This window comes from Streptomyces sp. 3MP-14, assembly GCF_006334905.2.
GTDB classification, from domain to species: domain Bacteria; phylum Actinomycetota; class Actinomycetes; order Streptomycetales; family Streptomycetaceae; genus Streptomyces; species Streptomyces triticirhizae.
Genome location: NZ_VDLZ02000026.1, coordinates 1 through 55694, shown reverse-complemented (window position 1 = coordinate 55694; position 55694 = coordinate 1). Strand labels below are relative to the sequence as shown.

Annotated in this window: 53 protein-coding genes and 1 pseudogene; 32 read left to right on the top strand and 22 right to left on the bottom strand. The window is 73.3% G+C overall.

From position 1 onward, the window contains the following. A partial coding sequence (locus FH609_RS30055) for a DUF6531 domain-containing protein (protein WP_139675758.1) occupies window positions 1–3800 on the top strand: 3800 nt, incomplete at its 5' end. A 16-nt stretch (window positions 3801–3816) separates the two neighbouring features. Beyond that, complete coding sequence (locus FH609_RS30050) at window positions 3817–4242, top strand: hypothetical protein (RefSeq protein ID WP_139675756.1); 426 nt, start codon at window positions 3817–3819, stop codon at window positions 4240–4242. Between the two features lie 90 nt (window positions 4243–4332). Here the strand turns inward: FH609_RS30050 and thpD are convergent, their stop codons facing one another. From thpD to FH609_RS30020, 6 genes are all read right to left on the bottom strand, one after another. Next, window positions 4333–5232, bottom strand: coding sequence for an ectoine hydroxylase (gene thpD / locus FH609_RS30045; RefSeq protein ID WP_139675755.1), 900 nt, complete (start codon window positions 5230–5232; stop codon window positions 4333–4335). 19 nt (window positions 5233–5251) lie between these two features. Beyond that, complete coding sequence (locus tag FH609_RS30040; protein ID WP_122185399.1) at window positions 5252–5647, bottom strand: ectoine synthase; 396 nt, start codon at window positions 5645–5647, stop codon at window positions 5252–5254. Between the two features lie 159 nt (window positions 5648–5806). After that, entirely contained in the window at window positions 5807–7075 is a 1269-nt protein-coding gene (gene ectB, locus FH609_RS30035) for a diaminobutyrate--2-oxoglutarate transaminase (RefSeq protein ID WP_139675753.1), read from the bottom strand. 37 nt (window positions 7076–7112) lie between these two features. Next, window positions 7113–7697, bottom strand: coding sequence for a diaminobutyrate acetyltransferase (gene ectA / locus FH609_RS30030; protein ID WP_139675751.1), 585 nt, complete (start codon window positions 7695–7697; stop codon window positions 7113–7115). 418 nt (window positions 7698–8115) lie between these two features. Then, complete coding sequence (locus FH609_RS30025) at window positions 8116–8772, bottom strand: hypothetical protein (protein ID WP_139675749.1); 657 nt, start codon at window positions 8770–8772, stop codon at window positions 8116–8118. 88 nt (window positions 8773–8860) lie between these two features. Beyond that, window positions 8861–9439 (bottom strand): SigE family RNA polymerase sigma factor, encoded by a 579-nt coding sequence (locus tag FH609_RS30020; protein ID WP_139675747.1) that lies wholly within the window; start codon window positions 9437–9439, stop codon window positions 8861–8863. 272 nt (window positions 9440–9711) lie between these two features. Here FH609_RS30020 and FH609_RS30015 point away from each other — a divergent pair, with 272 nt between their 5' ends. Further along, a complete protein-coding gene (locus FH609_RS30015) occupies window positions 9712–10821 on the top strand; it encodes an amidohydrolase family protein (RefSeq protein ID WP_139675745.1) in 1110 nt (369 codons plus the stop codon). Window positions 10822–12078: 1257 nt separating this feature from the next. Next, window positions 12079–13023, top strand: coding sequence for an SCO1860 family LAETG-anchored protein (locus FH609_RS30010; protein WP_139675741.1), 945 nt, complete (start codon window positions 12079–12081; stop codon window positions 13021–13023). Window positions 13024–13109: 86 nt separating this feature from the next. On the opposite strand, the gene FH609_RS30005 is transcribed toward FH609_RS30010, so the two are convergent. Together FH609_RS30005 and FH609_RS30000 are read right to left on the bottom strand one after the other, a co-directional pair. Then, window positions 13110–13322 (bottom strand): hypothetical protein, encoded by a 213-nt coding sequence (locus tag FH609_RS30005; RefSeq protein WP_139675740.1) that lies wholly within the window; start codon window positions 13320–13322, stop codon window positions 13110–13112. A gap of 33 nt (window positions 13323–13355) precedes the next feature. Then, a complete protein-coding gene (locus FH609_RS30000) occupies window positions 13356–14723 on the bottom strand; it encodes an inorganic phosphate transporter (RefSeq protein WP_139675738.1) in 1368 nt (455 codons plus the stop codon). 71 nt (window positions 14724–14794) lie between these two features. On the opposite strand from FH609_RS30000, the gene FH609_RS29995 reads away from it, so the two are divergent. The 6 genes from FH609_RS29995 (at window position 14795) to FH609_RS29970 (ending at window position 23090) form a co-directional block, all read left to right on the top strand. Further along, a complete protein-coding gene (locus tag FH609_RS29995) occupies window positions 14795–15514 on the top strand; it encodes a class II aldolase/adducin family protein (RefSeq protein ID WP_139675736.1) in 720 nt (239 codons plus the stop codon). 1658 nt (window positions 15515–17172) lie between these two features. Beyond that, window positions 17173–18309, top strand: a complete 1137-nt coding sequence (locus FH609_RS29990; protein ID WP_139675604.1) for an alpha/beta hydrolase — start codon at window positions 17173–17175, stop codon at window positions 18307–18309. A gap of 180 nt (window positions 18310–18489) precedes the next feature. Next, window positions 18490–19896, top strand: a complete 1407-nt coding sequence (locus tag FH609_RS29985) for a hypothetical protein (RefSeq protein ID WP_139675602.1) — start codon at window positions 18490–18492, stop codon at window positions 19894–19896. 137 nt (window positions 19897–20033) lie between these two features. Beyond that, window positions 20034–21632 (top strand): ABC-F family ATP-binding cassette domain-containing protein, encoded by a 1599-nt coding sequence (locus FH609_RS29980; protein WP_139675600.1) that lies wholly within the window; start codon window positions 20034–20036, stop codon window positions 21630–21632. Between the two features lie 335 nt (window positions 21633–21967). Continuing rightward, a complete protein-coding gene (locus FH609_RS29975; protein WP_193318133.1) occupies window positions 21968–22189 on the top strand; it encodes a helix-turn-helix domain-containing protein in 222 nt (73 codons plus the stop codon). 115 nt (window positions 22190–22304) lie between these two features. Beyond that, window positions 22305–23090, top strand: coding sequence for an enoyl-CoA hydratase/isomerase family protein (locus FH609_RS29970; protein WP_139675598.1), 786 nt, complete (start codon window positions 22305–22307; stop codon window positions 23088–23090). 23 nt (window positions 23091–23113) lie between these two features. Here the strand turns inward: FH609_RS29970 and FH609_RS29965 are convergent, their stop codons facing one another. Beyond that, a complete protein-coding gene (locus FH609_RS29965; RefSeq protein WP_139675596.1) occupies window positions 23114–23866 on the bottom strand; it encodes a nucleopolyhedrovirus P10 family protein in 753 nt (250 codons plus the stop codon). Window positions 23867–24110: 244 nt separating this feature from the next. Between FH609_RS29965 and FH609_RS29960 the strand changes: the two genes are divergently transcribed. From FH609_RS29960 to amaP, 5 genes are all read left to right on the top strand, one after another. Further along, the gene (locus tag FH609_RS29960; protein ID WP_139675595.1) at window positions 24111–24587 is read left to right on the top strand and encodes an Asp23/Gls24 family envelope stress response protein; all 477 of its coding nucleotides are present in this window, start codon (window positions 24111–24113) and stop codon (window positions 24585–24587) included. A gap of 45 nt (window positions 24588–24632) precedes the next feature. Further along, complete coding sequence (locus FH609_RS29955; protein WP_122400087.1) at window positions 24633–24827, top strand: hypothetical protein; 195 nt, start codon at window positions 24633–24635, stop codon at window positions 24825–24827. Beyond that, the gene (locus FH609_RS29950) at window positions 24824–25219 is read left to right on the top strand and encodes an Asp23/Gls24 family envelope stress response protein (RefSeq protein WP_139675593.1); all 396 of its coding nucleotides are present in this window, start codon (window positions 24824–24826) and stop codon (window positions 25217–25219) included. Before FH609_RS29955 ends, FH609_RS29950 begins: the two co-directional genes overlap by 4 nt. A gap of 191 nt (window positions 25220–25410) precedes the next feature. Next, window positions 25411–26004, top strand: coding sequence for a DUF6286 domain-containing protein (locus FH609_RS29945; RefSeq protein WP_226962054.1), 594 nt, complete (start codon window positions 25411–25413; stop codon window positions 26002–26004). 46 nt (window positions 26005–26050) lie between these two features. Next, window positions 26051–26647 carry an alkaline shock response membrane anchor protein AmaP gene (gene amaP, locus FH609_RS29940; RefSeq protein WP_139675609.1) on the top strand — a complete coding sequence of 199 codons (597 nt, stop codon included), beginning with the start codon at window positions 26051–26053 and terminating at the stop codon, window positions 26645–26647. 580 nt (window positions 26648–27227) lie between these two features. Here the strand turns inward: amaP and FH609_RS29935 are convergent. Continuing rightward, window positions 27228–27949, bottom strand: a pseudogene (locus FH609_RS29935) (aminoglycoside phosphotransferase family protein). Window positions 27950–28180: 231 nt separating this feature from the next. Here FH609_RS29935 and FH609_RS29930 point away from each other — a divergent pair. Beyond that, window positions 28181–28759 carry a hypothetical protein gene (locus FH609_RS29930; protein WP_139675591.1) on the top strand — a complete coding sequence of 193 codons (579 nt, stop codon included), beginning with the start codon at window positions 28181–28183 and terminating at the stop codon, window positions 28757–28759. 602 nt (window positions 28760–29361) lie between these two features. Here the strand turns inward: FH609_RS29930 and FH609_RS29925 are convergent. Next, window positions 29362–30474, bottom strand: a complete 1113-nt coding sequence (locus tag FH609_RS29925; protein ID WP_139675589.1) for an SURF1 family protein — start codon at window positions 30472–30474, stop codon at window positions 29362–29364. 25 nt (window positions 30475–30499) lie between these two features. Next, window positions 30500–31522 (bottom strand): DEDDh family exonuclease, encoded by a 1023-nt coding sequence (locus tag FH609_RS29920; protein ID WP_139675587.1) that lies wholly within the window; start codon window positions 31520–31522, stop codon window positions 30500–30502. 209 nt (window positions 31523–31731) lie between these two features. Here FH609_RS29920 and moaA point away from each other — a divergent pair, with 209 nt between their 5' ends. Further along, a complete protein-coding gene (gene moaA, locus FH609_RS29915) occupies window positions 31732–32715 on the top strand; it encodes a GTP 3',8-cyclase MoaA (RefSeq protein WP_139675585.1) in 984 nt (327 codons plus the stop codon). Window positions 32716–32791: 76 nt separating this feature from the next. Here the strand turns inward: moaA and FH609_RS29910 are convergent, their stop codons facing one another. The 5 genes from FH609_RS29910 to FH609_RS29890 all read right to left on the bottom strand — a co-directional run bounded on the left by FH609_RS29910 (window position 32792) and on the right by FH609_RS29890 (window position 38090). Further along, entirely contained in the window at window positions 32792–33022 is a 231-nt protein-coding gene (locus FH609_RS29910; protein ID WP_139675583.1) for a hypothetical protein, read from the bottom strand. Between the two features lie 257 nt (window positions 33023–33279). After that, on the bottom strand, window positions 33280–33630 hold the full coding sequence (locus tag FH609_RS29905; RefSeq protein ID WP_139675606.1) for a DUF3099 domain-containing protein: 351 nt from the start codon (window positions 33628–33630) through the stop codon (window positions 33280–33282). Between the two features lie 79 nt (window positions 33631–33709). Next, window positions 33710–35113 (bottom strand): tyrosine--tRNA ligase, encoded by a 1404-nt coding sequence (gene tyrS / locus FH609_RS29900; protein WP_139675581.1) that lies wholly within the window; start codon window positions 35111–35113, stop codon window positions 33710–33712. Between the two features lie 56 nt (window positions 35114–35169). Then, window positions 35170–36570 carry a metallopeptidase TldD-related protein gene (locus FH609_RS29895; protein ID WP_139675579.1) on the bottom strand — a complete coding sequence of 467 codons (1401 nt, stop codon included), beginning with the start codon at window positions 36568–36570 and terminating at the stop codon, window positions 35170–35172. Beyond that, on the bottom strand, window positions 36567–38090 hold the full coding sequence (locus FH609_RS29890; protein WP_139675577.1) for a TldD/PmbA family protein: 1524 nt from the start codon (window positions 38088–38090) through the stop codon (window positions 36567–36569). The genes FH609_RS29895 and FH609_RS29890 overlap by 4 nt, the downstream gene beginning before the upstream one ends. A 318-nt stretch (window positions 38091–38408) precedes the next feature. Here FH609_RS29890 and fabG point away from each other — a divergent pair, with 318 nt between their 5' ends. Continuing rightward, on the top strand, window positions 38409–39128 hold the full coding sequence (gene fabG, locus FH609_RS29885) for a 3-oxoacyl-[acyl-carrier-protein] reductase (RefSeq protein ID WP_139675575.1): 720 nt from the start codon (window positions 38409–38411) through the stop codon (window positions 39126–39128). A 4-nt stretch (window positions 39129–39132) separates the two neighbouring features. Next, window positions 39133–39912 carry an enoyl-ACP reductase FabI gene (gene fabI / locus FH609_RS29880; protein WP_139675573.1) on the top strand — a complete coding sequence of 260 codons (780 nt, stop codon included), beginning with the start codon at window positions 39133–39135 and terminating at the stop codon, window positions 39910–39912. Between the two features lie 128 nt (window positions 39913–40040). Here fabI and FH609_RS29875 read toward each other — a convergent pair whose 3' ends face one another. Then, window positions 40041–40724, bottom strand: coding sequence for a FadR/GntR family transcriptional regulator (locus FH609_RS29875; RefSeq protein WP_139675571.1), 684 nt, complete (start codon window positions 40722–40724; stop codon window positions 40041–40043). 86 nt (window positions 40725–40810) lie between these two features. Here FH609_RS29875 and FH609_RS29870 point away from each other — a divergent pair, with 86 nt between their 5' ends. The 4 genes from FH609_RS29870 (at window position 40811) to FH609_RS29860 (ending at window position 43212) form a co-directional block, all read left to right on the top strand. Continuing rightward, window positions 40811–42094 (top strand): CynX/NimT family MFS transporter, encoded by a 1284-nt coding sequence (locus tag FH609_RS29870; RefSeq protein ID WP_193318132.1) that lies wholly within the window; start codon window positions 40811–40813, stop codon window positions 42092–42094. A 16-nt stretch (window positions 42095–42110) separates the two neighbouring features. Continuing rightward, the gene (locus FH609_RS32245; RefSeq protein ID WP_264372794.1) at window positions 42111–42227 is read left to right on the top strand and encodes an SGM_5486 family transporter-associated protein; all 117 of its coding nucleotides are present in this window, start codon (window positions 42111–42113) and stop codon (window positions 42225–42227) included. Window positions 42228–42401: 174 nt separating this feature from the next. Next, window positions 42402–42584: a hypothetical protein gene (locus FH609_RS29865; RefSeq protein ID WP_139675567.1), complete on the top strand. Its 183-nt coding sequence runs from the start codon at window positions 42402–42404 to the stop codon at window positions 42582–42584. 109 nt (window positions 42585–42693) lie between these two features. Then, window positions 42694–43212: a SixA phosphatase family protein gene (locus tag FH609_RS29860; protein ID WP_139675565.1), complete on the top strand. Its 519-nt coding sequence runs from the start codon at window positions 42694–42696 to the stop codon at window positions 43210–43212. A 20-nt stretch (window positions 43213–43232) separates the two neighbouring features. Here FH609_RS29860 and serB read toward each other — a convergent pair whose 3' ends face one another. After that, on the bottom strand, window positions 43233–44453 hold the full coding sequence (gene serB, locus FH609_RS29855) for a phosphoserine phosphatase SerB (RefSeq protein WP_139675563.1): 1221 nt from the start codon (window positions 44451–44453) through the stop codon (window positions 43233–43235). Window positions 44454–44709: 256 nt separating this feature from the next. Between serB and FH609_RS29850 the strand changes: the two genes are divergently transcribed. The 5 genes from FH609_RS29850 (at window position 44710) to FH609_RS29830 (ending at window position 49985) form a co-directional block, all read left to right on the top strand. Continuing rightward, window positions 44710–47226, top strand: coding sequence for an FHA domain-containing protein (locus FH609_RS29850; protein WP_139675561.1), 2517 nt, complete (start codon window positions 44710–44712; stop codon window positions 47224–47226). Window positions 47227–47344: 118 nt separating this feature from the next. Then, window positions 47345–48496, top strand: a complete 1152-nt coding sequence (locus tag FH609_RS29845) for a GAF domain-containing sensor histidine kinase (RefSeq protein WP_139675559.1) — start codon at window positions 47345–47347, stop codon at window positions 48494–48496. Then, a complete protein-coding gene (locus FH609_RS29840) occupies window positions 48489–49130 on the top strand; it encodes a response regulator (protein WP_139675557.1) in 642 nt (213 codons plus the stop codon). The genes FH609_RS29845 and FH609_RS29840 overlap by 8 nt, the downstream gene beginning before the upstream one ends. Before the next feature lie 218 nt (window positions 49131–49348). Beyond that, window positions 49349–49588 carry a chaplin gene (locus FH609_RS29835; RefSeq protein ID WP_139675555.1) on the top strand — a complete coding sequence of 80 codons (240 nt, stop codon included), beginning with the start codon at window positions 49349–49351 and terminating at the stop codon, window positions 49586–49588. Window positions 49589–49745: 157 nt separating this feature from the next. Further along, window positions 49746–49985 carry a chaplin gene (locus tag FH609_RS29830; protein ID WP_139675553.1) on the top strand — a complete coding sequence of 80 codons (240 nt, stop codon included), beginning with the start codon at window positions 49746–49748 and terminating at the stop codon, window positions 49983–49985. Between the two features lie 88 nt (window positions 49986–50073). Here FH609_RS29830 and FH609_RS29825 read toward each other — a convergent pair whose 3' ends face one another. Then, entirely contained in the window at window positions 50074–50862 is a 789-nt protein-coding gene (locus tag FH609_RS29825; RefSeq protein WP_139675551.1) for a hypothetical protein, read from the bottom strand. Window positions 50863–50993: 131 nt separating this feature from the next. On the opposite strand from FH609_RS29825, the gene FH609_RS29820 reads away from it, so the two are divergent. The 3 genes from FH609_RS29820 (at window position 50994) to FH609_RS29810 (ending at window position 53380) form a co-directional block, all read left to right on the top strand. Then, window positions 50994–51785, top strand: a complete 792-nt coding sequence (locus FH609_RS29820; protein ID WP_139675549.1) for an ABC transporter ATP-binding protein — start codon at window positions 50994–50996, stop codon at window positions 51783–51785. Between the two features lie 133 nt (window positions 51786–51918). Then, window positions 51919–52341: an NfeD family protein gene (locus FH609_RS29815; protein WP_139675547.1), complete on the top strand. Its 423-nt coding sequence runs from the start codon at window positions 51919–51921 to the stop codon at window positions 52339–52341. A gap of 67 nt (window positions 52342–52408) precedes the next feature. Next, the gene (locus tag FH609_RS29810; protein ID WP_139675545.1) at window positions 52409–53380 is read left to right on the top strand and encodes an SPFH domain-containing protein; all 972 of its coding nucleotides are present in this window, start codon (window positions 52409–52411) and stop codon (window positions 53378–53380) included. A gap of 84 nt (window positions 53381–53464) precedes the next feature. Here the strand turns inward: FH609_RS29810 and FH609_RS29805 are convergent, their stop codons facing one another. Together FH609_RS29805 and FH609_RS29800 are read right to left on the bottom strand one after the other, a co-directional pair. Then, window positions 53465–53995, bottom strand: a complete 531-nt coding sequence (locus FH609_RS29805; protein ID WP_139675543.1) for an HNH endonuclease — start codon at window positions 53993–53995, stop codon at window positions 53465–53467. A 132-nt stretch (window positions 53996–54127) separates the two neighbouring features. Continuing rightward, a complete protein-coding gene (locus FH609_RS29800; RefSeq protein ID WP_139675541.1) occupies window positions 54128–54667 on the bottom strand; it encodes a YbhB/YbcL family Raf kinase inhibitor-like protein in 540 nt (179 codons plus the stop codon). Window positions 54668–54750: 83 nt separating this feature from the next. Here FH609_RS29800 and FH609_RS29795 point away from each other — a divergent pair, with 83 nt between their 5' ends. Then, window positions 54751–55422, top strand: a complete 672-nt coding sequence (locus FH609_RS29795; protein WP_139675539.1) for a DNA-3-methyladenine glycosylase — start codon at window positions 54751–54753, stop codon at window positions 55420–55422. Window positions 55423–55694: the final 272 nt, after the last annotated feature.

Sequence of the window (55694 nt, the reverse complement as noted above, 5' to 3'; positions counted from 1 at the left end):
CCATTGTCGAGGTCTGCAAGGTGATCGTCGCCGTCCTCGGCATCGTGGTGATGATCATCGGTGGGCCGTTGGCCTGGGTGGTGTTGGCCGCCGCCCTGGTCGTGCTCGCGGACACGTTGATCAAGTACGCGAAGGGTGAGGCGGGTCTGCTCGATGTCGCGTTCGCGGCATTGGACTGCATTCCGGGCATGAAGGGTCTGACCACCCTGGGCGGACTGGCACGCGGGCTGAAGGGCCTGGCCTCGACGGGTCTGCGGGGGTTGCGGCAGGGCGCGTTGCGGCTGGGCCGGCGGACCCGGGGCGATGGCGTTCCGATGAACGGGCGGAACGCCTGTGGTGATCCGGTGGATGTGGCCACGGGTGAGCTGTTGATGTCGGCGACGGATGTCGATCTGCCGGGTGTGCTGCCGCTGGTGGTCGAGCGGCATCACATCTCGTCCTACCGTGCTGGGCGTTGGTTCGGCTCGTCGTGGGCGTCCACCCTGGACCAGCGCCTGGTGTTGGACGAGCATGGGGCGCGGTTGTTCACCGCCGATGGGATGACGTTGCTGTATCCGCGTCCGATCCCGGGTGAGCCGGTGTTTCCGGTGGAGGGGCCGCGGTGGTCGCTGTCCTGGGACGGCCAGCCGCTGGCGCCGATGAGCGTGCACCAGCCGGCGTCGGGGCAGACGTTGCACTTCGCGCCGGTGGAGGGCCGCCCCGGCAGTGAGCTGCCCCTCATTGCGATCACCGACCGCAACAACAACCGCATCCAACTCGCCTATGACAACACCGGCGCGCCGACCGACATCCATCACTCGGGCGGCTATCACCTCGGCATCACCACCACAGACGGTCGGGTCACCGCGCTGACCCTGCTCAGCGACCCGGACGAGCCGACTCTGCTGGCCTACGGCTACGACACCGCCGGGCTGCTGGCCGAGATCACCAACTCCTCGGGCCGGCCTCTGAAGTTCTCCTATGACGAGCACGCGCGGATGTCCCGCTGGGAGGACCGCAACGGCTACTGGTACTCCTACGCCTACGACGAGCAGGGCCGCTGCGTCTATACCACCGGCACCGACCGGGCGTTGGAGTACCGCTACGCCTACGACGAGGAGACCCACCGCACGGTCGTCACCGACTCACTTGGCCACGACTCGGTCTTCCAGTTCAACGACAGCTACCAACTCAACGCCCACACCGACCCGTTGGGCCAGGCCTCCACCCGGGAGTGGGACCGCTACGACCGCACCCTCACCGTCACCGACCCCCTCGGCCACACCACCCGCTACGAACACGACGACCACGGCAACGTCACCGTCCTGACCCGCCCGGATGGCAGCCAGGCCAGGGCCGAGTACAACGAGTGGGGCCTCGTCACCCAACTCACCCAACCCGACGGGGCCGTCTGGCGGCAGTCCTACGACGCCAGCGGCAACCGGACCACGCTGCTCGGGCCCACCGGCCACCGGACGACGTTCACCTACCACCCCGGGGGCGGCCTCGCCAGCGTCACCGATCCGCTGGACCGCACGTTGCGGGTGGACTGTGACGGAGCGGGATTGCCGATAGCCCTCACGGACCCGCTCGGCGCCACGACGCGCTTCCGCCGGGACGCGTCGGGACGCGTGATCGAGCAGCGGGACCCGCTCGGCGCCACCCGCGCCCTCGCCTGGACGGTGGAGGGCAAGCCGGTCCGCGACGTCGACGCCAACGGCGTGGCGCGCCACTGGGTCTGGGACGGGGAGGGGAACTGCCTGGAGCATGTGGACGCCCAGGGCGGAGTGACGCGCTACACCTATGGCGCGTTCGACCTCCCCGTCTCCATCGAGGGGCCGGACGGGTCCCGCCAGGTCGTGGAGCGCGACACCGAGTTGCGGATCACCGCCGTGGCGGCCAGCGCCGGGCGGCGCTGGACGTTCACCCATGACGCCGCCGGCCGGGTGGTCGCTGAGACCGACGCCGACGGCCGGACGACCACCTACCTCCGCGACGCCGCCGGGCGTCCCGTGGCCCGTACCAACGCGGCAGGCGAGACGGTCGCCTACCGCTATGACCCGCTTGGTCAGCTGGTGGAGAAGACGCTGCCCGACGGCCGCACCACCACCTTCGACCGCGACCCCATGGGCCGCGCCCTGCACGCGGCCACCGACGGCGTCGAGGTGAGCCGGCGCTACGACCCGCAGGGACAGCTGCTCACGGAGACGGTCAACGGCCGTCCGCTGAGCCTGGGTTATGACGCGGCCGGGCAACAGGTCACCCGCACCACGCCCAGCCGACACACCAGCGCCTGGTCCTACGACCTGGCGGGCAGGACCGTGTCGATGTCCGCGGGCCGGCACACGTTCGCCTTCGAGCGGGACGCCGCCGGGCGGGAGGTCGTGCGCACCCTGGACGACGCGCTGACCTGGCACCAGCACTGGGACCCGGCCGGCCAGCTGCTCACCCAGTCCGTCGCCCGGCCCGGTGCGGGCGACGTCCCGCTGTCGCGCCGCTCCTACACCTATCGCGCCGACGGGCACCCGACCGGGGTGGACGACGGCACGGGCGCCGTGCGTTTCGCACTCGACCCGGTGGGCCGGGTGCTCGGCCTGACGGGCCCCGCCGGAGCGGAGACCTACCGCTACGACGAGCACGGCAATCAGGTCTCGGCGCGATGGAGCACCCCCGACCCGGAGTCCGGAATGGGGGACCGGGCCTATGAGGGAACCACGGTCATACGCGCGGGCGCTCTCTCGTACGGGTACGACGCGGCCGGCCGGACGGTCCTGCGACGGCGGAAGCGGCTCTCCCACAAGGCGGAGGTGTGGCGCTACGCATGGGACGCGGAGGACCGTCTCACCCGGGTCACCACCCCGGACGGCACCGTCTGGCGCTACCACTACGACCCGTTCGGCCGCCGGATCGCCAAGGAGCGGTTGGCCGAGGACGGGCACACCGTCGTCGAACGCACGGACTTCACCTGGCAGAACACGCTGCTGGTCGAGCAGACCAGCACGGGCGTCGGGCATCGGGGGCCGACCACCCTCACCTGGGACCACGGCGAGTCGGGCCCGGTGGCCCAGACGGAGTCCTTTGCCGGCGCCGCCGAGAACGAGGTGGCGCGCCGCTTCTTCGCCATCGTCACCGACCTGGTGGGCACCCCGACGGAACTCCTCGCCGAGGACGGGACGACGGCCTGGCGGGCCGAGGTCTCCCTCTGGGGCGTCCCCCGCACCAACACCGACCATGGCTCCGCCGCCACCACCACCCCGCTCCGCTTCCCCGGGCAGTACGCCGACGCGGAGACCGGCTGGCACTACAACCACTACCGCCACTACGACCCGGTGACCGCCCGCTACGCCACGCCCGACCCGCTGGGGATCGTTCCGCAGCCCAACGCGTACGCCTACCCGCACCATCCGTTGGCGTGGAGCGACCCGTTGGGGCTCGCGCCCCACGGCAACGGGATCGTCTCCACCACGCAGGACGTCGAGCAGAACCTGGCCTCCATCACGGACCGGGCCATCGGCGACGGCTTCAGCGGTGTCTACAACCCGTCAACGCGTGCCCTGGAGGCCCGGGTCAGCAGCGAACCGGGGGCGCTGGTCGACAGGTTCGGCGGGCACGGCCAGATCAACCGCGAGGTCTTCGGCGAGTCCGGGGACGCGGTCGGCTTCGTCGCCATCCGGACGGAGGCCGGACTGGAGATGAGGTGGCGGTCCGCGAGCGTCAACGTGCGAAACTTCGGTAACCGGGAGGCCCCGATGGAGCATCGCCAGGACATCAGGGATGTGCTGGAGTCCATCACGGGGCTCACCACCCACGAGAGGGCCTGAGAGGGGTCGGCGAACGATGCGGGATGACGCGCTGGTCGTTGGCGGGCTGGTGGTGCCGGAGGTGTTGACGCGGTTGATCCGGTCGGGGCGGTGGCAGGCGCCGCCCGCCGAGTCCCCGGTCTATCGGGCGGTGTTCGGGGACGAGGCCGATCTGCCCAGCTTCTACGGCGAGGCCAAGATCCTTCGGGAGAACGCCTCGTGGCAGCGGTTGACGGTCGATGAGGTCTTCGGCGACCCGGCGGCAGGCGGGCCGGGGGTCGATCCGGCCCGCTCGGTGGTGATCGCCGATCTCGGCCCCGACCTGCCCGTCGTCCTCGACCACCGGCTCACGGCCGACGACCCTCGGGTCCTCTACCTCGGCCCCCACGGCTGGACGGTCATCGCGCCGAACGCCGCCGCCCTGATCGCCCAACTCCCCATCGCCCCCCCGCCTCCCCCCTGAACGGCAGCCCTCCGACAGCCCGATGCCCGGGCCCCCGGCCGCGCACGGCGGGGGCCCGGGCATCGGCGGCACGGATGGCGCCGGCCGGTGTCAGCGGATCGGGGTGAAGTCCCGCGCGCCGATGAACTCCGGGCGCGGCACGGGCGCCGCGAACGGCTCGACCGCCGCGTTCTCCACGCTGTTGAACACGATGAACACGTTGCTGCGCGGATAGGGCGTGATGTTGTCGCCCGAGCCGTGCATACAGTTGCAGTCGAACCAGGTGGCCGAGCCGGCCCTGCCGGTGAAGAGCCGGATGCCGTGCCGGTCGGCGAACCCGGTCAGCGCCTCGTCCGAGGGCGTGCCCGCGTCCTGCATCTGGAGCGACTTCTTGTAGTTGTCCTTCGGCGTCTCGCCCGCGCACCCGAGGAACGTCAGATGCGAGCCGGGCATGATCATCAACCCACCGTTGGTGTCGAAGTTCTCGGTGAGCGCGATCGAGACGGAGACGGTCCGCATCCGGGGCAGCCCGTCCTCCGCGTGCCAGGTCTCGAAGTCCGAGTGCCAGTAGAAGCCACTGGCCCCGAACCCCGGCTTGACGTTGATCCGGCTCTGGTGGACATAGACGTCCGAGCCGAGGATCTGCCGGGCGCGGTCCAGCACCCTCGGGTCGCGGACCAGCCCGGCGAAGACCTCGCTGATCCGGTGCACCTCGAACACCGACCTGATCTCACCGGACTTGGGCTCCACGATGGAGCGTTCGTCCGCGCGCACCCCGGGGTCGGTCACCAGCCGGTCCAGCTCGGCCCGGTAGGTGGCGACCTCCTCCGGGGTGATCAACTGGTCGATGGCGGCGAAGCCGTCCCGCTCGAACGAGGCCAACTCCTCGCCGCTGAACGGTCCGGGCGCGCCGGGCTCGGACCACACGACGGGGTCCTGCCGGGGCGTCGCGACCTCGGCGGCCCCACGGGTCGGATACAGGTCGGCGGTGCGTTCGGGTGCGGTGGTCATGGTGCTCCCTTCGTAACTGTCACGCCTCGGTCAGCAGCGGGTAGACCCCGTTCTCGTCGTGGTCCTCCCGCCCGGTGACCGGCGGGTTGAAGACGCACAGCACACGGAAGTCCGTCTTGGGGCGGACGGTGTGCCGCTCGTGACCGTCCAGCAGATACATCGTGCCGGGCTTGATCAGGTGCTTCTCGCCGGTCTCCTCGTTGGTCAACTCCGCCTCCCCCTCGACGCAGAAGACCGCCTCGATGTGGTTGGCGTACCACATCTTCGTCTCGGTGCCGGCGTAGAGCACCGTCTCGTGGAAGGAGAAGCCGACGCCCTCCTTGGCCAGCACCAGCCGCTTGCTGCGCCAGGTGCCGGACGCGGACTCCACGTCCCGGTCGGTTCCCTCGATGTCGCTGAGCGATCGGACGATCACGTCTGTGCGCTTCCTCTCGTTTCCTGTCCTTCTGTGGTTCCCCCGTCGGGCCGCCGGCCTCACCGGCCGCTCGCCGACCGGCCGCCGCCCGCTCCGGTCGTCGGTCAGCCGGTCAGCCGTCAGCAGGTCGATCAGTCGACCAGTCGGTCAGCAGGTCGGTCAGTCGGTCTCGCGGACCGCCCTGGTCAGCACCCGCAGGCCCTCGTCCAGCTCCTCCGGCGTCGCCGTCAGCGCGGGCAGCAGCTTGACGACCTCGCTCTGCGGGCCCGAGGTCTCCACCAACATGCCCAGCTCGAAGGCGCGTTGGCAGACCCGGCGGGCCCGGTCGGCCTCGTCGAAGGTGAGGCCCCAGACCAGGCCACGGCCCCGGTAGCTGGCGCCGGCGTGGGCGTGCTCGACGGCCAGCGCGCGCAGCGCCGACTCGATCTGCTCGCCCCGGCTGAGGGTCTGCTTCTCCATCTGGCCGTCCGCCCAGTAGGTGTTGAGCGTGGCGGAGGCGGTGACGAACGCCGGGTTGTTGCCCCGGAAGGTCCCGTTGTGCTCGCCCGGCTCCCACACGTCCAGCTCCGGCCGGAACAGCGTCAGGGACATCGGCATCCCGTAGCCGCTGATGGACTTGGAGAGCGTGATGATGTCGGGCACGATCCCGGACTCCTCGAAGGAGAAGAACGCGCCGGTCCGCCCGCAGCCCATCTGGATGTCGTCGACGATCAGCAGCATGTCGTGCCGCTTGCACAGCTCCGCCAGCCCGCGCAGCCACTCCGGCCTGGCGACGTTGACGCCGCCCTCGCCCTGCACGGTCTCCACGATCACGGCGGCCGGCTGGTTCAGCCCGGAGCCGGCGTCCTGGAGCAGCCGCTCGAACCAGATGAAGTCCGGGGTCTGCCCGTCCAGGTAGTCGTCGAACGGCATCGGGGTGCCGTGCACCAGCGGAATGCCGGCGCCGGCGCGCTTGAACGCGTTGCCGGTGACGGCGAGCGCGCCCAGCGACATCCCGTGGAAGCCGTTGGTGAACGAGACGATCGACTCGCGGCCCTTCACCTTGCGGGCCAGCTTCAGCGCGGCCTCCACGGCGTTGGCGCCGGTCGGGCCGGGGAACATCACCTTGTGGTCCATGTCCCTGGGCGACAGCACCACGTCGCGGAACGTTTCCAGGAACGCGCGCTTGGCCGTGGTGGACATGTCCAGGCCGTGGGTGATGCCGTCCCGCTCCAGGTAGTCGAGCAGGGCGCGTTTGAGCACGGGGTTGTTGTGGCCGTAGTTGAGCGACCCGGCGCCCATGAAGAAGTCCAGGTAGGTGTGGCCGTCCTCGTCGTAGAGATAGCTGCCGCGCGAACGGTCGAAGACCGTCGGCCAGTTGCGGCAGTAGCTGCGCACCTCGGACTCCAGGGTCTCGAAGATGCTCAGGTCGGGCTGGGTGATGGTCACAGCGGATCTCCAGGTGTGGCGAAGAGTGGTCGTCGGGTCAGCGCGCGGCGGCGACGTCGGGGACGCGGATCGGGCCGATCCGGTACAGCACTTCGGGCTGGTGGCCGCTCTCGGGGAACGCCTGGCTGTCGAAGAGCACTTCGTGGCGCACCGTGGCGCGGTGCCTCTCGGCGAAGGCGGCGAACAGTCGGTTGGAGGCGGTGTTGTCCGGTGTGACGGTGGTTTCGATGGTGGTCACCCCCAGCTCCCGGCCCGTCCGGCGGGCCAGGGCGTCGAGCATCGCGGCGGCGAGTCCGCGTCCCCGTTGCGCGTGGTCCACGGCGACCTGCCAGATGAGCAGCGTCGCCGGCGCGTTGGGGCGGAGATATCCGGTGATGAAGCCGACCGGCTCCCCCGACGCGTCCCTCGCCACGATAGAGGTGCTGGGGTAGTCGCGGCACCACAGCAGGTAACTGTACGAAGAGTTCAGGTCAAGAACGCGGGAGTCTCTGGCGATCCGCCAGAGGGACGCCCCGTCCGCCAGTCGTGGTGTGTCGAGCGTGAGCCCTGCTGGTGCTTCCACTGTCCCAGGTATTTCCAAGTAATCGACGGCACGTGCATGGTCTGCTTGTGCGGGGGTCATGCGAATTGAATTTACCCAGCATGAGTTGAGATTGCATCGCCGGCCGGGGTTAACAGGCGTGGGGGAGATGTGTTATCGCGCGCGCGTGGGTCCGGGTGCGTAAGGCCGGTGAAAGATGGTGGTTTGTCCGTTAGTTACCGGACAAAACGGGTGCGCTCGTGAGCTTGGTCACATGTTCGTAACGACGGTGTGACCCTGCTGACCCGCTGGTGTGACGGTGGAACGACCGTCGGGCGAGTCGGTTTAGGGATCAGAAAACCGGGAAGAAGCGCCTCGACCCCTCACCCCGATAAACCGTGGGAATGGTCTGCCGAATTCGCGCCGACCAGCGTGCACGCAATGTGACGGAAGAGTTCTCGTCGAGTTCGGAATGGATTATCGGCGGGCCCGTGATCAAATGCCAGCCGGGCTGGGCCGATCAGTGGAAACCGCCACTGACCGTCACCGGACCCGACGGCCCCTCGCCCGTGATCCGAACGCGGTCGAGCCCGGCGCTCCTCGGCCCCGCGTCGTGGTCGTACTGCCCGGCGAAGACGTGCGAGCCCGGCGGCACCTCGGCGCCCGGCCGCAGCTCCCAGCGGAAGACCAGGTCACCGCCCTCCCGGACGGTCGAGTAGACGAAGTCGCTGGCCGGCAGCGTCCGCCAGCCGCCGGTCGGCCGCATCCCCTCCTCGGCCACCACCCGCAGCTCCACCGTCAGCGCGGTCAGCGGGTGGCTGGTTTCCAGCGTGACATTGCTCTGCGACCAGTAGGGGTTGCTGCCCGGATCGACCTCCCCCGACGCCGAGAGCGCCACCTCGGCGGACGCCGGGGCCGAGGCGGCCGGCGGCGCACCTCGCTCGCCCCCGTCCAGCCACGCGCCGACCAGCGCCGTCACCCCCAGCGAGAAGCAGCCAAGCGCCACCACCGCGCCCACCACCAGCAGCCGCCGCACCCCCGCTGGCCTGCCGGCCGGCCGGGCCGGCGCGGACCCGGCGATGCCGCGCCGCACCCGCTCCCGCATCCGCTCCCGGTCCGGCCGGTGCTCGGCGGCAGCCGCGCGCAGCAGCTCCCGAGCGTCTCGGCGGTCGGCCATGGGGGTCCTCACTCCCGGTCTCCCGGGTCCGTTCTGCCTCGCTGGAACACCGGCGCGAGGCCGTGGGACCTGCTGCCGCGCCGCCCGCTCACCAGCCGCGTCGCTGGAGAGGGCCGGCGGACAGCGCCCGCAGCATCTCCGGGGCCCCGCCCTCGCGCTCCGCGCGGACCTCGGGCTCGCTGAGCAGCCGCTGCAACTCGGCCAGTCCGCGCGAGGTCTGGCTCTTCACCGTACCCACCGAGATGTTGAGGGTGCGCGCGGTGTCCCGCTCCGAGAGGTCGAAGGCGTGCCGCAGCACCACACACGCCCGCTTCCGGTACGGCAACCTGGCCAACGCGGCCCGCACGTCCAACACCGCCGGCACGTCCGGCCCTTCGGCGTGCTCCGTGTGCCGCGCCCAGAACAGCGCGATCCGCCGCCGCTCCCGCATCCGGGCGCGGATCTGGGAACGCGCCATGTTGGCGACCACGCCCCGGGCGTAGGCCAACGGCCGCTCGGCGTCGACCAGTCGGTCCCAGCGGTGCCAGATCGCCACCAGCGCGTCGGCGGCCAGGTCGTCGGCGCCCTCTCTGCCGCCGTCGCCGCCCAGCAACAGATAGGCCAGCCGGGAGAGTTCGGCGTGATGGCGTTCGAAGAAGGCGTGGAAGTCTTGACTCGGGCTGGCCACGCCGGCCTCCTCGGGGTTGCGGCTCCTCGGCACCCGTCGACGCCCCTTGTTCGACGGGTCGTTCAGTGTTCGTACTTTCGCCCAGCCCCGGGAGTTGGGAGCGTAGCAGGCGATCGGTAGGCTGCGGAGGCTCGCGGACCGGCCCAACTGAGACGAAATTCCCGGCCGGCCTCCCCGCCGGTCTTCTCGGCGCCGGCACGCGATCCGGGGGCGCCCGGCGCGCCGGCGCGGCGCCCCACCGTTCCGTTCGTCTTCCGTCCAGGGAGGTCCCGTTGACCCAGGGCCAGGTGCTGCGGGTGGCGGGCCGGGTGCTGACCGGCCCGGCCGCCGCCGGGAACGAGGGCGAGACGCTCGACGCGATCTGGGTGATCGACGGCCGGATCAGCCTCACCCCGCCCGCCTCCACCCGCGAGGTCACCACCGTGCGCGGCTACGCTCTCCCCGGGCTGGTCGACGCCCACTGCCACGTCGGACTCGGGCCCGAGGGCGCCGTCGACGACGCCACCTCCGAGGAACAGGCCCTCGCCGAACGGGAGTCGGGCGCCCTGCTGCTCCGCGACGCCGGCTCAGCCGCCGACACCCGCTGGATCGACCGACGCGACGACCTGCCCCGCATCATCAGGGCCGGCCGCCACATCGCCAGGCCGCGCCGCTACATCCGCAACTACGCGCACGAGGTCGAGCCCGCCCAACTCGTCGACCGGGTGCGGCGGGAGGCCCGCGCCGGGGACGGCTGGGTCAAGCTGGTCGGGGACTGGATCGACCGGGAGAGTGGCGACCTCGCGCCGCTCTGGCCGGCCGACGTGGCGCGCGAGGCCATCGCCGCCGCCCACGAGGAGGGCGCCAGGGTCACCGCCCACTGCTTCGCCGAGGACTCGCTGCGCGACCTCGTCGAGGCCGGCATCGACTGCGTCGAGCACGCCACCGGGCTCACCGAGGAGACCGTTCCGCTCTTCGCCGAGCGCGGCGTGGCCATCGTGCCGACGCTGGTCAACATCGCGACCTTCCCCCGGCTCGCCGCGTCCGGCGAGCAGCGCTACCCCCGATGGGCGGCGCACATGCGACGGTTGCACGCCCGGCGCCACGCGACGGTGCGCGCCGCGTGGGAGGCCGGCATCCCCGTCTACGCCGGCACCGACGCCGGCGGCTCGCTGCCCCACGGGCTGATCGCCGCCGAGGTCGCCGAACTGGCGGCCGCCGGGCTGCCGCCGCTGGCGGCGCTCTCCGCCGCGACGTGGGGCGCCCGAGCGTGGCTCGGGCGCCCGGGACTGAGCGAGGGCGCGCCCGCCGACCTGGTCGTCTACGCGGAGGACCCGCGCCGCGACCTCACCGAACTCGCCCGCCCGGCACGGGTGGTGCTGCGCGGCCGTGTCGTGAGCTGAGCGGCTTGCCGCAGGCGGCTTGCCGCCGTGGCAAGCGGGGCGCCGGCGCGTGCGGCTAGGGCGCGCGCCTGGCGGCGCGGGTGTTTCGCTGCGCGGCGGGGCTTTGCCGCCGGGCGGTGGGTGGGGTGTTTGGTGCGCTGGTGCGTGCGGTTGCGGCGTGCGCCTGACGGTGGGGCTTTGCCGCCGGGCGGAGGTGGCGTGTTTGGTGCGCTGGTGCGCTGGTGCGTGCCGGTCCGGTGGCCGCGCCCGTGTGTCGGTCGGGGCGCGTCCGCCTGGCGACGTGGGTGTGCGGCTGTGGCGTGCGCCTGGCGGCGCGGCTTTGCTCCTGGGCGGTGGGCAGCGCGCTGGTGCGCTGGATCGCGGTCGGGGCACGTCCGCTTGGCGGGGTTGGCCTGCCGCCGGGCGGTGGGTGGGGTGTTTGGTGCGCTGGCGCGTGTGGCTGTGGCGTGCGCCGGCGCGGTGGCCGCGTCCGTGCGTCGGTTGGGGTACGTCCGCCTGGCGACGCGGGTGTGCCGCCGCGAGGCGGGGCATTGGGCATTGGGCGGCGCCCTGGCATGGACGGCGCTGAGTTCGATCAGCGAGGGCGCGCCAAGACCCGGTAGGTGGGCGCGGGAGTCGGCGGTGGCCGCCGGGCACCCCGTCGAGGGTGACGGCGAGCAGCGTGTCCGGGGCCGTCGATGTTGGGGATCAGGGTGTTGCTGTTGCGTGCCCGGGTCGGGGTCGGGGTCGGGGTCGAAGCGGCCAACTGCCCCCTGGGCCCGGGGCGTTCCGCCGTGCCGCCGGGCTGCACACGGTGCAGTCGCGCTGCTGCCGGCGTGCGGGCACCGGTGGCTCGTTGGGCAGCAGCCGTCGACCGGACGCGGTCGTCGACGTCCGGCGCCTGCGCCGGCGGTCGAGGCCCGGTTATCCGCGGGCGTTGGGGACCGGAGGTCCCCACCCTCCGACCGCAGCCGGCGGCCAGCCGCATTGTGCGGCCGGCCCTGCCCGGGACCGTGGACAACGCGTCGCCGAGGGGCAGTTCGGGGCCTCGCCGCGCCACGCTCCGCGCAGCGGGGCGTTCGGCGGTCCGGGGAGCCCAGCGGCCAGCGCCCGGCGGGAACGCACGTTCGGGGGCGGTTACCACGAACGGGTGAAGTGGCCGTGATCGTCACCGAGCGCGGGCACCAGGGCCAAAGGATGGCGACGTCCCGGTCGCCGCCGCGCCGATGTCCCTTCACGCGGCGGCGGCGTTCACCACCTCGTGGGGGTTATTCACCCGTGTACAACTCTGCCTTCGGGCGGCCCATCTCCCTTGCCCTGGTTGCCGGTTGCGGTGCGCTGCTGGCCGCCGCCGCGCCCGCCGTCGCCGACGACGGGCAGCGGGGGGAGAACTCCGGCACGGCGGACGCCGCCGTGCTGCGCACCGCGCTCGACGTCTCGCTGCTGGACGGAACGGCCACCCTGCCGCTCGCCCTGACGCTCAACGAGGTCAGCGCGCCGGCGGACGGCTCGCCCGCCGACGAGACGCTGCTCACCGCCACCCTCGACGGGGTGGCCGGCGGCCGCCCCTTCGACGTGCTGCGGGCCGAGGTCGCCAGCGCCGAGGCGACCGTTGACGAGTCGGCGGCCACCGCCGACTCCGAACTGGCCAACGCCCGCGTCCATCTACCGGGGCTTGGCGCGCTCTCGCTGATCGAACTCAGCGCCGTCCACGCCAGGGCGCACTGCGCCGTCGGCGAGGAGCCGGTCGCCGAGACCACCGTCCCGGCGACCGCCACCGTGCTCGGCCAGGACGTCACCCTCGACTCCTCCGGCCGGACCGAGGTGGCGGTGCCCGGCGTCGGGCAGGTCACGCTCACCCTGGGCGAACGCGAGACGGCCGACGCTTCGGCGGCGGCCACCGCGCTCGAACTGGCCGTGGAGATCAACCCGTTGGACCTCAACGTGGCCACCGTCACCGGTCGGATCACCCTGGCCGAGGCCGCCTGCGCCACGCCCGCCGGCGCGCCGGCGCCCCCGTCGGAGGAAGGAGAGGAGGACGAGCCGGCCGGCCCCGAGCCGCAGAGCTGGAGCGAGGGCGAGGGCCAGGACGCCGACCTGGCCGAGACCGGCGGCGGCTCCAGCACCCCGTATGTGGTGGGCGGCGCGCTGGCGTTGCTCGGTGCGGGCGCGGCCACCGTGGTCGTCGCGCGCCGGCGCGCGACCGGCGCGCGTAACGCCTGACCGTTGCCCGACCGACGAGGGTGGGGCCCGGTCCCGGCGCAGTGCCGGGACCGGGCCCCACCCGGGTTCGGGGTGCCGTCAGGCCGTCAGGCGGCGATGATCCAGATGCCGTAGCAGACGGCCGCCGCGCACAGCCCGAAGGAGAGATAGCCGGCCGACTTCGCCGCGCCGCCGCCGCCCGCCCCGTTCTTCGCCCCGCCGATCGTGCGGATGCCGAGCGAGAAGAACCCGACCATGGCCAGCGTCAGCAGCACGGACACCAGGATGACCTGGCCCAGCACGTCCCATTCGATGTTCATCGGTGCAGACCTCGGACTCGTGAGCGGATCGGATCAGGGGGCGGTCGGCGCGGAACGCTCCGCCGGCGGGGTTGGCTCCGGGGCGGCCGTCGGCGGTGCGAGCGCCGAGACGGGCACCGGCTGTTCGCCGTCGACCGCCGTCGACCCGCCCCCGGAGCCGTTCACCGAACCGTTCACCTTGGCGGTGGTCACCACCTCGTCGGCGGCGACGGGCTCGACGGGCTCGACGGTCCCGGCGGCGACAGCGGCGGCAACAGGTGCGGGCGCGGCAACGGGCTCGACGGCATCGGCGGTGGGCTCGACGTCGTTGACGTTCTCGTGCGAGACCGGCCTGCGGCGCGAGCGGGCCCAGATGAGGCCGCTGACCACCACGAGCAGCAGCGCGACCGTGGCCACGCCCCAGTCGCCGCGCTCCGCGAGCAGCGCGCCCAGCGCGCCGACCAGGCCGGCGGCCGGCAGCGTCAGCAGCCACGCGACGACCATCCGGGAGACCGTGTTCCAACGAACCACGCCCCCGCGCCGCCCCAGCCCCGAGCCCGTCACCGCACCCGAGCAGACCTGGGTGGTGGAGAGCGCGAAGCCCATGTGCGAGGAGGCCAGGATGGTGGTCGCCGCGCTGGTCTGGGCGGCGAAGCCCTGCGGCGGCTGGATGTCGGTCAGGCCCTTGCCCAGGGTGCGGATGATCCGCCAGCCGCCGAGATAGGTGCCCAGCGCGATGGCGACGCCGGCCGAGGTGATCACCCACAGCGGGGGGTCGGAGTTGGGCGCCAGCGAACCGCCGGCGATCAGCGCCAGCGTCATCACGCCCATGGTCTTCTGCGCGTCGTTGGTGCCGTGGGCCAGCGAGACCAGCGCGGCCGAGGCGATCTGCCCGGCCCGGTACCCCTTGGCGCTGGTGGCCTCGTCGGCGTCCCTGGTGATCCGGTAGGTCAGCCTGGTCGCCATCATCGCGGCGAACCCGGCGACCAGCGGGGCCGCGATCGCGGGTATGACCACCTTGGTGACCACCGCGTCGCCGTTGATCCCGCCGAAGCCGACGGAGGCGGCGGTGGCGCCGATCAGGCCGCCGAAGAGGGCGTGCGAGGAACTGGAGGGGAGGCCGGCGAGCCAGGTGAGCAGGTTCCAGACGATCGCTCCCACCAGTCCGGCGAAGATCACTTCGGGCTGGATGCCCGCCTCCTCGTCGATGATGCCGCCCGAGATGGTTCTGGCGACCTCGACGGAGAGGAACGCTCCTACCAGGTTGAGGATGGCCGACATCGCCACCGCGGCTCTGGGCTTCATCGCCCCGGTGGAGATGGTGGTGGCCATCGCGTTGGCCGTGTCGTGGAAGCCGTTGGTGAAGTCGAACGCCAAAGCCGTGATGATCACGATCGCGATCAACAGCGTGAAGTGTTCCATGTACCGGACAATCGTTCGGCGGGGTGGGGACGACAAGCGCCGTTAACGTAGGGTGAATAGGTGAACGGAAGATGAATGAACGGCGGCGTAATGCTGTTGCTTCGCTCCTTTTTTCGGCAGGTCCTTCGGGCGGGCGACGCCCGGTGCCTCCCGAATGGCGGTCCGCCTGGCGGGAGTTGGTGGCCGCCGCCCGCCGGACCGTGACCGACGGTCTTGTCGTCGGCACCTCGGGTAACCTCTCGGTCCGCCTCGGGGACACGGTTCTCGTCACCCCGAGCGGCGTTCCCTACGACCGGCTCGGCCCGCGTGACCTGCTCGCCGTCGACCTCGAAGGGCGGGTGGTCGCCGGGCGGCTCAAGCCGACCAGCGAACTCCCGCTGCACCTCGCGGTCTACCGGGAGACCGAGGCCAGCGCCGTGGTCCACACCCACGCGGCCCGTGCCACCGCCGTCTCCACGCTGGTCGACGAACTCCCGCCGATCCACTACATGGCTGCCGCGATGGGCGGGCCGATCCGCGTCGCGGCCTACGCCACCTACGGCTCGGACGAACTGGCCGACGCCGCCCTGACCGCCCTCGCCGACCGCAGCGCGTGCCTGCTGTGCAACCACGGCACGCTGGTCTACGGGCGTGACCTGCGGCAGGCGATGGACCACACGGCGCAGCTGGAGTGGATGTGCGAGGTGTGGCTCGCCGCCAGCTCCGTGCCGGGCCTGCGCCCGACCCTGCTCACCGAGGCCCAACTCGCGGAGGTCGCCGACCGCTTGCGCACCTACGGCAACCAACGGTGACCCTGCGGGGCGCCGGGAGGCCGGCCCTGGGGGCCGGCCCTGGGGCGGTCCCGCCAGCGGGGGGCGCTCCGCGCCGGGGCGCGCGCTCCGCGCGGGGGTACGGGCGCCGGCGGGTGTGCGCTCCGCGCGGCGGCGGCGCGTGCCGGGGTTGCCGGCGCGGTTCGGCGCGCGGGCCTTGGCTGACGCCGGGCCCGCTGCGGGCGGTTGTCGTGCTCGGTGGGGAGGAGCGACGTTCCGGCCAGAGTCGGCGCCTGGCGCGCGGGAGTTGGGCCTCCCCGGCGGTTGGGCGGTGTCGCGCTTGGCGCAGCGGGGTCCTGTACCCGGCACGGGTCGGCGCCCGGCGTGCCCATGAAGGGCTTCGCTGCGGTTGGGGGCGTCGTCCGACCGCACTGGCGTCGATCGAGGGTGGGCGCTCTGGCGCAGTGGGGGAGCGATTCCGGGCGTGGGCGCCGGCGCGTGCCTGTGCGGGCCCGCTGGGGGAACTGACCTCCGGGCGTGGGCTGTTGGCTGAGGCACCGGCACGTTTCCGGGGAGCGGGGCTTCCCCGGGGGAGGGCCCGGGCGTTCGCCGGCGGCGAGAGCGGCACGCTTCCGTGCAGCGGGAACGTGTCTCGTTGTCGGTCGTCGGGCTCCGGGTCCTCCCCCTCCGGCGGGCGTGGCCGCCGAAAAAGGCTGTCGGGCTTGCCCGTTGAGACGCGCCCCCGCGCGCCGCCGTGAAACCCGGGCGTGCTGCTCTCACGCCCGCGTCCGCGCCGTAGGGGGCCTTGCCGTTGCGCCCGCCCGCGCGCGGCGGAACGCGTTCCCGCACCGCGCAACGCGCCCGCCGCCCGGGGCCGCCGCCGTCGCCGCGCGACCCGAGGTCCGCGCCCCGGACCGCCCCCTCCCACCGAGGAACACCGCCCCGCCGGGCCGCGCCCTCCCATCGAAGGTGTTCCGCCCAGGCCAAGGCACGGCACCGCCCCACGGCGAGGTCCGCAGCTCCCCGGGGCTGCGTTCTCTCGCCGAGGCATCCCGCCCCACCGGGCTGCCCTCCGGACCGCACCTTCCCGCCAAGAAACACCGCCCCGCCGAGAAACGGGACTGGCCTGCCGGCCCGCGCCCTCTCACCGAAGGTGTTCCGCCCACGCCGAGGCACGGCCATCACCCCCACGTCGAGGTCCGCAGCTTCCCGGAGCTGCGTTCTCTCGCCGAGGCACCCTCGCCGGCCCGCGCCCCTCCCGCCGAAGGTGTTCCGCTCCCGCAGAGGCTCATCGCCCCGCCGAGGAACGCCACCGGCCTGCCCGGCCTGAGGGCCGCACCCTCCCGCCGCGACGCGCGCAGCGCGTCCGCGCCTCCGGTCCCAACCCCCGCCCCCGCGCGACGCGCGCAGCGCGTCCGCGCCTCCGCCGCCCGCGCCTCCGCCGCCCGCGCCTCCGCCGCCCGCGCCTCCGCCGCCCGCGCCTCCGCCGCCCGCGCCTCCGCCGCCCGCGCGAGCGCTCCCGCGCTCCCGCGCTCCCGCGCTCCCGCGCTCCCGCGCTCCCGCGCTCCCGCGCTCCCGCGCTCCCGCGCTCCCGCGCTCCCGCCCGCGCGCGGCCCCCAGGGCCGCGCGCTCCCGGCAAAGCCACCCGTTCCGGCGCGGTGTACTGGCCCTTCGGGCCTGCCCCTTCCATGCTGGGGTTCATGCGACGGCGGATCACGGCGGCGGTGGCCGCCAGCACGGTGTTGGCGGCCGGCGCGGGCCTGGCCACGATGGCGGCCGGCCGGTGGGCCGGCCGCACCGGACTCGGCGCGGCCGGGGCCGGCCGGCCCGTCGGCTTCGCCGGCGTCCGGTTCGCCGTGCACGACAGCACCGCCGAGACCGTCACCCTCACCCGTTCCCCCCTCTCCCTGCGCCCCGGCACCTACCGGCTCACCGGCCGGCACGGCTCCGCCGTGGTCGGGCCGCCGTTGGACGTTCCCGCCTCGCCCGACGCCGTGGTGCGGCAGCTGCTCGGCGCCACCGAGCCGCCGTTCGCGACCGGCGCCTCCGTCGGGCTCACGCCGCAGCTGCACACCGGCACGCCCCGCTCGGCGCTCGGCATCGAGCACACCGACGTCGAACTCCCGCACGGCTCCGTGACCCTGCCCGCCTGGTACGTGCCCGGCGCCCGCGAGACCTGGGTGATCGCGCTGCACGGTCTTGGCGCGACCCGGGAGGGCCCGTTGAACGTGCTGCCCTTCCTGCACCAGCACCAGTTTCCCGTGCTGCTGCCCAGCTTCCGGGGCGACCCCGGCGCCCCCCGCCGCGCCGAGCGCGCCTACCGGCTGGGCGCGGGGGAGTGGCGCGACGCCGAGGCGGCGCTCCGCTTCGCCGTGCGCTCCGGCGCACGCCGGGTGGTGCTCTACGGCTGGTCCGCCGGCGCGACGATGGCGCTGCACGCCGCCACGCACTCCCCGTTGCGCCGCCAGGTCGCCGGCCTGATCCTCGACTCCCCGGTGCTCGCCCCCACCGCCACGCTCCGCGCGCTCGCGGTGCGGCGCGGCCTGCCGCCGCCGCTGCGCCCGCTGGCCGTGGCCGCCGCCCGGCGCGGCGCGCTCCCCGACGGGCCGCCGCCGATGCCGCCCACCGGCGAACGGAACGCGCCCCCGCCGGTGTTGCTGGTGCACGGCCCGGACGACAGCGTGGCCCCGTTCGCCGCCTCCCGGGAGTTCGCCGGCCGGCACCGGGAGAACGTCGTGCTGCACACCGTCGCCCAGGCCGAGCACGCCGCGATGTGGAACGCCGACCCCGGCGGCTACCAGGAGGCGCTCCGCCGCTTCCTCACGCCCCTGATGTGAGCCCCGGGCGCGCGCCGGCTCACCAGCCCCGCGCAAGCGCCCCCGCGCCCGCACCCGCGCCCCGCGCCCCCGCACCCCCGCGCCCCGCCCAGGCGGCGGAAGCGCCCCTCCCGCGTCCCTCATCTACCCCTTTGTACGGGGGGTTTGGGCTTTGACGGCCCGAACGGCGAAACTGCTCGGGTGACGTCCCGAACTCCGCGTGAGCCCCGGTTGCGCCTTGTCCCGCAGAACTCCCCGCAACGAGCGCCGGTTCAGCGCCGCACCGCCGAGCGCAGACGCACCCCCCGGCCCCCCAAGGGGGTGCTGCCCCCCGACCGCCTCGCCCGGCAGGCGCGGGCGCTGCTGGCGGACGCGGTGCGCGTCGCGCACTGGGCCCGCGCGGCCGGCGTCTCGCCCGAGCAGGACCTCGCCCGCGCCGCCGCCGAACTCGCCATGTCCACGGCCGAGTTGCGGGAGAACTGGAGCCGCGCCCGGCTGGCCGGGCTGCTGGAGATCGACGGCGAGGGCGGCGCGGTGCGCGCCGGCTGGCGGCTCCGCGCCTGGGACCGCGACGACACGGCGGCGCTGCGCGGCTGGGTCGCGCTGTTCGACGCCTGGTGCCTGGCCCGCCCCGCGCCGCCCGACGCCGACCCGTCCCTGGTCACCGACGTGGTGGCCGCCATGCCCCAACTGCTGTCCGTGATGCGGCTCTCCGAGGGCCCGGTCACGGCCGCCGGGCTGATCGACCTGATGCGCCGCCGGGTCGCCGAGCTGCGCGCCGAACGCCCCGACGGCTCCGGGCCCGAGGCGCCGGTCTCCGCCGACGCCCCGATCCCCGAGGAGGACCGGGCGGTCACCGCCGAACGCGTCCGGCTGCTCGGCTGGGCCCTGGACGCGCTCTCCTCGGTCGGCGCCCTCACCCTCCACGCGCGCGGCGACCGCCCGGCCAGGGCGCGACTGACCGACCTCGGCAGCTGGGCGATGTGGACCAAGCTGGAGCAGATCTGCGTGGCCGCGCAGAGCCCGGCCGGCAACATCGAACAGTCCGCCGTCGCGATGCTGCGCGGCTGCGCCACCCTGACGCCGGGACCGGCCCGTGCCGAGTACCGCGCCTGGCTCGCGGTGCGGCCCACGGCCCCGGCCGTCGACGAGCTGCTCGCCGCCGCACGCGGCGAGGACGCCCTGATCCGGGGGCTGGCGTTCCAGGCGCTGCGGGTGGTCGGCGCCCCCGCGTCCGAGGCGGTGCGCGCCGTCGTCGACGACCCGGTGCTGCGGCCCTACGCGCTGCTGTGGCTGGCCGACCACGAGGGCGGCGACCCGCGCGACCGCGCCGAGTCCTCGCTCGGCGTGCTCACCAGGTCGGAGGCCACCTGGCTGTGGGTGGACACCGCGTCCGCTGCCCAGGAGCACGGCGCGGAACGGCTGTTGCTGGACCACCTCGACACCGCACCGCAGCTGACCGTCGCCGAACTGGTGGACGAGATTCGCACCTGTGGCCATCCGCGCACCGTGCAGGTGCTGTTGGCGCTGGCCGCCGTCCACCCCGACCAGACCGTCGCCAAGCGGGTCCGCAGGGCGGCGTTCCAGGTCCACAGCGGGGGCGCCTGAGGCGGGCTCACGGGGGCGAAAACGCGTTGAACCGCGCGGCTAGAATGGCCCGCATGGACATTCTGTTCCTCGTGCATTAGCGGACGTCAAGCGCTGATCCGACCCCTGCCCACACGTTCCGCACCTGGAGTCTGTCCATGATCACCGCAACCGGCATCGAGTTGCGCGCCGGCGCCCGAGTCCTGATCGAGAGCGCCTCGTTCCGCATCGCCCAGGGCGACCGCATCGGCCTCGTCGGCCGCAACGGCGCCGGCAAGACCACCCTCACCAAGTGCCTGGCCGGCGACGGCACCCCGGCCGGCGGCACCATCACCCGCTCCGGCGAGGTCGGCTACCTCCCGCAGGACCCCCGCACCGGCGACCTCGACGTGCTCGCCAGGGACCGCATCCTCTCCGCCCGCGGGCTGGACAGCGTGCTACGCGGGATGCGGGAGAACGAACAGCGGATGGCGGGCGGCCAGGGCGCCACCCGCGACAAGGCGATGCGCCGCTACGAGCGCCTGGAGACCGAGTTCCTCACCAAGGGCGGCTACGCCGCCGAGGCCGAGGCCGCCACCATCGCCGCCAGCCTCGGCCTGCCCGACCGGGTGCTCGGCCAGCCGCTGCACACCCTCTCCGGCGGCCAGCGGCGCCGCGTCGAACTGGCCCGCATCCTCTTCTCCGACGCCGATGTCCTGCTCCTCGACGAGCCGACCAACCACCTCGACGCCGACTCCATCACCTGGCTGCGGGACTTCCTGCGCACCTACCGGGGCGGTCTCGTGGTGATCTCCCACGACATCGACCTCGTGGAGACCGTCGTCAACAAGGTCTTCTACCTCGACGCCAACCGCGCCGCCATCGACGTCTACAACATGGGCTGGAAGCAGTACCAGGTCCAGCGCGAGGCGGACGAGAAGCGCCGCAGGCGCGAACGGGCCAACGCGGAGAAGAAGGCCGCCGCGCTCAACGCCCAGGCCGACAAGATGCGCGCCAAGGCCACCAAGGCCGTCGCCGCGCAGAACATGGCCCGCCGAGCCGAGCGCCTGCTCGCCGGCCTGGAGGAGGAGCGCCGCGCCGACAAGGTCGCCAAGCTCCGCTTCCCCGACCCGGCCCCCTGTGGGAAGACCCCGCTGGCCGCCGATGGCCTGTCCAAGTCCTATGGCTCGCTGGAGATCTTCACCGATGTCTCGCTCGCCATCGACAAGGGCTCCCGGGTCGTGATCCTGGGCCTCAACGGCGCCGGCAAGACCACCCTGCTGCGGCTCCTCGCCGGCATCGAGAAGCCTGACACCGGCGCCGTCACCCCGGGCCACGGCCTCAAGCTCGGCTACTACGCCCAGGAGCACGAGACCCTCGACCCGGACCGCACCGTCCTGGAGAACATGCGCAGCGCCGCCCCCGACCTGGACCTGGTGCAGGTGCGCAGGACGTTGGGCTCGTTCCTGTTCTCCGGCGACGACGTGGAGAAGCCGGCCCGGGTGCTCTCGGGCGGCGAGAAGACCCGGCTGGCGCTGGCCACGCTCGTGGTCTCCTCCGCCAACGTGCTGCTGCTGGACGAGCCGACGAACAACCTCGACCCGGCCAGCCGCGAGGAGATCCTCGGCGCGCTGCGCGAGTTCACCGGCGCCGTCGTCCTGGTCACCCACGACGAGGGCGCGGTCGACGCGCTCCAGCCGGAGCGGATCATCCTGCTGCCCGACGGCGTCGAGGACCTGTGGAGCGCCGACTACGCGGACCTGGTCGCCCTCGCCTGAGCCGCTTGCGGAACGGCCGGGCGAACGGTCGGTCCGCCGTTTGTGATCACTCGCGGTGGACCAATCGACGCAGCGTTGATCATTCATCTGAGTGAGTGCGGTCGTAGCCGGGCGTGTCGACACGCCCGGCGCGCCGCCCCCGGCCCGCGCCGCGCGCCCCGCCGGCGCTATCCGCGTTCACCTGCCCCTTCGTCCCCGGCCCCGCGTCGGGGGCGTGGCGCGGGGCGCCCGGCTGGCGGTGCGCTTGTCGTACGTACCGCGACGAATGGGTGGCCAGAAGTCCGGTTAGGGGTGATCATGAGAGTCCAGAGCGCACTTCGCATGAGGAGGCACGAGTGGCCGAGACTCTGAAGAAGGGCAGCCGGGTGACCGGCACCGCGCGCGAGAAGCTCGCGGCAGACCTGAAGCGGAAGTACGAGTCGGGTGCCAGCATCCGCGCGTTGGCCGAGGAGACCGGCAGGTCGTACGGCTTCGTGCACCGGATGCTCAGCGAGGCGGACGTCACCCTGCGTGGTCGCGGCGGCGCCACCCGGGGCAAGAAGGCCGCCTCGGCCTGAGGCTTTCCCCGACCCGAAGCCCCAACCCGAACCAGACCGCCCCGGCCGACCGGGCGTGGGCGCCGATCGTTACGCTGCCAGGCGGAACTACTGCCCAGTAACGAGCGGAGGCCCGATGAGCCTGCTCGACCAGGACGGTGTGCGTGTCACCGTCCACGACGCCGTGGCGACCGTCACGCTGACCAACGCCGCGCGACGCAACGCGCAGACCCCCGCCCTGTGGCACGCCCTCGCCGAGACCGGACGACGGCTGACCGGGGACATCCGGGTCGTCGTGCTGCGCGCCGATGGCGTCTCCTTCTCGGCCGGCCTCGACCGCAGGGCCCTCACCCCCGAGGGCATCGACGGCCAGCTCTCCCTCTTCGACCTGGCGCGCGCGCCGGAGTCCGAACGCGACGCGACCATCGCCTCCTACCAGGAGGCGTTCACCTGGTGGCGCCGCCCCGACCTGATCTCGGTGGCGGCGGTCCAGGGCCACGCCATCGGCGCCGGCTTCCAGCTCGCCCTCGCCTGTGACCTGCGGGTCTGCGCCGAGGACGCGCAGTTCGCCATGCGCGAGACCAGCCTGGGGCTGGTCCCCGACCTTGGCGGCACCCACCCGCTGGTCGGGCTCGTCGGCTACGGGCGCGCGCTGGAGATTTGCGCCACCGGGCGCGCGGTGCACGCGGCCGAGGCCGAACGCATCGGGCTGGCCAACCTGGTGGTCCCCGCCGACCAGTTGGCCGCCGCCACCGACGACCTGGTCGCCGCCCTGCTGGCGGCGCCGCGCGGCGCGCTGATCGAGACCAAGGCGCTGCTGCGCGCGGCCACCCACCAGGACTACGACACCCAGCGTGCCGCCGAGCGCGCCGCCCAGGGCCGGCGGCTGGCCGAACTGGCCGAACTGGCCGACCTGGACTGAGCCCCGGCCGACCGGGGTCGGCGTCAGTCGGTCACGCCGGTGACCAGCAGCGTCACCAGGATCGGGCCCCTGGCCGTCGATCCTGCGGTGGCCGCCGTCGCGGTGGCCACCCTGGCCACCTCAGCCACCAGCTCCGGCAGCGGCCGCCCGCCGCCGGCCGCCAGCTGGAGCCGGACCAGCCGGGACGGCGGCTCGTGGCGGTCCTCCACCCGGACCGCGCCCAGCCAGCCGTCGAGCACGGCGGACAGCCCCGCGACCCCGGGCACGGCCGTCACCGCCTCGGCCACCTCCTCGGCGCCCGGGCCGCCGGAGCCCAACGCGTCCGGCGGGGACGGCGGTTCGCGCGGCGGCTCGGCCGGCTCCGGCGGTTCGGCCAGCAGCTCCGTCACCTCCAGATCGACGAGGGACACCGGCAGGCCGAGGCGTTCCGTGGCCACCCCGGCCAGCGTGGCGCGCACCCGTTCCGCCAGGCCGGTCAGCGGCAGCGAGGGGAATGCCGCGATCTCGGCCGCCACCCGCAGCGGCCCCGGCGGCAGCGCGCCCGGCGGCTCGGGCGGCGCGTCGGCCGGCCGGTGCCCCGCCGGCTCGCCGGCCAGCCCGAGCCGCAGCGTGTCGAGCCGCACGCCGGGCACCGCCACGCCCACCGCGTTCACCAGCGCCGCACGTGCCGCACGCTCCGTCAGCCAGGCGCCCCGGCTGCCGTCCTCGCCCAGCGGCAGCAGCCTGCCCAGGCCCAGCTGCCGCCGCATCGCCGTCAACAGGCCGTCGTCGCCCATCCGTTGCCGCCCATCCGTTGCCGCCCGCCGTTTCGCACCCTGCCCGATCATCGGTCGTGGGGAGCCGTAAGCGAACCGCACTCAATCGGCCAGGGCTGGGTACAGCATGTCGTAGGAGTCGGCCGCAGCCGCCCGGAGCGTGCCACCCGTTCGGGGGGCCGCGCGGGGGACGGACGGTCGGCCGCGCTTAGTGTGGCGTCAAGACGGCGGCCTCAGCCGCCGTCGGGAAAGGGGCGATGGCACAGTGACCGACACCACCACGGAGAACGGGACCGAGCAGGGGACCGAACCATCCGGCAAGGCACTCGGCACGCGCCGGGGCACCGGCGACCCCGCCACCAGGGGCCGCACCACGATCGCCGACGGTGTGGTCGCCAAGATCGCCGGCATGGCGACCCGCGACGTCGTCGGCGTCCACGCCATGGGCAGCGGACTCGCCCGCACCTTCGGCGCCGTCAGGGACCGCGTCCCCGGCGGCAGCCGCTCCGTGACCCGGGGCGTCAAGGCGGAGGTCGGCGAGGTGCAGACCGCGCTCGACCTCGAAATCGTCGTCGAGTACGGGGTCTCCATCGCCGAAGTCTCCCGTACCGTACGGGAGAACGTCATCGCGGCCGTCGAGCGGATGACGGGCCTTGAGGTCGTCGAGGTCAACATCAACGTCGTGGACGTGAAGTTGCCCGACGACGAGGAGGACGACGACGAACGGCCGCCGCTTCAGTAGGCGCGGTCATCCGGGGGGCCGTGACGACTGAGTGAGGAGTGCGAGATGAGCATGGCGGTGATCGGCATGATCGCCGGGATGGCGCTGGGCTTCGCCGGATACTTCGGCGGGTTCGCGGCCTTCCTGCTGGTGGCGGCGCTGGGCGCGATCGGCTTCGTGGTCGGCCGGTTCGTGGACGGCGACCTGGAGCCCGGCGACTTCTTCCGGGTCAGGGAACGCGGCGGCGACCGGCGGCGATGACGGTGGAACAGCGGGTACCCGCGGCGCAGCGCGGCACGACCCGGATCGCCGACCGGGTGGTGGCCAAGCTAGCCCGCCAGGCGGCGCGCGAGGCGCTGCGCGCGCCGCGCGACGACCCGCCCGCGCCGCACGGCCGGCCGGGCGGGCCGCAGGCCACGGCCGTGGTGCGCCGGCCACCCGGTGCCGACGGCACCGGCGGGCTGGCCAGCGTCCGGGTCTCCGTCGAGCTGGCCTACCCCTCGGACATCGGCGCCCAGTGCGGCGCGGTGCGCCACCATGTCACGCGGCGCGTGGGCGAGTTGGCGGGAATGGAACTCCAGGAGGTGGCGGTCGCGGTCGAGCGGCTGCGCTCCTCGGAACTGGACGGCGCCGCGTCGGGCAAGGTCCTGTGACCGCCCGGCACGCGGGCCGTCGGTCCGGAGGCGAACGGAGGGTGGCGGCGGTGCACGAGGACGAGCCGGCGAGACCGGCCGGGGAGACGGGGCCGAGCGGCGACACCGTGCGGCTGACCAAGCCGAGCGGCGAGGCCGCGCCAGGCGATGCCGCCGGCGAGGAGGCCGCCTCCGGCGACGAGACCGGGGCCATGCGGCAGTCCGCGTCGACCGCCCGCTGGGAGCCGGGCCAGGCGGACGAGGGGCCGGCGCCGCGCTTCTGGTCGGTGCGCCGGGTGCCGGCCGGGCTGGTCGCGGCCGCCCTGCTGGGCGGCTCCGGGCTGCTGCTCTACGACATCGTCTCCGTCCGCGCCGACCGGCCGGCCGCCGCCTGGCGGCGGGAACTGGCCGACGCGCTGGCCAGCCGCCCGCTGGACGACGGCTGGGTGGTGGCCGGCGCGGCGCTCGCGATGGCTCTCGGCGTCTGCCTGGTGGTGCTGGCCACCACGCCGGGCCTGCGCCGGCTGCTGCCGATGCGCCAGGACAGCGAACTGATGCGCGCCGGCATCGAACGGGCCGCCGCCGCCGTGGTGTTGCGCGACCGGGCCCTGGAGGTCTCCGGCGTGCGCAGCGTGCGGGTGGCCGTCGGCCGGCGCCGGATCAGGGTCGCGGCCGACGCGCACTTCCGCGAGCTGGACGTGGTGCGGACCGACCTGGAGGCCGTGCTCGGCGACGGCATCGACGAACTGGGCCTGGCCCGCCGCCCCGCCCTCGCCGTCCACGTCCGCCGCCCGGCGAAACGGTGACCGGCGAAACGGTGAGGGGAGCCCGACGATGAGGACCGGTCGAGAGATGCTACGGATCGTCAACCGCGTGCTGCTGGCCCTGACCGGCGTCGCGCTCTTCCTGCTCGGCCTCGCCGTGCTGGTCGGCACCCTCGACCTGCCCGCCCGCTGGGGGTTCTCAACCCCGTCCTGGTGGACCTGGGACACGCCCGACGACGTGCTGCTCAGCGACGCCGACCGGGTGCGGCACCGCGACGACGGCTGGTGGTGGCCCGTGGTCATCGGCTCGCTGTCCCTGCTGGCGCTGCTGAGCCTGTGGTGGCTGCTCGCCCAACTCCGCCGCCGGCGGCTCGCCGAGGTGCTGGTGGACAGCGGCGACGGGGTGGGCGCGCTGCTGCGCGGCCGCGCCATGGAGGACGTGGTGGCCGCCGAGACGGAGGCGCTGCCCGGCGTCGACCGGGCCAGGATCACCCTGGTCGGGCGGCGCGAGCAGCCCAGGGCGCAGGTGGGGCTGCTGCTGGCGCCGCAGGCCCACCCGGACGAGGTGGTGCGCCGGCTGCGCACCGAGGCCATCGAACACGCGCGGGTCTCCGCAGGGCTTGACGCCCTCCCCGCCGAGGCCCGCCTCCGCGCGGCCCGCCACGGGCCGGAACGCGTCAGCTAGACGCTGCGCGCTGGCGCTTCGGGGAGCCGGCGCCCGGCGGCGCCGGCGGTTCGCCGGCGGTGCCGGTGCGCTTGTGCCTGCGGCGGTGGTGCGGTGTTGCCTTCGGTGCGTTGGTGGTGGCCGGGCCGATGGTGCCTGGTGGGCGCGGCCGGTTGCTGCGCTTGGCGCTCGCTGCGGTGCGCGGGCACCTGCGGTGCGTTGGTGCTGGTTGCTGTGGAACGTTGATGCCGGCAGTGCGCTGGCTGCGTCTTCGGCGCTTGGCTGGCCGCGCGGCCGCTGTCGTGCGGTGGTGTTCGCGGCGCGTTGGCGCTGGTGCCGGCTGTGGCTGGCGGCCTGCTGCGTCTGCCCGATGCGGTGCGCTTGTGCCTGCGGCGCGTTGGTGGTGGCTGGGCCGATGGTGCCTGGTGGGGCTGGCCGGTTGCTGCGCTTGGCGCTCGCTGCGGTACGTTGTTGTCCCTGGCTGCTGCGGAACGTTGATACCGAAGGTGTGCTGGTTGTGCTTGGCCGTTGTTGCTCGTCATCGCGGGGTGCTGCCGGCTGCGCCTCGGTGTGACTGTCGTGCCTCGGGCGTTGTTGCCGGTCAGGTGTCGGCGATCAGGGTCAGTGCCTCGTTGAGGTTGTGTTCGGCGATGCCGGCCATGACCGCGCGGTCCGGGAAGTTCCCGTCGAGCAGCCGGAGCGGACCCGCCGTCAACGAGAGGCGCTGCGCGAGCAGATAGAGCGCGAGCCGGTCCTCGTCGAGGTCGGCCGCCCTCAGCGGCTCGTAGGCGTCGTGCAGGCGGACCCGCAGAAAGACGTGCTCCCACTCGACGTCGAAGTACATCACGCCCTCAAGATCGACCAGCACGGGGTTCCCTTCGGCGTCCACCCGCACGTGGTCGGGGCCCAACTCGCCGTGCACGACGGCGTACTCGGCGCGTGGACGAACCGCCCGGGCCAGTTCCGTCAGTCGAGCCGCCAGCCGGTCCTCGGCCGCCGCGATCCGATGACCGCGCGCGCCGCGCGCGGGTCACGCGCCAGCAACTGCTCCAGGTCCTCACCCGGCACGTCCTCGACGACGGCGAGACCGGCGTCCCGGTCGAGAAACCTGATCGCCGGAACCCGCACGCCCAGTCCGTCCAGCCGGGCGTGCGCCGCCTCGAACAGGTCGAGCCCGAGCGCGGGCGAGAACGGGTCGGCGCGGTCGTCGTCCCCCTCGGCCGCCGGCCAGTAGTTCTCGGCCGCGTCCCAGAGGTAGCCGATCGCGGTCGTCGCGTCGTCCGTCACCAGGCGGTAGACGCCCTTCTTCGTGCCGCCCGTCACCCGTTCGACCTCGGCGAGCCGCCGCCGCCCACCGAGCGCACGTTCCCAACGCGCCCAAGTGCCGTTCCCGGGTGCCGCGTTCACCAGCGTCTCTCCCCGCAGAGGTCGTTGACCCGGTGGGTCCGGGCGGTGGTCCCGGCGACCCTACGGCAGCGATGTCGGGGGTCGGGAGGGGTCCCCGGCGGGGTCCTTAGCCTCGGGTGGCCCAGCTTGCATAAGGAGGGCGGCTTCGTGTCCCGTCGTGTCGTGTTACCGGTGCTTGTCGTCGCCCTCGCGCTCGCCGCCTGTTCCGGTTCCGGTGCCGATTCCGGTTCCGGTTCCAGCGGGGAGGCGGAACAGACGGCGGAGGAGACGGGAGCCGAGGACGAACTGGTCGGGTGGATGGGCGAGTTCTGCGCGGCCCACGACTCGTTCCTGCGCTCCCTCGGTGACGTTCCCTCGCTGCTGGAGGAGGCCCCAGAGCCACCGGGGGAGGAGGACAGGGCCCGTCTGGTGGAGGCGCTGACCGTGCGCCTCCAGGTGTTGGACGGGGGACACGAGGCGGCGCTTGGGCTGCCGACCCCGCCCACGGCGGCGAGGGACCTGGCGGAGGCGTACCGCGCCACGCTGGAGGAGGCGCGGGAGGTGACGACGGAACGGCGGGAGCACGCGGTCCTCTTTCCCGTACCGGAGCTGGAGTCCGTGTACATGCTCAGCCGCCTGGACGAGGCGACCTGGACCCCGTTCGACGAGAGGCTGAGCGACTACGTGGAGTTGACACACCCTGACCTCACGGAGCCCTACGAGGCCGCGCCAACGTGCCGCCAGTAGCGGTGACCGGGGATGGGGGCGGTAGCGCCGCCCGCGCAGGGCGGGCGACTTGCCGAACCCGTTGGCGGTGACCGGCCCGCACCCTGCCGGGCGGGCCTGCGGCGGCCACACCTGAACGACCCGCCGTGACACCGCACTTCGGCCGCCGGCGGTGCCGCTCTCGACGTTCCGGATCTGCGCGGCATCGACGGCCCGGCGCTCCCTCCCCTCCGCGGCGCCGGCCGCACGGGCGCCTGCGGCGCCAGCCGGTTGGCGCTCCCCGGCCTCGGCCGTCTCCGCTTCCGCGCCCTCCGCTTCCGTGCCGTCCGGGCGCTGGCGCGGCCCCGCGTGCTCGGCGGCACCGATCGCACGGGCGCCTGCGGCGCCAGCTGCCCCGGGCCTGCGCGGGCCCTGCGGCGCCGGCCGCGTTCGCGACGGTCTACGCGCCGGCGGCGCTGCTCTCGACGTCCCGCTCCTGCACGGCGCCAGCGGTCTCCGCTTCCGCGCCCTCCGGGCACTCGCGCGGGCCCGCGTGCTCGGCGGCACCGACCGCACGGGCGCCTGCGGCGCCAGCTGCCCCGGGCCTGCGCGGGCCCTGCGGCGCCGGCCGCGTTCGCGACGGTCTACGCGCCGGCGGCGCTGCTCTCGACGTCCCGCTCCTGCACGGCGCCGGCCGCCTCCGCTTCCGTGCCGTCCGGGTGCTGGCGCGCGCCCACACGCTCGGCGGCGCCAGCCGCCCCCGCGCCTGCGGCGCCAGCCGCTTGGCGCTCCCCGGACCCGGCAGTGCCAGCCGCCTCCGCTTCCGCGCCCTCCGGGCGCTCGCGCCCGCCCACACGCTCGGCGGCGCCGGCCGCCCCCGCGCCTGCGGCGCCAGCCGCCCCCGCGCCTGCGGCGGCAGCCGCTTGGCGCTCCCCGGACCCGGCGGCAGCCGCCTGGCGCTTCCCGGGCCCTGCGGCGGCAGCCGCTCCCGCGGCAGCCGCCGCCCTGCGGTCGTTCACGTCGCGGCGCAGCAGCAGGAACCAGCCGACCGGGACGCCGGCGGCGAAGAGCCACCACTGGATCGCGTAGGCGAAGTGCGCGCCGATGCCGGTGTGGTCCGGTTCGGGGACCGGCTCCAGGGCCGGGTCCGCCGGGTCGGGCGGGCTGGTCTCGGTCAGTTCCAGATAGCCGCCGAGCATCGGCTGGCCGAGGTCGTCCTCGCGTTGGTCGCTGTTGATCAGCATCGTCATGCCGTCGGGCAGGCCCGAACGGTCCCGGACGCCGGTGTTCGCCGTCGTCTCGTCCGCCATCAGCCGGCCGGTCACCGTGACCTCGCCGGTCGGCGGGGCCGGCACCTCGGGGGCCTCGGTCAGGTCCTGGCCCGCCGCGACCCAGCCCCGGTTGACCAGCACGGCCGGGCCGCCGTCCGCCGGCAGCAGCGGGGTCAGCACGTGGTAGCCCATCGCGCCGTCGCCGTTGGTGCGTTGGCGCACCAGCATCTGCTGCTCGACGTCGTAGACGCCCGTCGCGGTCACCGGCCGGTAGCGGTCGCCCGGGTCGGGGCCGCCGTCGGCCGTGGTCAGCTCGGCCATGGGCACCGGCTCGGCGTCCAGGCTGGCCGAGATCAGGTTGTTCCGTGCCACCCGCTGCTCGTGGCGGTCCAGCTGCCAGAACCCGAGCCACACCATGGTCGGGATCAGCAGCAGCGCGAGCAGGGTGAGGATCACCCACTGCCGGGACAGCAGAAAGCGGTACACGACTGACGACGCTACCCGAGCGGCATCACTCCCCCTCCGCCGGGGCCACGTCCCGGAGCAGGTGGGTGAACGCGGCCTCGTCCAGGATCGGCGTGCCGACGGCGCGGGCCCTGACCAGCTTGCTGGTCATCGCCTCGGGCGTGTTGGTCACCAGCAGGCTGGTGAGGCGGGAGATGCTCGTCGCCACATGGAGCCCCGCCTCGACGGCCTGGTCCTCCAGCAGCTCCCGGTCCGTCGAGGTGTCGCCGGAGAACGCGACCCGCATCCCCTGCACCAGCCGCCCACCCGGCTCGTACCGGCCCGGGTTCGGGTAGGGGCAGGCCGGCCTGCGGCGCGCCGGCCGCCAGCCGCGCCAGGCGCCGGCCGCGCCCACCCGCGCCCGCTGGCCGTCCCCGGCGGCCGCCGGACCCTGCGCCCACTCCGTGATCGGCCGGCAGGCGTGCAGCGGCAGCGGCAGCCGGCGGCTGGCCGCCTGGTGGAGGCTCGGCCGGAACGCCTCGGCCAACACCCGGGCGTCGTCCAGCGCGTGGTGCGCGCGCCGCTGCTCGACGCCGAAGTGGCCCACCAGCGTCTCCAGCCGGTGGTTGGGCAGCGGCAGCGCCAGCTCCTTGGCCAGCCGGATGGTGCACAGCCGCTGCCGCACCGGGGGCGTGCGCTCGGCCCTGGCGAACTCCCTGGCCAGCATGGTCCAGTCGAAGACCGCGTTGTGCGCCACCAGCACCCGGTCGGCGAGCCGCTCCGCCAACTCGTCCACGATCTCCCCGAACAGCGGGGCGTCGCGCAGCATTTCGGTGGTCAGCCCGTGAATCCACGTCGGCCCCGGATCGCGCTGCGGGTTGACCGGGGAGTACCAGTGGTCCTCCACGTCGCCCCTGGCGGTCAGGCGGTAGACGGCCGCCGAGACGATCCGGTCGTGGCTGGCCAGGCCCGTGGTCTCGACGTCCACCACCGCGTAACCCGACGGGTAGCCCTCCGGCCAGGGCACCTCGGGGGTGGCCCGTTGCGCGGGGATGTCGACCATGGCTGGCTGGTGGTGGTCATCGAGCATGGTCCCAGAGGATACGGGCCGGCACCGACAGTGCCCGCCGAAAGCCCGGGAGTTGGGCCGCCGAACGGGCCGCCGAAGGGGCCGGCGAGCGGGCCCTGACACCCCGCCGGCAACGGGCCGTCAGCAGCGTCGGGCGGGCGTTTCGCGCTGGTTGTCACAGGGGTGCCGTACGCTGCGAGGCATCTGCTTCCCACCAGCGGAGGTGCCCGATGCTCCTCGACACCCACGGCCGGATCGCCACCGACCTGCGGGTCTCCCTCACCGATCGGTGCAACCTGCGCTGCACGTACTGTATGCCGGAGGAGGGCCTGTCCTGGCTGGCCAAGCCGGAGCTGCTCACGGACGACGAGATCGTGCGGCTGGTCGGCGTGGCCGTCGGTCAACTGGGCGTGACGGAGGTCAGGTTCACCGGCGGTGAGCCGCTGCTCCGCCCCGGCCTGGTCTCGATCGTGGAGCGCTGCGCGGCGCTGCGCCCCAGGCCCAGGATCTCGTTGACGACCAACGGCATCGGCCTGGAGCGCACGGCCGAGGCGCTGCGCGGAGCCGGACTCGACCGGGTCAACGTGTCGTTGGACACGTTGAGTTCACAGACGTTCGAGCGAATCACCCGCCGCCGTCGCCATGGCGACGTGCTGCGCGGCCTGGCGGCGGCCAGGGACGCGGGCCTCACCCCGGTCAAGGTGAACGCGGTGCTGCTGCCCGGCGTCAACGACGCGGAGGCGCCCGAGCTGCTGGCCTGGGCGCTGGCCGAGGGGTACGAGCTGCGCTTCATCGAGCAGATGCCGTTGGACGCCCAACACGGCTGGCAGCGCGGGCGGATGGTCACCGCCGAGGAGATACTGGCTGCGCTGGAGCGCCGGTTCACCCTCACGCCGGAGGAGGGGCGGGGCTCGGCGCCGGCCGAGCGCTGGCTGGTGAACGGCGGCCCCGGCCGGGTCGGCGTGATCGCGTCGGTCACCCGCCCGTTCTGCCGGGCGTGCGACCGCACCCGGCTGACCGCCGACGGCCAGGTCCGCAACTGCCTCTTCGCCCGCGAGGAGTCGGACCTGCGGGGCCCGCTGCGGGCCGGCGTCGACGACGCCGAGCTGGCCGAGCTGTGGCGGCGCGCGATGTGGGGCAAGAAGCCGGGCTCGGGCCTGGACGAGCCGACGTTCGAGCAGCCGGCCCGCCCGATGTCCGCGATCGGCGGCTGAGGCAAGCTGAGGCAAGCTGAGGCAAGCTGAGGCCACGGGAACGAGGGGGGCCGGGGCGCCCGGCCCCACGGAAGCCTCAACCCTCTTCGCGGGCGCGCCACTCGTCGAGCGGCACGACCTCCTTCAGGAAGCCGCGCAGCCCCAGGAAGCGCGACAGATACTCCCGGTGCTCGTCGCACGCCAGCCAGGTCTTGCGGCGCTCGGGGGTGTGCAGCTTGGGGTTGTTCCAGGCGAGCACATGGACCGCCGCCGCCCGGCATCCCTTGGCCGAGCAGACCAGCTGCGCCTCGGCGGGCTCGTTCGACACGGGTTCCTTCCAGGTTCTTCCTCGTCCGGGCCGCTCCACCCGCGTCGCGTGACGGTCGCGTGGTGCGACGGCCGAGACGCTGACTGGGCCCGGACATGATCGACGCCGGGCGGCCACGGGGGGAGCCGCCCGGCTTCTCTCTGTCGCTCCGACGGGGGATACGGAGCGCCCTTGAAGTATGACACGCGAGGGGGCGGTCATTGCAGGGGAATGACCCAAATGATCTGAGCTTTTCCTGAGGTTGGCCGACGGAAGCCTCAACTCCGCTTGTGGGCTTCCTGTTGTGCCGGCGGCAGCGCCGGTGGCACCACCGCCTCGCCGACGAAGGTCGAGGGCAGCGAGGGCACGTTCTCCCGGCCGGCGTTGGCGATCACCACCGCGATGTACGGCAGCGTGATCCCCAGCAGCAGCGTGACGACGGCCAGCGGCAGGCTGACGTTCCACAGCAGCGCGGTGAGCAGCACCGAGACGGTGCGGACCACCATCGCCACGATGTACCGCCGCTGCCGCGCCCGGACGTCGTCGTCCAGGCTCTGCCGGGCACCGGTGATCCGGTACACATCGGAGTCCTCGTCCCGGCCCCTGCCGGTCCCGCGCCAGCGCGCCATCCTCGTCACCCGTCTCCCAGGCTGAAGCCCACCGCTCAGGCGCACGGCGAGTCCAGCTCACGGTAAGCCCAGCCACCCCTCACCGGAGCAGCTGGGCCAGCTTTCGGCCAGCCTTCAGGTACAGGCCGTCCGGCGCGCCGGCGGCGGCCCGTTCGGCCACCACCTCGGCCAGCGGCCGCAGCGCGTCCGCCTCGGCCAGCACCTCGGCACGCTGCTCGGCCCCGTCCTGGAGCACCAGCCGCAGCGCGTTCTGCTTGGCCAGCCGCCGCGCGGCCGAGGCGCTGGGCGCGAACTCCAGCACCTTCGTCAGCACGGTCGCCACCGTCTCGCCGCCGTGCTCGGCGAGCGAGACCTCAGGCAGCGTGTCCACCTCGGCGAAGCTGCGCTTCGAGAACTGCGCCGTGAAGCCGGCACGCGCCTTCATCGCCGCCTCGACGCCGTGCAGCGCGGCGACCACCTCGCCGGCCAGCACCTTCTTCAGGTCCATCGGGTGCAGCGAGGAGTCGGCCAACCGGCCCTTCACCGCGTCGAGTTCGGCGTCGGTCCACTCCGTCCAGGCCCGCAGGTAGGGCTCCATCAGCCGGTCAGGGATGGACATGACCTTGCCGAAGACGTCCTCGGGCGTGCTGGTCAGGCCGATGTAGTTGCCCTTGGACTTGGACATCTTGGCGCCCGAGCCGTCGGTGCCCTCGATCAGCGGCATCCCGACGACCAGCTGCGGGGTCTGCCCGTAGATCTCCATGACCCGGCGGCCCATCTGCATGTTGAGCAGCTGGTCGACGCCGCCCAGCTCCACGTCCGCGTCGATCTCGGCCGAGTCGATCGCCATCGCCACCGGGTAGATCAGCTCCGACATGGACAGCCCGTGGCCCGCCTCCAGGCGGTTGCGGAAGTCGTCGCGCTGGAGCAGCGCGGAGGCCGAGACCTGGGCGAGCACGCCGATCAGCTTCGGCAGGGTGATCCCGGCCAGCCACTCGCTGTTGTGCCGGAAGCGGACCTGCTCGAAGTTGAAGAACGGCCGCACCTGGTCGCGGTAGCCGGCGAGGTTGGCCGCGATGTCCTCGTCGGTCAGCGGCGGGCGCTCCGCCGAGCGGCCCGAGGGGTCGCCGATCTTGGCGGTGATGTCGCCGATGATCAACGTCACGTCGTGGCCCATCCGCTGGAAGCGGCTGAGCACGATCATCGGCACCGCGTGCCCCAGGTGCACGTCGGCCGCCGTCGGGTCGATGCCGAACTTCACGTGCAGCCCGTGCCCCGCCGCCCGCGCGGCCTCGATGCGCTCCGCCAGCCGTTCGGCCGACGGCAGCACCTCGACCGCGCGGGCCGCGATCAGCTCGGCCTGCTCCCCGGGCGACAGGTCGGTCAGGTCCAGATAACGCCGCGTCGCCGTCTCCTCCAGCAGCCGCTGGACGGTGGTGTCGGAGGAGAGGTCCTGCGCCAGCAGCGCGCTGGCGCGCCGCACGGATTCGCCGAGGCGTGTCACGTCGTGGTCCTGCCGTTGTCGGGGGAAGGGAACGAGCCGATTCTACGGGGGCGCGTTCACACCCCGGGACTGACGGAACTCATGTGGAACTCCGGCACCCGCAGCGCCGGCATCGCCGTCCGGGGGAAGTAGTCGCCCCACTCGCGGGACCTGGTCAGCTCGGTCGCCGACGCCTCGGAGGCCCGGCCGATGACCTCCACCGGGGACTCGTTGAACCGGAAGTTGTTCACCTGCCCCACCACCTCGCCGCCCTCGACCAGATAGACGCCGTCCCTGGTCAGCCCGGTGAGCAGCAGGTTCTTCGGGTCGACCTCGCGGATGTACCACAGGGAGGTGACCAGCAGGCCGCGCTCGGTGGTGGCCACCAGCTCGTCCAGGGAACGGGTGCCGCCCGCGTCCAGCCGCAGGTTGTCGATCACGGGCGCCAGCGGCAGCCCGGTCAGCTCGGCCGAGTGCCGGGTGTTGGGCAGCGTCCGCAGCACGCCGTCCGCGATCCACTCGGTGCGGCCCAGCGGCAGCCCGTTGTCGAAGACCGCGTTGCCCACGAAGAACGTCTCGGTCGAGGAGCGGGAGAGCACGAACGGCGCGGCCGTCAGGCCCTCGGCCGCCGGGTCGCTGGCGAGGGTCAGCGGCAGCGTCGCCAGCCGCTCCCCGACCCGGGTGCCGCCGCCCGGCCGGCTGAAGACCGTGCGGCCCTCGTGGCTGCGGCGGGCGTCGTTGGTCATGTGCTGGTAGAGCAGCAGGTCGGCGACGGAGGAGGGCGGCAGCAGGGTCTCGTAGCGGCCCGGCGGCAGGTCGACCGTGCGGTCGGCCCAGGCCAGCCGCGTCGCCAGCGAGGCGTCCAGCGCGGCGACGTCCACCCGGTCGAAGTCCGCGACCGGCACCGTCGCGAAGGAGGAACGCCGCCGACCGTGCGACTTGGCGTTCAGGTCGACGGAGCCGGTCGTCTGGTCGTGCCGCAGCCGCAGCCCGGTCGAGGTGCCCAGATAGCTGGAGACCACCGCGTGTTCGGCGTAGCCGAACAGCTCGCGCCCCTCGCCCGCCGCCCGCGCGAACGTCTCGCCGAGCGCCGGCGCGAACGCCCCGAACACCTCGGGCGAGGTCTCCGCCGGCGGCTCGGCGAAGTCCGGTGAGGCCGGTGTGCCCGCCACCAGCGGCGTGGCCTCGTCGGTGGTCGGCGACTGCCGCGCCGCCTCCTCGGCCGCGCGCACCAGCGACTCGACCTCGTCGTCGGCGACGGCCGAGCGGGAGACCACCCCGACCGAGACCCCGGTGGCCCCGCCCACGGTGGCGATCACGGTCAGCACGCGGCCCCGGGTCACGCCGTTGGTGGTCAGCGCGTTGGCCGCCCAGCGGAGGTTGGTCGAGCCGTGCTCGTCGGCGATCACCACCGTGCCGTCCGCCCGGGACAGCTCAAGGGCGCGCTCGACGGTCTCGTGGGGTCGGGGAGCGCTCATCGGCCCGCCTCCTGCGTGGTGTTGAGGACGTTGACGGAACGGAACAGCGCCGAGGGGCAGCCGTGCGAGACGGCGGCGGTCTGGCCCGGCTGCGCCTTGCCGCACATGAAGGAGCCGCCCAGCACATAGGTCTCGGGCCCGCCGACGGCCTCCATCGAGCCCCAGAAGTCGGTGGTGGTGCCCTGGTAGGCGAAGTCGCGCACCTGTCCGGCCAGTTCGCCGTTCCGGATGGCGTAGGCCCGTTGCCCCGTGAACTGGAAGTTGTACCGCTGCATGTCGATCGACCAGGAGCCGTCGCCCAGGATGTAGAGCCCGTTCTCCACCCGGGAGATCAGCCCCTCGGTGCTCGGGCCCTCCGGGTCGGGGCGCAGCGAGACGTTGGCCATCCGCTGGAGCGGCACATGGGCGGGGGAGTCGGCGAAGGCGCAGCCGGTGGAGCGCTCGAAGCCCTGCCGGCGGGCGATCCGCCGGTCCGTCTGGTAGCCGACGAGCACCCCGTCCCTGACCAGGTCCCAGCTCTGCGCCGCGACGCCCTCGTCGTCGAAGCCGACGGTCGCGAGGCCGTGCTCGGTGGTCCGGTCGCCGGTGACCCGCATCGCCTTCGAGCCGTAGCGCAGCGAGCCGAGCTGGTCGAAGGTGGCGAACGAGGTGCCGGCGTAGGCCGCCTCGTAGCCCAACGCCCGGTCCAGCTCGGTGGCGTGGCCGATCGACTCGTGGATGGTCAGCCACAGGTTGGACGGGGCGATCACCAGGTCGAGCTTCCCCGGGGTCACCGAGGGCGCGGCCATCTTCTCCGCCAACAGCCCGGGCATCGCGGCCAGTTCGCCGTCCCAGTCCCAGCCGGTGCCGGTCAGGTACTCCCAGCCGCGCCCGACCGGCGGCGCCAGGGTCCGCAGCGTGTCGAACCGGCCGGAGGCGGGATCGACGGAGGTGGCGGTCAACGAGGGCGCCAGCCGCACCCGTTGCTGGGTGGTGACGGTGCCGGCGGTGTCGGCGTAGAACTTGTTCTCCTGTGCCGCCCACAGCATCGTGTCCACGTGGTCGACCCCGGCGCCGGCCAGCAGCCGGGAGCTGTAGTCGGCCAGCAGCTCGATCTTCTCCGCGTCGGACACCTCGAACGGGTTGACCTCGTAGGCGGAGACCCAGGTGCGCTCGCCGTGCGAGGGCTCATCGGCCAGCTCGACCCGTTCGTCGGAGCCGGCGGCCCGGGTGACCCGGGCCGACAGCTTCGCCATGGCCACGGCCTGGGCGGCCACCTTCGCCGCCGCGTCCATGGTGAGGTCGACGCCGGCCGCGAAGCCCCAACTGCCGTCGTGCACCACCCGGACAGCGAAGCCGGTGGTGGTCGTCGACTCGCTGCCGGCCGGCCGCGCGTCCCGCAGCGCCCAGCGGGCGTGGCGCACCGACTCCAGCCGGAAGTCGGCGTGTTCGGCGCCCAGCGCCCTGGCCCTGGCGAGGGCGGCGTCGGCGAGTTGTCGTAGGGGCAGTGCGAGGAACGCGTCGTCGATCGTTGTGGGCAACCGTCTCTCCTGTGTCTGAAGGTCCTTCTCGGGTCCGTCCCGGGCGGGGAGTGGGCCCGGGGGAGCGGCACACGCCCCGACGGCGTGCGCCGGCGGTCGCGCGCGACCGCGCCCGGCACCGATCCTGCGTCCCCAACCCCCCGGTGGCCAAGGGCTTTCGCCGACCGGAGTCGGCCGGGCACGCCCCGCGCGGGGTGCGGCCTGCGCTGTGGAAACCCCACAGCCAGCCACGCCGGTGCCTGTCGCGCCTCGGTTAACGTCTCACCGACCGGAGGGTCTAGCGTTGTGGAAAGCACACGACACGAAAGAGGTGGTCCCTTGAGCCGCTCGGTACTGGTGACCGGAGGCAACCGCGGGCTCGGCCTGGCCATTGCCCGCGCTCTCGCCGAGGCGGGTGACAGGGTCGCCATCACGCACCGGTCGGGCGAGCCGCCTCAGGAGCTGCTGGACCTGGGCTGCCTGCCGGTGCGTTGCGACATCACGGAGCCGGAGCAGGTGGAGCAGGCGTTCAAGGAGGTGGAGAACGCGCACGGCAAGGTTGAGGTGCTGGTGGCCAACGCGGGCGTCAACCGCGACCAGTTGCTGCTGCGCATGTCCGAGGACGACTTCGCCTCCGTGCTGGAGACCAACCTCACCGGCACGTTCCGGGTGGTCAAGCGCGCCGCCAAGGGGATGCTGCGGGCCCACACCGGGCGGATCGTGCTGATCTCCTCGGTGGTGGGGCTGCTGGGCTCGGCGGGGCAGGCCAACTACGCCGCGTCCAAGGCCGGCCTGGTCGGCTTCGGGCGCTCGCTGGCCAGGGAGTTGGGCTCGCGGGGCATCACCTGCAACGTGGTCGCCCCCGGCTTCATCGACACGGACATGACCAGGGAGCTGACCGACGACCAGCGCGAGCTGATCATCGAGCGGATTCCGCTGGCCCGCTACGGCGACCCCCGGGAGATCGCCGCGACCGTGCGCTTCCTGGCCTCCGACGAGGCCGCTTACATCACCGGAGCCGTCATCCCCGTTGACGGCGGATTGGGCATGGGGCACTGACACCATGAGTGGACTTCTCGCCGGCAAGCGCATCCTGGTCACCGGGGTGCTCACCGAGTCCTCGATCGCCTTCCACGCGGCGCGGCTCGCCCAGGAGGAGGGCGCCGAGGTGATCCTGACCGGCTTCGGTCGGCTCTCCCTGGTGGAGCGGATCGCCAAGCGACTGCCCAAGCCGGCCCCGGTGATCGAGCTGGACGTGCAGAATGCCGAGCACCTGGCGGGCCTGCCGGGCCGGATCACCGAGCACCTGGGCGAGGGCGTGGGCCTGGACGGGGTGGTGCACTCCATCGCGTTCGCCCCGCAGGACGCGCTGGGCGGCAACTTCCTGGCGACGGAGTGGCCCTCGGTGGCGACGGCCGTCGAGGTCTCGGCGTACTCGCTGAAGTCGCTGACCATGGCGGTGCTGCCGCTGCTGGAGCGGCGCGGCGGCTCGGTCGTCGGCCTGACGTTCGACGCGCAGGTCGCCTGGCCCAAGTACGACTGGATGGGCGTCTCCAAGGCGGCACTTGAGGCCACCTCCCGCTATCTGGCCCGCGACCTGGGCGACCGGAACATCCGGGTCAACCTGGTCTCGGCCGGCCCGATCAAGTCGATGGCCGCCCGGTCCATCCCCGGCTTCGAGGAGCTGGCCGACGTCTGGAACACCCGGGCGCCGATCGGCTGGGAGCTGACCGACCCGGAGCCGGCGGCCCGGGGCGTGGCGGCGCTGCTGTCGGACTGGTTCCCGAAGACCACGGGCGAGATCGTCCATGTGGACGGCGGCGTCCACATGATGGGCGCCTGACGCTCGACGGAACGGGCGCTTCGACCGCCCGCCGCACCACGCGGAACGCGCGCCCCCGGCCCCGCTCGAACGGGCCCGGGGGCGCCGTCGCGTCGAGCCGGGAACGGGCGCGCGCCTCGGGGAACGACTCAGCCGGCGGCGTAGAGCGAACGCCCGCACACCCGGGCGTAGGAGCCGGCCTCGCTGGCGGCGGTCTCCGGGTCGCCGGCGCGGATCGCGTCGACCAGCCGCCCGTGGTCCATGTGCTCATCGGCGCGCAGCTCGTCGCCCACATCATGGCGCAAAAACGCCCTTACCACGGAGCCCAGATCGGCGTACAGCTCGGTCAACACCTCGTTGTGGGAGGCCTGGACGACCGCCATGTGGAACGTGGCGTCCGCCTCCACGAAGCGCTCCACGTTCCCGGTGTCCCAGGCCGCCTCTCGGCGGGCCAGCAGGGTGTCCAACTGCCGCAGCTCGCGCGGCGTCCTGCGGCGTGCGGCCAGCCGGGCCGCCGAGGCCTCCAGTGTGCTGCGCACCTCGGCGACGTCCCGGGGCTGGGCCTCGGCGAACCGCCGGTGCATCACGCCCGCCAACTCGCTGGTCGCCGCGACATAGGTGCCCGAGCCCTGCCGGATGTCCAGCAGCCCGTTGTGCGCCAGGGCCCGGATCGCCTCGCGGACCGTGTTCCTCGCCACACCCAGCTGCTCCACCAGCTCGGGCTCGGTCGGGATGCGCGAGCCCACCGGCCACTCGCCCGAGGTGATCTGGAGGCGCAGTTGCCCGATCACCTGGTCTGCCAACGCGGCGCGACGTGGCGCGGTCAGTGACATGGCTCTCCCCGTTGCCCGGTTTCCACGCGGCCTCTTCGGCGCGACCCCGTGGAGCCTATTCATCCCATGATTCTATGATGAGAGCCATGGGGCTTCTTCAGAAAGACCGTACTCCGCCCCGACGTTCCGCCGTCCGTGACCGAGCGCCCGCCGGCCACCCCGACGCCCCGGCGCGTCGGGGCCGCGTGCTGCTGGCCGTCGCGCTGGTGCTGACCGCGCTCAACCTGCGCCCGGCGATATCCGGGCTCGGCCCGGTACTCGCCGAGGTCCGCCGCGACCTCGGCATGTCCGCCACCGTCGCCGGCCTGTTGACCTCCGTGCCCGCGCTCTGCTTCGCGGTCTTCGGCGTCACCGCGCCCCGGCTCGCCGGCCGCTTCGGCCCGGTGAAGGTGGTGCTCGCCGGGCTGGTCGCCATCAGCGCCGGCCTCGGGCTGCGCGCGGTCGCCGGCAACACCGCCGTCTTCCTGGCCACCAGCGCCCTCGCGCTCGGCGGCATCGCCGTGGGCAACGTGCTGATGCCGGTCCTGGTGAAGCGCTTCTTCGCCGACCGGGTCGGGCTGCTCACCGGCCTGTACTCGATGGGCCTGGCCCTGGGCACCGCCCTGGCCGCAGCCCTCACCATCCCGGTCAGCCGCGCGATGGGCGACAACTGGCGCGCCGGGCTGGCCGCCTGGGCGCTGCTCGCCGCGCTCGCGCTGCTGCCCTGGCTGGTGCTGCTGCCCCGGCTGCGTGCCAGGGGCGACGACGCCCGCCGCCCCGGCGGCGCCGAGGCCGGCCCCGACGGGCGGCCGTTGCGCCTGACCCGCTCGCCCACCGCCTGGGCGCTGGCCGTGTTCTTCGGCCTCCAGGCGATGGCCGCCTACATCACCATGGGCTGGCTGCCGCAGATCTACCGCGACGCCGGCGTCTCCGCCTCCACCGCCGGCCTGCTGCTGGCGCTGGTGATGGGCATGGGCGCGCCGCTCAGCTTCCTGGTGCCCACCCTCGCCACCCGGCTGCGCACCCAGGGCCCGCTGGTGATCGCCGTCGGCCTGTGCGGCTTCGGCGGCTACCTCGGGCTGTGGCTGGCGCCGGCCGGCGGCGCCTGGGTGTGGGCGGTGCTGCTGGGCGTCGCCAACACCGCGTTCACCGTCGCCCTCACCATGATCGGCCTGCGCGCCCGCACCGGACCCGGCGTGATCCGGCTCTCCGCCTTCGCGCAGAGCGTCGGCTATCTGCTGTCCGTGCCGGGCCCGTTGCTGGTGGGCGCGCTCAACGAGGCGACCGGCGGCTGGACGGCCCCGCTGCTGCTGCTGTTGGCGCTGCTGGTCGCCCAGGTCTGCTGCGGGGTGCTCGCCGGGCGGGACCGCTGCGTGGAGGACGGGCACTGAGTGCGAGACTGGTGCCATGCCAGCGCTCGACCCCAACCCAGGCAACGGACAACGCACCCTGCTGCTCATCCTGGGCGCCATGCTCGGGATCACGATCGTCATCGCCGTGATCGCTACCGTCGCCTCGCCCTGACGCGTCCCACGACCCCTCCACGGGGTGGTGCTGGCCCCACCATCCCCTAGGGGGCTGGGTTCAGGGGCGACTGGGTGGCTCACCGGATGGGCCCGGGCCGCGATCTTCCCTAGATTCCTTGGTGAGCCGCCGACCAAGGCGCTCACGAACAGCAGCGGAGGAAAGGGAAGCGCCATGACCGCTCGCGCCCAGACCAGCCAACCCGAGCTGCGCCTGCGCTGGTGGGCCGTGGCCCTGCCCGTCGCGGTCTTCCTCGGGCTCCTCGCCCTGCTCGCCTCCGGCGGGGAGAACACGACGGCCGGCGGCATGGACCCGCTCACCCGCGTCGTCGAACACCTCCAGTCGACCCTGCTCTGACGCCTACCCGCAAACCCGGCGCCGCGCCGCCCCGAGCCCCGGCCCGCCCGGCGGCACCGATGCCCAACGCCCCGACCCGTACTGCCCGTTTCGTGCGAAGCTGGGGCACATGAGCGTCGAAGTTGTCCGCAGGATCGTTCTTCTCCGACACGCCAAAGCCGACTGGCCCGACGTCGCCGACCACGATCGACCGCTCGCCGAGCGGGGCCGCCAGGACGCCCTCCTCGCCGGCCGCCGGCTCGCCGGCACAGGCGTCACCCCCGAACTCACCCTCTGCTCAACGGCCGTGCGCGCCCGCGACACCTGGAAGCTGTGCGCCTCCGAGCTGCCCCGCCGCCCCAGGACCACCTACGAGAGCCGGCTGTACGAGGCCACGCCGGGCGAGGTGATCGCCGTGCTCAACGAGGTGGACGACGCGGTCACCGACCTGCTGGTCGTCGGCCACAACCCGACCCTGCACGCGCTGGCCGACCTGCTCGCCGGCACCTCCGACGGCGACACCCGCGCCCGGCTGCACGCCACCGGCTTCCCGACGGCGGCCCAGGCCGTGCTGACGCTGACCGGCGGCTGGAAGTCGCTGGAGCCCGGCGCGGCGCGCCTGGTCACCTTCTGGACGCCCCACGACTGAGGCCCGGCTGAGCGCGCGGCTCAGCCCTGGGCGTCGGCCGCCTCCACCTCTTCCCTGGTGATGCCCAGCAGATACAGCACGGTGTCCAGGAACGGCACCGAGACGGCCGTGTGCGCCGCCTCCCGCACCAGCGGCTTCGCGTTGAACGCCACCCCGAGGCCCGCCGCGTTCAACATGTCCAGGTCGTTGGCGCCGTCCCCGATCGCCACCGTGCGGGACAGCGGCACCCCGGCCTCGGCGGCGAACCGCCGCAGCAGCCGCGCCTTCCCCGGCCGGTCCACCACCTCGCCGACCACCCGGCCGGTCAGCTTCCCGTCCACCACCTCAAGGGTGTTGGCCGCCGCGAAGTCCAGCCCGAGCCGCTCCCGCAGCGCGTCCGTCACCTGCGTGAACCCGCCCGAGACCACGCCCACCTGGCAGCCGAGCCGCTTGAGCGTGCGGATCAACGTCCGCGCCCCCGGCGTCAGCCGCACCTCGGACCGCACCTTGTCGACCACCGACTCGTCGAGACCGGCCAACAGCGCGACCCGCTGGTGCAGCGACTGCTCGAAGTCCAACTCCCCGCGCATCGCCGCCGCCGTCACCTCGGCGACCCGCTCCTCGCAGCCGGCGTGCGCCGCGAACAGCTCGATCACCTCGTCCTGGATCAGCGTCGAGTCCACGTCCATCACCACCAGCCGGGGCGCCCGCCGCTGGAGGCCCGAGGACACCACCGCGATGTCCACGCCGCTGGCCGCCGCCTCCCTGGCCAGCGCGGTCCGCAGCTCCTCCGTCGGCACGCCCGAGACGTCGAACTCCACGGCCGTCACCGGGTACTTGGCCAGCCGGTAGATCCGGTCGATGTTCCCGCCGGTGGCCGCTATCCGCGCCGCCACGGCCGCCGTGGTCTCGGCGGTCAACGGGTTCCCCAGCACCGTCACATGGCTGCGCCCGGTGCCGCGCGCCGGGTTGTCGCCCGTTCCGGAGATGATCTCCGCCTGGAGCCCGGCGCCCTCGGCCCAGGCGTGCACGGTCGCCCGCAGCTCGCCCTCGGCCGCCTGCGGCGCGTCCCCGGCCGGCGGCCGGACCAGCGCGCACAGCGTGATCCGCCCCCGGGTGACGACCTGTTCGATGTCGATGACGTCCACCCGGAAGCTCGCCAGCGTCCGGAACAGTCCGGCCGTGAGCCCCGGGCGGTCCCGGCCGAAGATCTTCACCAGCAGCGTGGGGGCGTTCTCGTCCGCCCAAGTCACGGAGGTCATGATGGGGCCCACGTTAGCGGCTGGGACGCGGGCGACCGGCGCGCGGTCCGGCAGCCGGACACCCCGACCAGCGGCGCGAGCGCCCAGGCCGGGCGGCGAACGTCACAGTGAAGCCCACGCTTCGCGACAGCTTGGTGACTTTCGGGGGGCGACTTCCCGTTTCCGGCCAGAGCCTGGAATAGTTCCCCAACGATGTTCAACCATCCCTAGACTTCCGGCCGGAGGTCACTCGGGGGACAACTTTGTGGGGCATGGAGTGCCGGAACTCGTACTCGAATTGAACGGTCAAATCTGGACATTGGACCCTACCAGGTCGTACAGCCTCGGTAGAGATCCACAGGGCGACTTCGCCCTTCAGGACGCTCGTGTCTCGTGGCGTCACGCGACCGTGCGGTGGGGTGGGAACAGCTGGGTCATCGAGGACCACGGCAGCACCAACGGGACCTATGCGCAGGGGCAGCGCATCCAACAGCACGCGCTCGCCCCCGGCACGGTCATACACCTGGGGAACGCCACCGACGGCCCCCGGCTGACCTTCTCCGCCGGCGCCTCGGCGCCGTACCAGTCGCAGCAGGCGCCGGCCGTGCCGTACCAGTCGCAGCAGGCGCCCGCGATGCCCTACGCGCAGGCGCAGGCGCAGGCCGCCACCGCCGGGCCGCCCCAGCACCAGCCGCCGGCGGGCCCACCCCAGCACCAGCCGCCCACCGGGCCGCCGCCGCAGCACCAGCCGCCGGCCGGCCCGCCGCACGGCGAGCCGCCGAACCACGGGGCCACCAGCCTCCACCAGCTCTCCGTCGGCAAGGTCACCCGGATCGGCCGCGCGCTGGAGAACGAGCTGGTCGTCTCCGACCTCCAGGTCTCCCGGCTGCACGCCGAGTTCCTGGCCCACTCGGACGGCCGGTTCGAGATCCACGACCTGGGCAGCCACAACGGCACCTACGTCAACGGCCAGCAGCTGCCGAAGAACGGCCGGGCCAATCTCGGCCCCAACGACACCGTCGGCATCGGCCACTCGACGTTCCGCCTGGTCGGCAACCAGCTCCAGGAGTTCGTCGACACCGGTGAGGTCTCCTTCTCGGCCCGCCACCTGACCGTCCAGGTCAACAACGGCCAGACCACGATCCTCAACGACGTCTCCTTCGGCGTCCCCGAGAAGTCGCTGATCGGCGTCATCGGCCCCTCGGGCTCCGGCAAGTCGACCCTGCTGCGCGCCCTGACCGGCTACCGCCCGGCCACCTACGGCGACGTCCTCTACGACCACCGGAACCTGTACACGCACTTCGCCGAGCTGCGGCACCGCATCGGACTCGTCCCGCAGGACGACATCCTGCACACCGCGCTGCCCATCCGGCAGGCGCTCCGGCTCGCCGCCCAGCTCAGGTTCCCCGGCGACGTCGGCGCGGCCGAGCGCAACAACCGGGTCGAGGAGGTGCTGGCCGAGCTGAAGCTCGTGCCGCACGCCGACAAGCGGATCTCCTCGCTCTCCGGCGGCCAGCGCAAGCGGGTCTCGGTCGCCCTGGAACTGCTCACCAAGCCGTCGCTGATCTTCCTCGACGAGCCCACCTCGGGCCTCGACCCCGGCATGGACCGCGACGTGATGCAGCTGCTGCGCGGCCTGGCCGACGACGGCCGCACCGTGCTGGTCGTCACCCACTCCGTGGCCGAACTCGGCCTCTGCGACCGGGTGCTGGTGATGGCCCCCGGCGGCGGCGTCGCCTACTTCGGCCCGCCGGACGAGGCGCTCAACTTCTTCGGCTACGACAGCTGGGCCGACGTCTTCTCCGCGTTCGAGAACTACCGCGACTACGACTGGATGGGCCGCTGGCGCGGCTCGCAGCACTACCAGATGTACGCCGCCGACCTCGACGCGGTGCAGCCGCAGGCCGCGCCCTACCAGCCGATGGGCGTCATGCAGCAGAAGGCCCAGACCTGGGGCTCCCAGGTGCTGACCCTGATGCGCCGCTACTCCGCCGTGATCCTCGCCGACAAGGGCTTCCTCGGCCTGACCGTCGCCCTGCCGATCATCCTCGGCCTGGTCAGCCTCGCCATCCCCGCCGACTCCGGCCTCGGCTACGGCCCCGTGGAGAACGGCCTGCGCAACGGCGACGCCAGCATCGTGCTGCTCGTCCTCGTCGTCGGCATGTGCTTCGCCGGCGCGGCCAACGCGGTCCGCGAGCTGATCAAGGAACGCGTCATCTACGAACGAGAACGGGCCGTCGGCCTCTCCCGTTCCGCCTACCTGATGTCCAAGGTCTTCGTGCTGGGCATCGTCACCGTGCTCCAGGGCGCGATCCTGTGCATCATCGGCTTCGCCCCGCGCGACATGCCCCCGGAGGGCGTGATCCTCAGCGGCTCGCCCGCCATCGAGATGAGCCTGGTCATCATGGCCCTCGGCTGCACCTCGATGATGATCGGCCTGGTGATCTCCGCGCTGGTCCGCACCTCCGAGATGACCATGCCGCTGCTGGTGATGATCTCCGTGGTCCAACTCGTCTTCACCGGCGCCCTCTTCCAGGTCCACGGCACCCTGGGCGTGGAGCAGCTCGCCTGGCTGATGCCCTCCCGCTGGGCCCTGGCCGGCACCGGCACCACGGTCGACCTCAACACGTTGACCGCATCGCCCACCGCCGAGCCCGACCCGGACCCGCTGTGGAAGCACGAGGCCGGCTACTGGCTGCTCGACGTCGGCGCCCTGCTGGTGCTCGCCGTGATCTGCGGCTTCCTGGTGATGAAGTTCCTGCGCCGCCACGAGCCCGAGGTCATGCGCGCCTGACCCACCCGGCGGGCCCCGCGCCCGCCCGCCTCGGCCGCACGACCTAGGCCGAGGGCCCGACCCCGCGACCCGCCGCCGCCCGATCCGACCAGGGCGGCGGCGGGTTACCGTTTCGACCATGGGCCAACCCACCGGTCTCGCGGCCGTCTCCGCCGCGCTGCTCGCCATGAACCGCACGCTCCAGGTGCACGACGTGCTCCAGACCATCGTGCGCTCCGCACGCGAGCTGCTCGACGCCCGCTACGCCGCGCTCGGCATCCCCGACGGCAACGGCGGCTTCGCCCAGTTCTTCGTCGACGGCGTCACCGACCGCCAGTGGAAGGCCATCGGCCCGCTGCCCCGCCAGCACGGCATCCTCGCCGCCATGCTCACCTCGGCCACCCCCGTCCGGCTCCCCGACGTCCGCCTCGACCCCCGCTTCGAGGGCTGGCCCTCGGCCCACCCCGAGATGACCGACTTCCTCGGAATGCCGATCGCCGACGGCGAGGAGGTCCTCGGCGCCATCTTCCTCGCCAACAAGCGCTGCCCCAGAGACGCCCCGCGCCCCCGCGACGGCTGCGGCTTCACCGGCGAGGACGAGCAGCTCCTCCACCTGCTGGCCGAACACGCCGCCATCGCCCTGACCAACGCCCGCCTCTACGAGCGCAGCCGCGAGCTGACCATCTCCGACGAACGCGCCCGGCTCGCCCACGAGTTGCACGACGCCGTCGCCCAGAAGCTCTTCTCGCTCCGGCTCACCGCCCAGGCCGCCGCCACCCTCCTCGACCGCGACCTCGAACGCGCCAGGAGCGAGCTGCGCCAGGTCACCGCGCTGGCCGCCGAGGCCGCCGAGGAGCTGCGGGCCGCCGTCGTCGAACTGCGCCCCGCCGCCCTCGACGAGGACGGCCTCGCCGCGACCCTGCGCGCCCAGGCCCAGGTCCTGGACCGCGCCCACCCCGCGAAGGTCGTCTTCGACTGCGGCGACACCCGCGCCCTGCCCGCGCCCCAGGAGTCGGCGCTGCTGCGCGTCGCCCAGGAGGCGCTGCACAACGCCCTGCGCCACGCCGAACCCGGCACCGTCACCGTCGCGCTGCACCGCCGGGGCACCGCCACCGTGCTGCGGGTCAGCGACGACGGAACGGGCTTCGACCCCGACGCGATCCGCACGGCGGGCCGCCACCTGGGCCTGGTCTCCATGCGGGACCGGGCGGCGGCCGTCGGCGGCACGCTCACCGTGCGCTCAACTCCCGGCCAGGGAACCGTGATCGAGATGGAGGTGCCGGGTGCCTGAGACCAAGGCCATTCGCGTGCTGATCGTGGACGACCACCAGGTGGTCCGGCGCGGCCTGCGGACCTTCCTTGAGGTGCAGGACGACATCGAGGTGGTCGGCGAGGCCGCCGACGGATCGGCCGGCGTCGCCGCCGCCGAGGAACTGCGCCCCGACGTCATCCTGATGGACGTCAAGATGCCCGGCACCGACGGCGTCGAGGCCCTCGGCCAGCTCCGCGAACGGGACAACGCCGCCCGGGTGTTGATCGTCACCAGCTTCACCGAGCGCCGCACCATCGTGCCCGCGCTGCGCGCCGGGGCCGCCGGCTATGTGCACAAGGACATCGACCCCGACGCCCTGGCCGGCGCCATCCGCTCCGTGCACGCCGGGCACGTCCTCCTCCAACCCGAGGTGGCCGGCGCCCTGTTGGCCCAGGAGGGCGGGGGCGGCGGCCGGGGCGGCTCGCTCACCGACCGGGAGCGCGAGGTGCTGGCCCTGATCGCCAGGGGCCGCGCCAACCGGGAGATCGCCCGCGCCCTGGTGCTCTCCGAGAAGACCGTGAAGACCCATGTCTCCAACATCCTGATGAAGCTGGACCTCGCCGACCGCACCCAGGCCGCCCTCTGGGCGGTCCGCCACGGCATCGCCGACTGAGCCCCGGCCCGACCGGCCGCGCCCCCAACCGGGCGCGGCGCGCCGGGATTTGTCGCCTTCGGTCCCACTTCGTCGGACCATGGTCAACTCCGCTCTTCATACCATCGGGTGAGGCGAGCGCCCCGGGCGTGTCCCGTCCCACGGGCGGCCGTTGTTGAGGGCGAGCCGGGGCAACCCCGCACCGGCCGACTTCTCACCACCCAGCCAAGGGACGCAACGTGAACAACCTCAGGAAGGCCGGCGCCGTCGTTCTCCTCGTCGGCGGAATCGCCGCCACCGGAGCCGGCGTGGCCAACGCCGACAGCGGCGCCGCCGGCGCCGCCTTCGGCTCGCCCGGCGTCATCTCCGGCAACAGCGTGCAGATCCCGGTGGACGTCCCCGTCAACGTCAGCGGGAACACCATCAACGTGATCGGCCTGCTCAACCCGGCCTTCGGCAACCTCGCCGTCAACCACTGAACGGGCCAGGCCACCGTCAGCCCACGCCCCACGCGTTGATCCGAACGGGGGTATCGGGCCGCCCGCCCGTGCCGCACCCCAGATCGACGCGTTGTGCAACGCGCGACTCCCACCGAGGAGTCGCGGCACACGCATCCGTCCAGGAGGAACGCATCTCATGAACACCGCGAAGAAGGCCGCCCTGGTCCTCGCCGCCACCGGCGCCACCCTGGGCGCCGCCGCCGGCAGTGCCGCCGCCGACTCCGGCGCCATCGGCGGCGCCGCCGGCTCGCCCGGCGTCATCTCGGGCAACAACATCCAGGCACCCATCCACGTGCCGGTCAACCTCAGCGGCAACTCGATCAACGTGATCGGCCTGCTCAACCCCACCTTCGGCAACGCGGCCGTCAACGACTGACGAAGCCCCACCGCCCGAAGCGGCCCCCGGAAGCCAGCCGGCCCCGGGGGCCGTTCCCTGCCCGGGGCCCGTCAACGGCGGGGGAGCACTACCCCCGCTGCCGCTCCCGCTCCTCCGCGTAGGCGTTGTACGCCGCCACCCGCGCCCGCCGCGCCGCCCGCTCCACCGGCCGCAACAGCGCCTCCCGCCCCGTCAGTTCGGCAGCGCTCACCGCGCCACCGCCCTCGTCCCGCCCCGCGATGTCCACCAGCGCCGCCACCCGCCCCGCCAGCTCCAACACCCGCACCGCGCGCGGCGGATACCCCGGCGCCAACAGCTGCCGCCCCCGCTCCATCCGCGCCCGGTACGCCGCCAGCGCAGCCTCCGCCACCGGCCCCGAACCCGCCACGTCCAACGCCGTCAACGCCCGCGTCGCGTCCCGCAGCACCTCCGCCAACTCGCGCTCCGCCTCGCCCAACGACGGCACATCCGCCGGCGGCGCCTGCCGCACCGGCGACACCCGCCACAGCACCTCGCACCACACGTCCCCGGCGGGCCCCCGTTCCACCACCTCCGGCACCAGACCCAGCGCCGGCCCCGACACCAGCACCGCCTCACCCGCCTCCAACGCCGCCTCGTTGAACTCCGGCGGACCCGAGAGCCCCAACGGATGCCCCGGCGCCGGCAACGCGATCCGCAGCCCCACCGCGCCCAGCGCCCGCAGCCGGCCCAACGCCAACGTCAGCCCGACCTGGCCCGACTCACCCGGCAGCCCCGCCACCCGGTGCGCCGCGTCGTCGGCGACCACCCCGGCCGCCGCGTCGTCGGGCGACACCAGACCGGCCAACAGCGCGTTGCCCCAGGCGGCCAGCCGCCCCACACGAGGTTCCTCCCACATGCCTCTACCTTAAGGAAGAACCCGGAACAAGCCGCCTGACGCTCGATGCCGGTGAAGGGTGGCGTAGGTTTTGTCCTGGGGAAGTGCCCACAGGCACCGAAACGGCGATGGCAAGGGGAGTAACCGCGCGCATGAGCGATGTACTGGAGCTGGTGGACGTATCCGTGGTCCGCGAAGGCCGCGCTCTGCTGGACAAGGTCTCCTGGTCGATCGCCGAGGGCGAGCGCTGGGTGATCCTGGGCCCCAACGGAGCGGGCAAGACCACCCTGTTGAACGTCGCGTCCAGCTATCTGTTCCCCACCAGCGGCACCGTCCAGATCCTCGGCGAGAAGCTCGGCGGCGTCGACGTCTTCGAGCTGCGCCCCCGCATCGGCATGGCCAGCAGCGCGCTCGCCGACAAGCTCTCCCGCCGCCAGACCGTCCTGTCGACCGTGCTCACCGCCGCCTACGGCATGACCGCCGGCTGGCAGGAGAGCTACGAGGCCGTCGACGAGCAGCGCGCCCGCGCCTTCCTCGACCGCCTCGGCATGAACGACCTCCTCGACCGCCGCTTCGGCACCCTCTCCGAGGGCGAGCGCAAGCGCACCCAGATCGCCCGCGCCCTGATGACCGACCCCGAACTGCTGCTCCTCGACGAGCCCGCCGCCGGCCTCGACCTCGGCGGCCGCGAGGACCTGGTCCGCCGGCTCGGCCGGCTGGCCCGCGACCCCTACGCGCCCTCGATGGTGATGGTCACCCACCACGTCGAGGAGATCGCCCCCGGCTTCACCCATGTCCTGCTGATCAGAGGCGGCAGAGTCCTGGCCGCCGGACCCGTCGAGGACACCCTCACCTCCGCCCAGCTCTCCCGCTGCTTCGGCCTGCCCCTGGTCGTCGAGCGCCAGGGCGACCGCTGGACCGCCCGGGGCCTCCCGCTCACCTGACCGACCACGCACCTGACCGACCGCCACCAGTTCGACCGCCACCAGTCCGACCTCAGTCCGACCTCAACGGACGGGCCCCACTGACCGGTTAGCGACCTGTTCCCTGGCCCCACCACGGCATTACGATGGCTTGGTGGACTTCTGGGTGTGGTGGCTGATAGCCGCCGGAGGATTCGGCATCGCGCTGGTGCTCACCACCATGCCGGAGCTGGGGATGCTCGGCGCCGGCGCCGTGGCGGCGGCCATCACCGCCTCGTTCACGGACAGCCTGGTCATCCAGGTGCTGGTCTTCGCGGTGGTCTCCACCGCCCTGATCCTCGCCGTCCGCCCCATCGCCCGCCGCGCCGGCACCGGCCCGCCCGAGCTGCGCAGCGGCGTCGACGCCCTCAAGGGCCGCTCCGCCGTCGTGCTGGAACGCGTCGACATCCACAGCGGTCGCATCAAGCTCGCCGGCGAGGAGTGGTCGGCCCGCGCGCTGGGCGACGAGGACACCTACGAGCCGGGCACCCAGGTGAGCGTCGTCGAGATCGACGGGGCCACCGCCATCGTGATGTGATGGCTGCCGCGGCAGGCAGCTGTCCCGACAAACGTCCCAACTCAACTAGCAGCAGGGGGAGTACACGATGGACGCCATCATCATCGTGCTGATCATCCTGGTGGTGCTGGTCGTCATCGCGCTCGTCCAAACCATCCAGGTGATCCAGCAGGCCAGCGCAGCCATCGTCGAGCGCTTCGGTCGCTACACGCGCACGCTCAACGCCGGCCTCAACATCGTCGTTCCCTTCATCGACCGCATCCGCAACCGGATCGACCTCAGGGAACAGGTCGTCCCCTTCCCGCCCCAGCCGGTGATCACCCAGGACAACCTGGTCGTCAACATCGACACCGTCATCTACTACCAGGTGACGGACGCGCGCGCGGCGACCTACGAGGTCTCCAACTACATCCAGGCGATCGAGCAGCTCACCGTCACCACCCTGCGGAACATCATCGGCGGCATGGACCTGGAACGCACCCTCACCTCCCGCGAGGAGATCAACGCCGCGTTGCGCGGGGTACTCGACGAGGCCACGGGCAAGTGGGGCATCCGCGTCAACCGCGTCGAGCTGAAGGCCATCGAGCCGCCCACCTCCATCCAGGACTCGATGGAGAAGCAGATGCGCGCCGACCGCGACAAGCGCGCCGCGATCCTCCAGGCCGAGGGCGTCCGGCAGTCGGAGATCCTCCAGGCCGAGGGCGCCAAGCAGTCCGAGATCCTGCGCGCCGAGGGTGACGCCCGCGCCGCCGCCCTCCGCTCCGAGGGCGAGGCCCAGGCCATCCGCACCGTCTTCGAGGCGATCCACGCCGGCGACGCCGACCAGAAGCTGCTCTCCTACCAGTACGTGCAGATGCTCCCCAAGATCGCCCAGGGCGAGTCCAACAAGCTCTGGATCGTGCCCAGCGAGATCGGCGAGGCGCTCAAGGGCCTCGGCGGCAACCTCAACCGCATCACCGGCGCCGGCGACAACGACAACGGCGGGGGCAACGGCGGCCAGGGCGGCGGCCCCACCCTCGACAAGCCCCCGTCCCCCCGGGAGCGCCCCTACATCGAGTGACCCACGGTCGCTCGCCACGCCACACGACGGCGGTGCCGCCCGGAAGCCCAACTCCCGGACGGCACCGCCGCGTTGTTCCGTATCTCAGGCCGCCCGCAACGAGCCGGCCGCCGCCCTGGCGGTCAGCCACTCCGGCAGCTCGCCCACCGCACCCTGCCCGCCCAGCGCCAGCACCAGCGCATCGGCCGGCGTCGGCTGGAACGGCTCCACCAGCAGCCGCATCCCCGCCTCGGCCGGCGTCCGGTTCGCCTTCCGCCGGTTGTCGTCCGCACAGGCGGCGACGGTATTCAGCCAGGTGTCGCGGCCCCCGCGCGAACGCGGCACCACATGGTCCACCGTCGTCGCCCGCCGCCCGCAGTAAGCGCACCGGTGCCGGTCCCGCACCAGCACCCCCCGCCGCGACCAGGGCGCCTGTTGTCGAAACGGAACCTTCACAAACCGCCGCAACCTGATCACCTGCGGCACCGGAAGATCGAGGGCGGCCGCCCGGAAGCGCGAGCCAGGCACCGCGTGCTCCAGATCCGCCTTGCGCTGCAACACCAGCACCACGGCCCGCCGCGGCGACACCGTCGACAGCGGCTCATAGCTCGCGTTCAACACCAGGGTGCCCGACACCCCGACCACCTCCCCGTTCCCGCGCCGCCGTCCCCAGCGGGCCGGCACCCACTGTGCCGCCACCACCACGGTCGGACAACGCAATTTCCCCCGGCGGCACTTCACGGGAACGGGAGGTGAACACGCGCGGGATCAGCCCTCGGCCGGCACCTCGTACTCGCCGACCAGCTGCGCCCGACCCAGCGCGTGGAACCGCAGCATGAAGCCCACCTGGGCCGGCGTCGCGTTCTCGTCGGGACCCAACTTCTCCTGGCCCACCGCGTACACGGTGAACACATACCGGTGCGGCCCGTCCCCTGGCGGCGGCGCGGCCCCGCCGAAGTCCCGCGTCCCGTAGTCGTTCCGCACCGTCACCGCCCCCGCCGGCAGCCCGGACCCGTCCGCGCCCCCGGCTCCCGCCGGCAACTCGGTCACCGAGGCCGGCAGGTCGAACAGCACCCAGTGCCAGAACCCACTCCCCGTCGGCGCGTCCGGGTCATAGCAGGTCACCGCGAAGCTCCGGGTCCCCTCGGGAAAGCCGGACCAGCTCAGCTGCGGAGAACGATTGCCCCCCGCGTGCACCTGCGCCTCGGGCAGCGGCCCACCGTCCTGGAACTCCTCACTGGTCACCGTGAACGCGGCCACCGGCGGATGGAAGTCATGCGGCAGGGGACGACGGCGCAACTCGGACATAGAGCGGAAACCTCCTCGTCGAACGGTTCGCTTCGCCGGTTAGCCTAGTCAGCCGACCACCCCTGAAGCGCCGGAAGAGAGACGTGCCGAAGAAGCCCACCCCCGACCAGCCGCTGCCCCGTGACTTCTTCGACCGCGCGGTGCTCGACGTCGCCCCCGAACTCCTCGGGCGCACCCTGGTCCGCACCACCGAGCAGGGCACCATCACCCTCCGGATCACCGAGGTCGAGGCGTACGCCGGAGAGATCGACCCCGGCTCCCACGCCTTCCGGGGCCGCACCCGGCGCAACGCCTCGATGTACGGCCCGCCAGGCCACGCCTACGTCTACTTCACCTACGGCATGTGGCACTGCCTCAACCTGGTCTGCGGACCCGAGGACCACGCCAGCGGTGTCCTGCTCCGCGCCGGCGAGATCCTCACCGGCGCCGAACTGGCCCGCGCCCGCAGGGCCAAGGCCCGCAAGGACACCGAGCTGGCCAAGGGCCCGGCCCGGCTGGCCACCGCGCTCGGCGTGGACCGCGCCCTCGACGGCACCGACGTCTGCGGGGCACCGACCGCCCCGCTCCACGTCCGCCAGGGCACCCCGGTCCCGCGCGCCCGGGTCAACTCCGGCCCCCGCACCGGGATATCGGGCCCGGGCGCGGTCCACCCCTGGCGCTACTGGATCGCCGACGACCCCACCGTCAGCCCCTACCGGGCCCACCAGCCGCGCCGCCGAGCTGCCCGGCTTGACGTGCCGGCCACGGAGTCGTAACGTGGATCGAGTCGCCTGAAGCAGACGCCCCTGGAAGCCGGTCGTCAGACCCTTCGGAGCAGCTTCGGCGACAGGCCCACTACCAAGCAACGATCTCCCTCCCGGGGGCTTCTTTCGGCACGCCGAAAATCCCCCCGAGAACCCCGATTTGGAATTCGGGTGGGGTTGGTTCTAAAGTAGTGGACACAGCGAAGGGAAGCGCCCGGAGGGCCCTGAGAGGGGTTTGATGGAAGCGTCCGTTCCTTGAGAACTCAACAGTGTGCCAAAAGTCA

What these genes read in the sequence shown, in the direction of transcription:
- FH609_RS29905 (WP_139675606.1), bottom strand. Translation starts at nt 33,630, where the DNA reads ATGGCGCGCTGGCGCGGGACCGGCAGGGGCCGGGACGAGGACTCCGAT.
- FH609_RS29945 (WP_226962054.1), top strand. Translation starts at nt 25,411, where the DNA reads ATGCGGCAGTCCGCGTCGACCGCCCGCTGGGAGCCGGGCCAGGCGGAC.
- amaP (WP_139675609.1), top strand. Translation starts at nt 26,051, where the DNA reads ATGCTACGGATCGTCAACCGCGTGCTGCTGGCCCTGACCGGCGTCGCG.
- FH609_RS32245 (WP_264372794.1), top strand. Translation starts at nt 42,111, where the DNA reads ATGCCAGCGCTCGACCCCAACCCAGGCAACGGACAACGCACCCTGCTG.
- serB (WP_139675563.1), bottom strand. Translation starts at nt 44,453, where the DNA reads ATGACCTCCGTGACTTGGGCGGACGAGAACGCCCCCACGCTGCTGGTG.
- FH609_RS29860 (WP_139675565.1), top strand. Translation starts at nt 42,694, where the DNA reads ATGAGCGTCGAAGTTGTCCGCAGGATCGTTCTTCTCCGACACGCCAAA.
- FH609_RS29980 (WP_139675600.1), top strand. Translation starts at nt 20,034, where the DNA reads ATGATCACCGCAACCGGCATCGAGTTGCGCGCCGGCGCCCGAGTCCTG.
- FH609_RS29970 (WP_139675598.1), top strand. Translation starts at nt 22,305, where the DNA reads ATGAGCCTGCTCGACCAGGACGGTGTGCGTGTCACCGTCCACGACGCC.
- moaA (WP_139675585.1), top strand. Translation starts at nt 31,732, where the DNA reads ATGCTCCTCGACACCCACGGCCGGATCGCCACCGACCTGCGGGTCTCC.
- FH609_RS29895 (WP_139675579.1), bottom strand. Translation starts at nt 36,570, where the DNA reads ATGAGCGCTCCCCGACCCCACGAGACCGTCGAGCGCGCCCTTGAGCTG.
- FH609_RS29875 (WP_139675571.1), bottom strand. Translation starts at nt 40,724, where the DNA reads ATGTCACTGACCGCGCCACGTCGCGCCGCGTTGGCAGACCAGGTGATC.
- FH609_RS30050 (WP_139675756.1), top strand. Translation starts at nt 3,817, where the DNA reads ATGCGGGATGACGCGCTGGTCGTTGGCGGGCTGGTGGTGCCGGAGGTG.
- FH609_RS29955 (WP_122400087.1), top strand. Translation starts at nt 24,633, where the DNA reads ATGAGCATGGCGGTGATCGGCATGATCGCCGGGATGGCGCTGGGCTTC.
- FH609_RS30000 (WP_139675738.1), bottom strand. Translation starts at nt 14,723, where the DNA reads ATGGAACACTTCACGCTGTTGATCGCGATCGTGATCATCACGGCTTTG.
- FH609_RS29800 (WP_139675541.1), bottom strand. Translation starts at nt 54,667, where the DNA reads ATGTCCGAGTTGCGCCGTCGTCCCCTGCCGCATGACTTCCATCCGCCG.
- FH609_RS30005 (WP_139675740.1), bottom strand. Translation starts at nt 13,322, where the DNA reads ATGAACATCGAATGGGACGTGCTGGGCCAGGTCATCCTGGTGTCCGTG.
- FH609_RS29830 (WP_139675553.1), top strand. Translation starts at nt 49,746, where the DNA reads ATGAACACCGCGAAGAAGGCCGCCCTGGTCCTCGCCGCCACCGGCGCC.
- FH609_RS30025 (WP_139675749.1), bottom strand. Translation starts at nt 8,772, where the DNA reads ATGGCCGACCGCCGAGACGCTCGGGAGCTGCTGCGCGCGGCTGCCGCC.
- FH609_RS29865 (WP_139675567.1), top strand. Translation starts at nt 42,402, where the DNA reads ATGACCGCTCGCGCCCAGACCAGCCAACCCGAGCTGCGCCTGCGCTGG.
- FH609_RS29995 (WP_139675736.1), top strand. Translation starts at nt 14,795, where the DNA reads ATGAATGAACGGCGGCGTAATGCTGTTGCTTCGCTCCTTTTTTCGGCA.
- FH609_RS29990 (WP_139675604.1), top strand. Translation starts at nt 17,173, where the DNA reads ATGCGACGGCGGATCACGGCGGCGGTGGCCGCCAGCACGGTGTTGGCG.
- fabI (WP_139675573.1), top strand. Translation starts at nt 39,133, where the DNA reads ATGAGTGGACTTCTCGCCGGCAAGCGCATCCTGGTCACCGGGGTGCTC.
- FH609_RS29965 (WP_139675596.1), bottom strand. Translation starts at nt 23,866, where the DNA reads ATGGGCGACGACGGCCTGTTGACGGCGATGCGGCGGCAGCTGGGCCTG.
- ectA (WP_139675751.1), bottom strand. Translation starts at nt 7,697, where the DNA reads ATGACCCCCGCACAAGCAGACCATGCACGTGCCGTCGATTACTTGGAA.
- FH609_RS29825 (WP_139675551.1), bottom strand. Translation starts at nt 50,862, where the DNA reads ATGTGGGAGGAACCTCGTGTGGGGCGGCTGGCCGCCTGGGGCAACGCG.
- FH609_RS29820 (WP_139675549.1), top strand. Translation starts at nt 50,994, where the DNA reads ATGAGCGATGTACTGGAGCTGGTGGACGTATCCGTGGTCCGCGAAGGC.
- FH609_RS29845 (WP_139675559.1), top strand. Translation starts at nt 47,345, where the DNA reads ATGGGCCAACCCACCGGTCTCGCGGCCGTCTCCGCCGCGCTGCTCGCC.
- FH609_RS29870 (WP_193318132.1), top strand. Translation starts at nt 40,811, where the DNA reads ATGGGGCTTCTTCAGAAAGACCGTACTCCGCCCCGACGTTCCGCCGTC.
- FH609_RS29810 (WP_139675545.1), top strand. Translation starts at nt 52,409, where the DNA reads ATGGACGCCATCATCATCGTGCTGATCATCCTGGTGGTGCTGGTCGTC.
- thpD (WP_139675755.1), bottom strand. Translation starts at nt 5,232, where the DNA reads ATGACCACCGCACCCGAACGCACCGCCGACCTGTATCCGACCCGTGGG.
- FH609_RS29920 (WP_139675587.1), bottom strand. Translation starts at nt 31,522, where the DNA reads ATGCTCGATGACCACCACCAGCCAGCCATGGTCGACATCCCCGCGCAA.
- FH609_RS29950 (WP_139675593.1), top strand. Translation starts at nt 24,824, where the DNA reads ATGACGGTGGAACAGCGGGTACCCGCGGCGCAGCGCGGCACGACCCGG.